The organism is Pseudoxanthomonas sp. 134C1 (assembly GCF_057773065.1).
Window position 1 is genome coordinate 171,011 of sequence record NZ_JBYMTH010000005.1, and the last position, 57,671, is coordinate 228,681.

The 57,671-nt window shown below is 66.5% G+C and carries 45 protein-coding genes and 1 pseudogene (2 of these 46 running past the window's edge); 34 read left to right on the top strand and 12 right to left on the bottom strand.

What is annotated here, in order from left to right; translation table 11 throughout:
- The 7 genes from AC3DEZ_RS12050 to AC3DEZ_RS12080 all read left to right on the top strand — a co-directional run.
- Positions 1-750, top strand: partial view of an efflux RND transporter periplasmic adaptor subunit gene (locus AC3DEZ_RS12050; protein ID WP_488388416.1) — the 3' portion only. It extends 453 nt beyond the left edge of the window; the window shows 750 of its 1,203 coding nt (coding positions 454-1,203); the start codon falls outside the window, past its left edge; the stop codon is at positions 748-750.
- A 12-nt stretch (positions 751-762) separates the two neighbouring features.
- Positions 763-3,927 (top strand): multidrug efflux RND transporter permease subunit, encoded by a 3,165-nt coding sequence (locus AC3DEZ_RS12055; RefSeq protein ID WP_488388417.1) that lies wholly within the window; start codon positions 763-765, stop codon positions 3,925-3,927.
- A gap of 308 nt (positions 3,928-4,235) precedes the next feature.
- Positions 4,236-5,372 (top strand): efflux RND transporter periplasmic adaptor subunit, encoded by a 1,137-nt coding sequence (locus AC3DEZ_RS12060; protein WP_488388418.1) that lies wholly within the window; start codon positions 4,236-4,238, stop codon positions 5,370-5,372.
- Positions 5,373-5,384: 12 nt separating this feature from the next.
- Entirely contained in the window at positions 5,385-8,555 is a 3,171-nt protein-coding gene (locus tag AC3DEZ_RS12065) for an efflux RND transporter permease subunit (protein WP_488388419.1), read from the top strand.
- A 162-nt stretch (positions 8,556-8,717) separates the two neighbouring features.
- Positions 8,718-9,569, top strand: coding sequence for a hypothetical protein (locus tag AC3DEZ_RS12070; RefSeq protein ID WP_488388420.1), 852 nt, complete (start codon positions 8,718-8,720; stop codon positions 9,567-9,569).
- Positions 9,570-9,864: 295 nt separating this feature from the next.
- Complete coding sequence (locus AC3DEZ_RS12075; protein WP_488388421.1) at positions 9,865-10,704, top strand: T6SS immunity protein Tli4 family protein; 840 nt, start codon at positions 9,865-9,867, stop codon at positions 10,702-10,704.
- Positions 10,705-10,880: 176 nt separating this feature from the next.
- A complete protein-coding gene (locus AC3DEZ_RS12080; protein ID WP_488388422.1) occupies positions 10,881-11,591 on the top strand; it encodes an alanyl-tRNA editing protein in 711 nt (236 codons plus the stop codon).
- A gap of 83 nt (positions 11,592-11,674) precedes the next feature.
- Here the strand turns inward: AC3DEZ_RS12080 and AC3DEZ_RS12085 are convergent, their stop codons facing one another.
- Entirely contained in the window at positions 11,675-12,823 is a 1,149-nt protein-coding gene (locus AC3DEZ_RS12085) for an acyl-CoA dehydrogenase family protein (protein WP_488388423.1), read from the bottom strand.
- A gap of 139 nt (positions 12,824-12,962) precedes the next feature.
- On the opposite strand from AC3DEZ_RS12085, the gene AC3DEZ_RS12090 reads away from it, so the two are divergent.
- The 6 genes from AC3DEZ_RS12090 to AC3DEZ_RS12115 all read left to right on the top strand — a co-directional run bounded on the left by AC3DEZ_RS12090 (position 12,963) and on the right by AC3DEZ_RS12115 (position 20,542).
- A complete protein-coding gene (locus AC3DEZ_RS12090; RefSeq protein ID WP_488388424.1) occupies positions 12,963-13,892 on the top strand; it encodes an ArsR/SmtB family transcription factor in 930 nt (309 codons plus the stop codon).
- Entirely contained in the window at positions 13,889-14,977 is a 1,089-nt protein-coding gene (locus AC3DEZ_RS12095; protein ID WP_447101974.1) for a homocysteine S-methyltransferase family protein, read from the top strand. The genes AC3DEZ_RS12090 and AC3DEZ_RS12095 overlap by 4 nt, the downstream gene beginning before the upstream one ends.
- 10 nt (positions 14,978-14,987) lie before the next feature.
- Positions 14,988-15,587, top strand: a complete 600-nt coding sequence (locus AC3DEZ_RS12100; RefSeq protein ID WP_488388425.1) for a short chain dehydrogenase — start codon at positions 14,988-14,990, stop codon at positions 15,585-15,587.
- Positions 15,588-18,284 carry a methionine synthase gene (gene metH, locus AC3DEZ_RS12105; RefSeq protein WP_488388426.1) on the top strand — a complete coding sequence of 899 codons (2,697 nt, stop codon included), beginning with the start codon at positions 15,588-15,590 and terminating at the stop codon, positions 18,282-18,284.
- 375 nt (positions 18,285-18,659) lie between these two features.
- Entirely contained in the window at positions 18,660-19,352 is a 693-nt protein-coding gene (locus AC3DEZ_RS12110; protein ID WP_488388427.1) for a hypothetical protein, read from the top strand.
- Between the two features lie 35 nt (positions 19,353-19,387).
- Positions 19,388-20,542, top strand: coding sequence for an MFS transporter (locus AC3DEZ_RS12115; RefSeq protein WP_488388505.1), 1,155 nt, complete (start codon positions 19,388-19,390; stop codon positions 20,540-20,542).
- Here the strand turns inward: AC3DEZ_RS12115 and AC3DEZ_RS12120 are convergent.
- The 6 genes from AC3DEZ_RS12120 to AC3DEZ_RS12145 all read right to left on the bottom strand — a co-directional run bounded on the left by AC3DEZ_RS12120 (position 20,539) and on the right by AC3DEZ_RS12145 (position 25,139).
- Positions 20,539-21,243 (bottom strand): alpha/beta fold hydrolase, encoded by a 705-nt coding sequence (locus tag AC3DEZ_RS12120; RefSeq protein WP_488388428.1) that lies wholly within the window; start codon positions 21,241-21,243, stop codon positions 20,539-20,541. The two genes, AC3DEZ_RS12115 and AC3DEZ_RS12120, sit on opposite strands and share 4 nt — an antisense overlap.
- Before the next feature lie 12 nt (positions 21,244-21,255).
- Positions 21,256-21,903 (bottom strand): DUF2058 domain-containing protein, encoded by a 648-nt coding sequence (locus AC3DEZ_RS12125; protein WP_488388429.1) that lies wholly within the window; start codon positions 21,901-21,903, stop codon positions 21,256-21,258.
- A 56-nt stretch (positions 21,904-21,959) separates the two neighbouring features.
- The gene (locus tag AC3DEZ_RS12130) at positions 21,960-22,193 is read right to left on the bottom strand and encodes a SlyX family protein (protein WP_447101968.1); all 234 of its coding nucleotides are present in this window, start codon (positions 22,191-22,193) and stop codon (positions 21,960-21,962) included.
- Positions 22,183-23,535, bottom strand: coding sequence for a UDP-glucose dehydrogenase family protein (locus AC3DEZ_RS12135; protein ID WP_488388430.1), 1,353 nt, complete (start codon positions 23,533-23,535; stop codon positions 22,183-22,185). The genes AC3DEZ_RS12130 and AC3DEZ_RS12135 overlap by 11 nt, the downstream gene beginning before the upstream one ends.
- A 31-nt stretch (positions 23,536-23,566) precedes the next feature.
- Complete coding sequence (locus tag AC3DEZ_RS12140) at positions 23,567-24,502, bottom strand: FKBP-type peptidyl-prolyl cis-trans isomerase (protein ID WP_488388431.1); 936 nt, start codon at positions 24,500-24,502, stop codon at positions 23,567-23,569.
- Positions 24,503-24,581: 79 nt separating this feature from the next.
- Positions 24,582-25,139, bottom strand: a complete 558-nt coding sequence (locus AC3DEZ_RS12145) for a glutathione peroxidase (RefSeq protein ID WP_488388432.1) — start codon at positions 25,137-25,139, stop codon at positions 24,582-24,584.
- Positions 25,140-25,275: 136 nt separating this feature from the next.
- Here AC3DEZ_RS12145 and AC3DEZ_RS12150 point away from each other — a divergent pair, with 136 nt between their 5' ends.
- From AC3DEZ_RS12150 to AC3DEZ_RS12185, 8 genes are all read left to right on the top strand, one after another.
- On the top strand, positions 25,276-25,530 hold the full coding sequence (locus tag AC3DEZ_RS12150; protein ID WP_488388433.1) for a hypothetical protein: 255 nt from the start codon (positions 25,276-25,278) through the stop codon (positions 25,528-25,530).
- A gap of 3 nt (positions 25,531-25,533) precedes the next feature.
- Entirely contained in the window at positions 25,534-25,896 is a 363-nt protein-coding gene (locus tag AC3DEZ_RS12155) for a GntR family transcriptional regulator (protein WP_447101964.1), read from the top strand.
- On the top strand, positions 25,896-26,771 hold the full coding sequence (locus AC3DEZ_RS12160) for an ABC transporter ATP-binding protein (RefSeq protein ID WP_488388434.1): 876 nt from the start codon (positions 25,896-25,898) through the stop codon (positions 26,769-26,771). Before AC3DEZ_RS12155 ends, AC3DEZ_RS12160 begins: the two co-directional genes overlap by 1 nt.
- Positions 26,768-27,763: an ABC transporter permease gene (locus AC3DEZ_RS12165; protein ID WP_488388435.1), complete on the top strand. Its 996-nt coding sequence runs from the start codon at positions 26,768-26,770 to the stop codon at positions 27,761-27,763. Before AC3DEZ_RS12160 ends, AC3DEZ_RS12165 begins: the two co-directional genes overlap by 4 nt.
- A gap of 78 nt (positions 27,764-27,841) precedes the next feature.
- A complete protein-coding gene (locus AC3DEZ_RS12170) occupies positions 27,842-28,681 on the top strand; it encodes a DUF4097 family beta strand repeat-containing protein (RefSeq protein WP_488388436.1) in 840 nt (279 codons plus the stop codon).
- Positions 28,682-28,692: 11 nt separating this feature from the next.
- Positions 28,693-29,232, top strand: a complete 540-nt coding sequence (locus tag AC3DEZ_RS12175) for a DUF2884 family protein (RefSeq protein WP_488388437.1) — start codon at positions 28,693-28,695, stop codon at positions 29,230-29,232.
- Positions 29,233-29,300: 68 nt separating this feature from the next.
- The gene (locus AC3DEZ_RS12180) at positions 29,301-30,527 is read left to right on the top strand and encodes a serine hydrolase domain-containing protein (protein ID WP_488388438.1); all 1,227 of its coding nucleotides are present in this window, start codon (positions 29,301-29,303) and stop codon (positions 30,525-30,527) included.
- Positions 30,528-30,613: 86 nt separating this feature from the next.
- On the top strand, positions 30,614-31,456 hold the full coding sequence (locus tag AC3DEZ_RS12185; protein WP_488388439.1) for a DUF2268 domain-containing putative Zn-dependent protease: 843 nt from the start codon (positions 30,614-30,616) through the stop codon (positions 31,454-31,456).
- Positions 31,457-31,483: 27 nt separating this feature from the next.
- On the opposite strand, the gene AC3DEZ_RS12190 is transcribed toward AC3DEZ_RS12185, so the two are convergent.
- Entirely contained in the window at positions 31,484-32,929 is a 1,446-nt protein-coding gene (locus tag AC3DEZ_RS12190) for a class II fumarate hydratase (protein ID WP_488388440.1), read from the bottom strand.
- Positions 32,930-33,072: 143 nt separating this feature from the next.
- On the opposite strand from AC3DEZ_RS12190, the gene purB reads away from it, so the two are divergent.
- From purB to pilH, 12 genes and pseudogenes are all read left to right on the top strand, one after another.
- Positions 33,073-34,440, top strand: coding sequence for an adenylosuccinate lyase (purB, locus tag AC3DEZ_RS12195; RefSeq protein WP_488388441.1), 1,368 nt, complete (start codon positions 33,073-33,075; stop codon positions 34,438-34,440).
- 42 nt (positions 34,441-34,482) lie between these two features.
- Positions 34,483-34,881: a VOC family protein gene (locus AC3DEZ_RS12200; protein ID WP_488388442.1), complete on the top strand. Its 399-nt coding sequence runs from the start codon at positions 34,483-34,485 to the stop codon at positions 34,879-34,881.
- Positions 34,878-35,810: a subclass B3 metallo-beta-lactamase gene (gene bla, locus AC3DEZ_RS12205; protein ID WP_488388443.1), complete on the top strand. Its 933-nt coding sequence runs from the start codon at positions 34,878-34,880 to the stop codon at positions 35,808-35,810. Before AC3DEZ_RS12200 ends, bla begins: the two co-directional genes overlap by 4 nt.
- Positions 35,807-36,958: pseudogene (locus tag AC3DEZ_RS12210) on the top strand (ribosomal protein uL16 3-hydroxylase); the annotation flags it as partial. The gene bla and the pseudogene AC3DEZ_RS12210, both read left to right, overlap by 4 nt.
- A gap of 23 nt (positions 36,959-36,981) precedes the next feature.
- Positions 36,982-37,890, top strand: coding sequence for a GNAT family N-acetyltransferase (locus tag AC3DEZ_RS12215; RefSeq protein WP_488388444.1), 909 nt, complete (start codon positions 36,982-36,984; stop codon positions 37,888-37,890).
- A 213-nt stretch (positions 37,891-38,103) separates the two neighbouring features.
- Complete coding sequence (locus AC3DEZ_RS12220) at positions 38,104-40,935, top strand: 2-oxoglutarate dehydrogenase E1 component (RefSeq protein WP_488388445.1); 2,832 nt, start codon at positions 38,104-38,106, stop codon at positions 40,933-40,935.
- A 60-nt stretch (positions 40,936-40,995) separates the two neighbouring features.
- A complete protein-coding gene (gene sucB, locus AC3DEZ_RS12225; RefSeq protein ID WP_488388446.1) occupies positions 40,996-42,207 on the top strand; it encodes a dihydrolipoyllysine-residue succinyltransferase in 1,212 nt (403 codons plus the stop codon).
- Between the two features lie 105 nt (positions 42,208-42,312).
- Complete coding sequence (gene lpdA, locus AC3DEZ_RS12230; protein ID WP_488388447.1) at positions 42,313-43,755, top strand: dihydrolipoyl dehydrogenase; 1,443 nt, start codon at positions 42,313-42,315, stop codon at positions 43,753-43,755.
- A 144-nt stretch (positions 43,756-43,899) separates the two neighbouring features.
- Positions 43,900-44,493: an LOG family protein gene (locus AC3DEZ_RS12235; RefSeq protein WP_447101948.1), complete on the top strand. Its 594-nt coding sequence runs from the start codon at positions 43,900-43,902 to the stop codon at positions 44,491-44,493.
- Positions 44,494-44,509: 16 nt separating this feature from the next.
- The gene (locus AC3DEZ_RS12240; RefSeq protein WP_488388448.1) at positions 44,510-45,172 is read left to right on the top strand and encodes a DUF6438 domain-containing protein; all 663 of its coding nucleotides are present in this window, start codon (positions 44,510-44,512) and stop codon (positions 45,170-45,172) included.
- The gene (locus AC3DEZ_RS12245) at positions 45,169-46,152 is read left to right on the top strand and encodes a YhdH/YhfP family quinone oxidoreductase (RefSeq protein ID WP_488388449.1); all 984 of its coding nucleotides are present in this window, start codon (positions 45,169-45,171) and stop codon (positions 46,150-46,152) included. Before AC3DEZ_RS12240 ends, AC3DEZ_RS12245 begins: the two co-directional genes overlap by 4 nt.
- A 107-nt stretch (positions 46,153-46,259) precedes the next feature.
- The gene (gene pilH, locus AC3DEZ_RS12250; protein ID WP_141453090.1) at positions 46,260-46,652 is read left to right on the top strand and encodes a twitching motility response regulator PilH; all 393 of its coding nucleotides are present in this window, start codon (positions 46,260-46,262) and stop codon (positions 46,650-46,652) included.
- 407 nt (positions 46,653-47,059) lie between these two features.
- Here pilH and AC3DEZ_RS12255 read toward each other — a convergent pair whose 3' ends face one another.
- Positions 47,060-47,950 (bottom strand): DnaJ C-terminal domain-containing protein, encoded by an 891-nt coding sequence (locus AC3DEZ_RS12255; protein ID WP_488388450.1) that lies wholly within the window; start codon positions 47,948-47,950, stop codon positions 47,060-47,062.
- A gap of 247 nt (positions 47,951-48,197) precedes the next feature.
- On the opposite strand from AC3DEZ_RS12255, the gene AC3DEZ_RS12260 reads away from it, so the two are divergent.
- On the top strand, positions 48,198-48,674 hold the full coding sequence (locus AC3DEZ_RS12260; RefSeq protein WP_488388451.1) for a redoxin family protein: 477 nt from the start codon (positions 48,198-48,200) through the stop codon (positions 48,672-48,674).
- 80 nt (positions 48,675-48,754) lie between these two features.
- On the opposite strand, the gene pbpC is transcribed toward AC3DEZ_RS12260, so the two are convergent.
- From pbpC to gyrA, 3 genes are all read right to left on the bottom strand, one after another.
- The gene (gene pbpC, locus AC3DEZ_RS12265; RefSeq protein WP_488388452.1) at positions 48,755-51,127 is read right to left on the bottom strand and encodes a penicillin-binding protein 1C; all 2,373 of its coding nucleotides are present in this window, start codon (positions 51,125-51,127) and stop codon (positions 48,755-48,757) included.
- Between the two features lie 164 nt (positions 51,128-51,291).
- Positions 51,292-56,172 carry an alpha-2-macroglobulin family protein gene (locus AC3DEZ_RS12270; RefSeq protein WP_488388506.1) on the bottom strand — a complete coding sequence of 1,627 codons (4,881 nt, stop codon included), beginning with the start codon at positions 56,170-56,172 and terminating at the stop codon, positions 51,292-51,294.
- A gap of 180 nt (positions 56,173-56,352) precedes the next feature.
- Positions 56,353-57,671, bottom strand: the final stretch of a protein-coding gene (gene gyrA / locus AC3DEZ_RS12275) for a DNA gyrase subunit A (RefSeq protein ID WP_488388453.1). The gene runs 1,387 nt beyond the window's last position; only the last 1,319 of its 2,706 coding nucleotides appear in the window; its start codon lies off the right edge, out of view — the gene reads right to left on this strand; its stop codon occupies positions 56,353-56,355.

Here is a 57,671-nt window from a genome sequence, read left to right on the forward strand (position 1 = left end):
GTCCAGCAGATGCGCGCCAACGTCGAGACCGCCCGCATCAATCTGGGCTACGCCAGCGTCACCGCGCCGATTTCAGGCCGCGCCGGCAAACAGCAGGTGACCGAGGGCGCGCTGGTCGGCCAGGGTGAAGCCACCCTGCTGACCACCGTCGACCAGCTCGATCCGCTCTACGTCAACTTCTCGATCAGCGCCGCCGAGCTGGAAGCCCTGCGCTCGGCCCAGAGTGGCGGCAACGTGCAGTTGTCCGACACCGGCACCGCCAAGGTCCAGGTCAAGCTGTCCGATGGCAGCCTGTACGACCAGCCGGGCACGCTGGACTTCTCCGGCGTGGTGGTCGATCCCGCCACCGGCAGCGTTTCGCTGCGCGCCACCCTGCCCAACCCGGATCGCAAGCTGCTTCCGGGCGCGTTCGTCACCCTGCGCGCCACCCTCGGCCAGCAGAACAACGCCTTCCTGATTCCCCAGGGCGCGATCCAGCGCGACACCCAGGGCGCCTATGCCATGGTCGTCGGCCAGGACGGCAAGGTCGTGCGCAAGCTGGTCGATGCAGGCCAGGCCGTCGGTGCCAACTGGCTGATCACCAGCGGGCTGGCCGCCGGCGATCAGGTCGTCGTGGACGGACTGCAGAAGGTTCGCGAAGGCGCTCCCGCCAAGCCCGTGCCGGCCGGCGCCAAACCGGCCCAGCCGGGTGCCGCAGCGGGCCAGAAGCCCGCGGCCGAAGGCGCCAAGCCGGAAGGCAAGGCCGAATAAGGATCCGCCCCCATGCCCAAGTTTTTCATCAACCATCCGGTCTTCGCCTGGGTCGTGTCGATCCTGATCTCGCTCGCCGGCGTGATCTCGATCCTCAACCTGGGTGTCGAGTCCTATCCCTCCATCGCCCCGCCGCAGGTGACGGTCAGCGCGTCCTACCCGGGCGCCAGCGCCGAGACCACCGAGCGTTCGGTCACCCAGGTCATCGAACAGCAGCTCACCGGCATCGACAACCTGCTGTATTTCAGCTCCACGTCGAGCTCCTCGGGCCGCGCCTCGGTCACCCTGACCTTCCAGACCGGCACCGACGCCGACATCGCCCAGGTCCAGGTGCAGAACAAGGTCGCGCTGGCGACCCCGCGCCTGCCCTCCGAGGTGACCGCGCAGGGCGTGGTGGTGGCCAAGGCCAACGCCGGCTTCCTGATGGTGGTCGGCCTGCAGTCGGACAACCCGGCGGTCGATCGCAATCACCTCAACGACATCCTGGCCTCGCGCGTGCTCGACCAGGTCTCGCGCATCCCCGGCGTCGGCAGCACCCAGCACTTCGGTTCCGAGTACGCCATGAACCTGTGGCTGGATCCGGGCAAGCTGCAGGGCTACAACCTGTCCTCCAGCGAGGTGCTGGCCGCGGTCAAGGGCCAGAACGTGCAGTTCGCCGCCGGTTCGGTCGGTTCCGATCCGGCGCCGGAGGGCCAGGCGTTCACCGCGACCGTGTCGGCCGAGGGCCGGTTCACATCGCCCGAACAGTTCGAGAACATCATCCTGCGCGCCAACAGCGACGGTTCCACCGTGCGCCTGAAGGATGTGGCGCGAGTGGAATTCGGCGCCCAGAACTACGGATTCGACACCCAGTACAACGGCAAGCCGGTCGGCGCCTTCGCCATCCAGCTGCTGCCGGGCGCCAACGCACTGAACGTGGCCGAGGCCGTGCGCACCAAGATGGACGAGCTGCAGCCCAGCTTCCCGCAGGGCGTGTCCTGGTTCTCGCCGTATGACACCACCACCTTCGTGACCATCTCGATCGAGGAAGTCGTCAAGACCCTGTTCGAGGCGATCCTGCTGGTGTTCCTGGTGATGCTGATCTTCCTGCAGAACTTCCGCGCCACCATCATCCCGACCCTGGTCATTCCGGTCGCCCTGCTGGGTACCTTCTGGGGCCTGAGCGTCATCGGCTTCACCATCAACCAGCTCACCATGTTCGCGCTGGTGCTGGCGATCGGCATCGTGGTCGACGACGCCATCGTGGTGATCGAGAACGTCGAACGCATCATGGCGGAAGAGAAGCTGCCGCCGCGCGAGGCCACCATCAAGGCGATGGACCAGATCACCGGCGCGGTCATCGCGATCACGGTGGTGCTGGCGGCGGTGTTCATCCCGTCCGCGCTGCAGGGCGGCGCCTCGGGCGAGATCTACAAGCAGTTCGCGCTGACCATCGCGATCTCGATGGCGTTCTCGGCGTTCCTCGCGCTGGGTTTCACCCCCGCGCTGTGCGCCAGCTTCCTCAAGCAGCACGAACACGACAGCCACGAGAAGAAGAACATCATCTTCCGCCTGTTCGAGAAGTACTACGCCAAGGTCGAGAAGACCTACGTCGGCCACATCGGCGCCGCGATCCGCCATACCCCGCGCTGGATGGTGGTGTTCGCACTGCTGACGGTGCTGTGCGGCTTCCTGTTCACCCGCATCCCGAGCAGCTTCCTGCCGGAGGAAGATCAGGGCTACGCGCTGGCGATCGTGCAGTTGCCCCCGGGCAACACCATGAGCAAGACCAACGAGGTCTTCACCCAGATCCGCGGCACCCTCAGCAAGATGGAAGGCTTCGAGGGAATGATGCAGGTGGCCGGTTTCAGCTTCCTGGGCCAGGGCGAGAACGTCGGCATGGCGTTCATCAAACTCAAGCCATGGGACGAGCGCGACGTCGTGGTCACCGACTTCATCCAGCAGGCCAACGGCATGCTGTACGGCATCAAGGGCGCGCAGATCTTCGTGGTCAACCTGCCGACCGTGCAGGGCCTGGGCCAGTTCGGCGGCTTCGACATGTGGCTGCAGGATCGCAGCGGCGCCGGCGAGGCCGCGCTGCTGGCCGCCCGCAACACCCTGCTCGGCAAGGCGGGACAGGACAAGACCCTGGTCGGCGTCCGTCCGAACACCCTGGAAAACGCTCCGCAGCTGCAGCTCAACGTGGATCGCGTGCAGGCCCAGGCCATGGGCCTGTCGGTCGGCGACATCTACACCTCGATCCAGCTGATGCTGGCGCCGGTGTATGTCAACGACTTCTTCTACCAGGGCCGCATCAAGCGGGTGAACATGCGTGCCGATGCTCCGTACCGCACCGGTGCCGAGTCGCTCGGTCGCATCTACACGCCCAGCAGCCTGCAGACCGACGCCAGCGGCGGCCGCGCGATGATTCCGCTGTCGACGGTGGTCCACTCGGAAATGGGATCGGTGCCGCCTTCGCTGTCGCGCTACAACGGCTATTCGGCGGTGAACATCAACGGCGCCGCCGCGCCGGGCAGTTCCTCCGGCCAGGCGATGACCACGATGGAAAACATCGTGACCAACGATCTGCCGCAGGGTTTCGGTTATGACTGGAGCGGCATGTCGTACCAGGAAATCCTGGCCGGCAACAGCGCCACCCTGCTGATGGTCCTGTCGATCGTGGTCGTGTTCCTGTGCCTCGCGGCGTTGTACGAAAGCTGGTCGATCCCGGTGGCGGTGCTGCTGGTCGTGCCGCTGGGCGCCCTGGGCGCGCTGGCCTTCACCATGATGCGTGGCCTGTCCAACGACATCTTCTTCAAGATTGGCCTGATCACCATCATCGGCCTGGCCGCGAAGAACGCCATCCTGATCGTCGAGTTCGCGGTCATGGAGCGCAAGCAGGGCAAGACCCTGCGGGATGCGGTGATCACCGCCGCCCACCTGCGCTTCCGCCCGATCCTGATGACCTCGTTCGCGTTCATCATGGGCGTGCTGCCGATGGCGATCTCGTCCGGCGCCGGTGCCAACGCCCGTCACGCCATCGGCACCGGCGTGATCGGCGGCATGCTGGCGGCGACGTTCCTGGGCCTGCTGCTGATCCCGGTGTTCTTCGTCGCGGTGCGGCGCGTGCTCGGTGACAAGATGGACGAGCCCTCACGCGAATACCTGGAGGCGCACAACGCCCCCACCTCGCGCTGACGCCACAGGCGAGCAAAGCCCATCGGAACACATGGACACCCCGGCCTGGCCGGGGTGTCCTGTTTCCGGGCGTCGTTCAATGCGTACACGGCGTGATGAATTTTGTAATGGTCATTATTCAAAGCGCGGGAAGTGACTTCCTTCCCTTCCGGCCCCGCGTCTCATCCCGTGATAATCGCGCGATCCAAGATGTCGATCCGGGCCCCGCCCGTTCGTCGTCTTCCTGAATCCCCCCACCACCGATGCCCGCCATGACACGGAATGCCACTGCACGGAAACCCCCTTCCACCCTTCTTCGCATGGTGCTGATGTTGATCGCCGTCGCGCTGATCTTCGGCGGCGTGTTCCTAGCCAAGGCGATATTCGGCAAAGGGATGAACGACTTCTTCGACAACATGCCGCAGCCGGCCTCCACCGTGACCGACTGGACCTCCAAGCAGGAACGCTGGATCGACGCCCAGCAGGCGGTCGGCACGTTCGTCGCCATCCAGGGCACCGATGTGACCACCGAGGCCGGTGGCGTGGTGCGCGAGCTGTCCATCGACGTCGGCCAGCCGGTCAAGGCCGGCGCGGTGCTGGCGCGGCTGAACACGGCCAATGAACTGGCCGTGCTGCGCTCGCTGGAAGCCTCGGCCAAGCTGGCCGCGGTCCAGCGCGACCGCTGGCAGGCGCTGGCCCGCGACAAGCTGGTCTCGCAGGCCGACGCCGAGGAGCGCAGCACCCAGGCCGCCACCGCGCAGGCCCAGGTCGAGGCGCAGCGCGCCCTGATCGCCCAGAAGACCATCACCGCGCCCTTCAGCGGCGTGCTGGGCATACGCAAGGTCAGCCTTGGCCAGTACCTGAGCCCGGGCGACGCAATCGTCACCCTGCAGACGCTGGATCCGATCTACCTCGACTTCACCCTGCCCGAGCAGCGTGTCGGCCAGGTGGCCCGCGGCAGCCGGATCCGCGCCACCGTGGACGCCCTGCCCGGCCAGGTGTTCGAGGGCGAGGTCACCGCGGTGGAGCCGCTGGTCGACGCGGCCACCCGCAACTTCAAGGTCCAGGCCACCCTGGCCAATCCCGATAGTGCATTGCGCCCGGGCACCTTCGCGCATGTCGGCTTCGATACCGGCAGCGCCCAGAACGTGGTGGTCGTGCCGCAGACCGCGGTCAGCTTCAACCCCTACGGCAACGCGGTCTACGTGATCCAGGAAGTCGCACGCGCCAAGGGCGAGACCGACATGCAGGGCAAACCGTTGACCGGCAAGAAGCTCATCGTCAAGCAGCGCTTCGTCAAGACCGGCGCCACCCGTGGCGACCTCATCGCGATCACCGAGGGCCTCAAGGCCGGCGAACGGGTCGCGACCACGGGTCTGCTGAAACTGCGCAACGACGCCGAGGTAGTGGTCAACAACAAGGTCCAGCCGAGCGCGAACGCCGCGCCGGCTCCGGAAAACCGTTGACGGAGCCCGGCGATGAAATTCACCGACATCTTCATCAACAAACCGGTGCTGGCGGTCGTCGTCAGCCTGTTCATCCTGCTGTTCGGGCTGCGTTCGTTCACCGAATTGAACGTGCGCCAGTACCCCGAACTCCGCAACGCGGTCATCAACATCAGCACCACCTACTACGGTGCCGACGCCGACCTGATCCAGGGCTTCATCACCACTCCACTGGAACGCGAGGTCGCCAGCGCCGAGGGCATCGAGTACCTCAGCTCGACCAGTTCGGCCGGCGTGAGCCTGATCCAGGCCTACATCCGTCTGGACCAGGATCCGAATGAAGCGCTGACCCAGATCGCCGCCAAGGTCAACAAGATGCGCGGCCAGTTGCCGCCGGAGTCCGAGGACCCGGTGATCGACCTGCAGCAGGGTCAGCAGATCGCGGCGATGTACGTATCGTTCGCCTCCGAGACCCTGGACAACAATCAGATCACCGACTATCTGACCCGCGTCGTCCAGCCCAAGCTGGTCACCGTCTCGGGCGTGCAGCGCGCCGACATCCTCGGCGCCGGCACCTTCGCCATGCGCGTCTGGCTCAAGCCCGACCGCATGACCGCGCTGCGGGTCACCGCCAGCGACGTCGCCAACGCCCTGCAGAACAACAACGTGCTGTCGGCGGTGGGTTCGACCAAGGGCGAGATGGTCGCGATCGACATGACCGCGCGTACCGACCTGCGCAACGCGGACGAGTTCCGTCGCCTGATCGTGCGCGAGGAGAACGGCGCGATCGTCCGTCTGGGCGATGTCGCCGACGTGGTCCTGGGTTCGGAAAACTACGGCACCTCGGTGCGCATCAACGGCGAAGCGGCGACCTTCATGGGCGTCTTCGTCGCCCCGGACGCCAATTCGCTGGACGTGATCAAGGAAGTACGCAAGCTGTGGGACAGCGAAATCGTGCCGCAGCTGCCGGAAGGCATCAAGGCGACGATTCCCTACGACAGCACCGAATCCATCCAGGACGCCATCGACGAGGTGGTCAGCACGATCGTCGAGGCGGTGATCATCGTGATCGTGGTGATCTTCCTGTTCCTGGGCTCGCTGCGCAGCGTGCTGATTCCGGCGGTGACGGTGCCGCTGTCGCTGGTGGGCGCGCTGTTCCTGATGCTGCTGATGGGCTTCACCATCAACCTGCTGACGCTGCTGGCGATGGTGCTGGCGATCGGCATCGTGGTGGACGATGCCATCATCGTGCTGGAGAACATCCACCGCCACATCGAGGAAGGCATGTCGCCCTACGACGCCTCGATCAAGGGCGCGCGCGAACTGGCCTGGCCGGTGGTCGCGATGACCACCACCCTGGTCGCGGTCTATCTGCCGATCGGTTTCCAGGGCGGCCTGACCGGCGTGCTGTTCACCGAGTTCGCGTTCACCCTGGCCGGTTCGGTGTTGCTGTCGGGCGTGATCGCCCTGACCCTCAGCCCGATGATGTGCGCCAAGATCCTCAAGCCGCACAGCGCCGGCGGCAAGGGCAAGCTGGAGAAGTGGCTGGACGCCCGCTTCGAGAGCCTGCACCGCAGCTACCAGCGCCGTCTGCACGGCACCCTGGAAACCAAGGTGGTGATCGGCATCTTCGGCCTGCTGGTGCTGGCCTCGTGTGCCTTCCTGTACACCTCCGCGCCGCAGGAACCGGCGCCGCTGGAAGATGAAGGTTTCATCTTCTCCATCGCCAGCGCCGATCCCTACTCCACCCTGGACTACGTGGAGCGCTACACCGAGGAGGTGACCACGATTGCCAAGGGCGTGCCCGAGATCCAGGACTACTTCCTGTTCAACGGCGGCTTCGGTGGCAGCGGCGGCGGCGCCAGTCCCAGCGCCATGGCCGGCTTCGTGCTCAAGCCGTGGAGCCAGCGCGAGCGCTCGACCAAGGCGGTGCTGGAGCAGGAACTGCAACCGAAGATGAGCGGCGTCAGCGGTCTGAACGTGTTCGCGATGGTGCCTCCGTCCCTGCCCAGCGCGGGCGGCGACGGCGGTGGCGAGTTCATCATCGGCGGCGTGGGCGAACTGAGCCAGCTCAATGAACTGGCCGACGCCATCCTGCAGAAGGCCATGGCCAGCAAGCGCTTCATCTTCCTGGACAAGGATCTGAAGATCGACAAGCCGCGCATCGAGGTCGAGATCAACCGCGACAAGGCCGCCAGCCTGGGCATCGACATGCGGACGCTCGCGGCCGACATGTCGGCCATGCTGTCGGGCGGTTACACCAACCGCTTCGCCATGCAGAACCGTTCGTACCTGGTGATCCCGCAGGTGCAGCGCAACGACCGGCTCAACGCCAGCGATCTCGAGAACTACTACACCCGTACCCGTGACGGCGAACTGGTGCCGCTGTCGACCATCGTGACGCTCAAGGAAAGCGCGCAACCGCAGTCGCTCAAGCGCTTCCAGCAGCTCAACGCGGTGTCGATCACGTTCGCGCCGCGACCAGGCGTCAGCAAGGGCGACGCACTGGCCATCCTGGACCAGGCCGCCAGGGAAGTGCTGCCTCAGGGGTACTCGGTCGACTACGCCGGCGAATCGCGCCAGTTCAAGCAGGAGGGTTCGGCGATGCTGATGACCCTGGTGCTGGCTCTGATCGTGATCTTCCTGGTGCTGTCGGCGCAGTTCGAGAGCTTCCGCGACGCGTTGATCATGCTGCTGACCGTGCCGATGGCGATCTGCGGCGCATTGCTGACCCTCAACGTGCTGGCGCTGGCCTCGCAAGTCCTGCAGATGATGGGTATCGAAGCGTTCCCCGGGATGAGCATCAACATCTATACCCAGGTGGGCCTGGTGACGCTGGTGGGCGTGATTTCCAAGCACGGCATCCTGATCGTGGAGTTCGCCAACAAGCTGCAGATCGATCGTGGCCTGTCCAAGCGCGAGGCCATCGAGGAAGCGGCCGCCATCCGCCTGCGCCCGGTGCTGATGACCACCGCCGCGCTGGTGTTCGCGATGATCCCGCTGCTGATTGCCACCGGCCCGGGCGCCGCGTCGCGGTTCTCGATGGGCGTGGTGATCGCTTCGGGCATGACCATCGGCACGATGTTCACCCTGTTCGTGCTGCCGGCGTTCTACCTGTACCTGGCTCGCGACCATTCCCGTGAACGCGGTCATGCGCAGGAAGGCCAACCGGCGCTGTCCAACGAACCGGCACCCGGCCACTGAGCCGGAAGTTGCCAAGGCCCGCATGCAAAAGCCCCGGCCAAGCCGGGGCTTTTTTTGTCTCATTCCCAGTCCCCTCGGAAAGCGGTGGCCGTCGGGTGGAAGGAAGAACGGCCCTTCTCCCGATGCCCCCACATGCGATGCATGCCAATTGGGAATCGTCCTATGGAGCGCGTTTTCGCCAGCATGCAGGCTGACGCGCCCTGTCTTCCGGCCTGCCACATGCGCTCCCCGCTTCTGAGAACCCGCGCATCGCGCGCCCACGCGCTTCCCGTTTTCCTGGTCCCGGCCCTGGTCCTGTCCGTGCTCCCGTTCCAGGCGGCGCATGCCCGGATGATCTACGGCGCCGACTCCCGCAACGGCTATGAAGCGTTCTATGCCGAACAGGCCCGGCGCGTGTTCACCTGGCCCGCCTACTCGCAGAGGAATCAAACCGTACGCATGATCTATGTCAGCGAGGAAGAGTACGGGAAGGACAGAATTGAGGATCCGCGGGTCCGGTTCGAGATTCCCCTCGATGGCCAGGCCATGGACATCTGGCTCGCCTACGATCGCATCAGCGTAGGCGACAGGACATTCCGCTACGCCGACGCCATTGCTTTCGAGGGAGAAACGCTGGAACCGGATCATCCCATGTACGCCGTCCTGCATGTCGCCCCTTCCCGGCATGCACACCCGCCGCTGCTCTGCGTGGAGAGTCATCCCGGCGATGACGATGCAGCCGTCGACGCCGACCGGATACCGATCTTCCTGGTCATCGACCCGCTGTCGCCGCAAGCGAGGCTGTACCGGCTACCGGGTCTGTTGTCCTCGTGTTCGGCGATAACCATCACGCCGGACGGCCGGATAGCCTTTCCCGCCAACCGATACGCGAGCGATACCGATGGGCGTCTCGTTGGCGTGCGTTTTCATCGCTACCACCTCGACGGAGACCGTTTCGTTGACAGCGGGCAAAGCGTCTCCGCCACCTTCGTCGTTCCGGATGACGTCTCCCGGTTCAGCCTGGACACGCCCTGAGGCGTCCTCGCCCGCAACGGAACGTCGCTGATTTTGGGAAACATCCTATGGCCGGACAGGGCGCCGGGGACCATGCTGTCCGGATTTTCAACGACGCCGTCACTGCTGCATGAGCAGTGGCCCGCGTCCCGGCACAGACATCACGATGCGTCATCCGTTGTTCCTCCCGCTCCCCGCCATCGGCCTGGCGCTCTTGTCAGCATTCACAGGCCCAGTTCATGCCGCCACTTCCGCTCCACCTGGCGAACCGGACACCCGCGACTGGACGACACACTGTTTCGGCCGGCACCTGGTCATGCTTCCCACCGACGCGCGCGTCACGCGCAGTACCCGGCTTCAGGGGGAGCCCATCGCGCCCGTTGCCGACTCCTTCGTCGAACTGATGGACCGGATCGAACAACGGAGCGTGGAGACCGGCGCGCGGCGTGTCGACCTGGGCGACCGGTCGATCGGCCTGCTGTCACCACAACCACCGGGCGGCACTGGCGAGCGCTGGTTGCAGGCCTACCTGATCGCCCGTCCCACGTGGCGGGTCTTCGACTGGCGACAACCCGTCGGGTCGGAAGGCGAGGCCACGGACCAGGGCGTCGCGGGCATCCTGGCGCACCATCTGCGTTCACGCGAGGCGGGGGAAATACCGGCGGTTCCCGGCTATTGCATCGAGGGCGGCTTCATCGCATCCGATGCGGACATGGCCATGGAAACGCGCGTCGAATTCACTTTGCCTCGCTATCCCGGCATGGCGCTGTCTTTCCGGTCCGGCACCGCCTCCTCCCCGCTCGTCGGTCTCGCCGGCGCCCGCCCATTGCGCAGGGAACGACATGACGTTGGCGCGCTGCACGGAAAAGAACGTTTGCTGGCGGCGGGCGACAAGACGGACCGGAAGTATCTGTTCACATGGACGTCGCGGAACACCGGTCGCGCAAGCGGGACCGTAGCGTTGTGGCTGACGACGGTCCCCCACGGCCACGGGCAGATTCCCGCTGCTCCCGCCGGACCGTTCACGCCGTCATCGGCGGATCGCGACGTACTGGCATTGTGGGACACCATCGTTGGCACCATCCGCCTGCGTGCAGGTGCGGCGGAATCGTCCTCCGCCGCCACCGCGGGGACGAACTCCCGGGCACCTCGATGAACATATGTTTCGTCGGCTCACCTGGTTCGGCGCCGGACGACGCGATGGCGGTCTTCGCTCCGCGTGCGGATTGAAGGGACGGACGGAAGCGAGAACCCGTTCAGATTCCTCCACAAGGTGCCGGGCGCCACACACCTTTCCCCTATCCTCCACAGACACGCTCCGGAAACCCGACGATGCCCTCCACCCACAAGCGATTCGATGACGCGCCCTATCTGGCTCGATGCGAAGCCACTGTTGTCGCGGTCTGCCCCGAAGGCATCGAACTGGACGAGACCGTCTTCTACCCGCGCGGTGGCGGGCAAGCGGGCGACAGCGGCACGTTGACCCTGGCCGATGGCCAGATCCTGGCCGTGATCGACACCGTCTACGCCGACGACCGGCAGCGCATCCTGCACGTGGTGGACCGTGATGCCGCTCCGCGGGTGGGCGATCGCGTGGCAGTCGCCATCGATTGGCCGCGACGCCACCGGTTGATGCGTCTGCACACCTGCCTGCACTTGCTGGGCTCGTTGGTACCCGCCCCGGTCACCGGCTGCAACATTTCACCGGATTCCGCCCGGATAGATTTCGACCTGCCCGAATCCACGCTGGACAAGGACGACCTGACCGAACGGCTGAACGCACTCATCCATGCGCGCACCGATGTGTTCGTCGGCTGCATCACGCCCGATGAACTCGCGGCGCAACCCGATCTGGTGCGCACCCCGGGGGCCGCGCCCCCGGCCGGCACCGCCAGCATCCGCATCATCGAGATCCCCGGCGTGGACCGCCAGCCTTGCGGTGGTACGCATGTGGGCAACACCGGCGAAATCGGCGCCGTCATCGTGACCAGGATCGAGAAGAAGGGCCGCAGCAGTCGCCGGGTGGTCGTCGGCTTCGCCTGAGTTCCACCGACGAAACCAGACAAGAGGGGCCGCTTGCGCGGCCCCTCTGGCATTCGGCGTTCACGCCATTTTCCAACCGGTGATCAGCGCAGGCCAGTCTCGTTGCGGGCGATGACCAGGCGCTGGATTTCGCTGGTGCCTTCGTAGATCTCGGTGATCTTGGCATCGCGGAAGTAGCGTTCCAGTGGCATTTCCTTGGAGTAACCCATGCCGCCATGGATCTGCACGGCCTGGTGGGTGATCCACATCGCCGCCTCGGACGCGGTCAGCTTGGCGATCGCGGCTTCGTTGCTGAAACGCTGGTCCTGGCCCTTCACCCATGCGGCGCGCAGGGTCAGCAACAACGAGGCATCCAGCTTGCACTTCATGTCCGCGATCTTCGCCTGGGTCATCTGGAAGGTACCGATCGGCGCACCGAAGGCCTTGCGTTCCTTGACGTAGGCAAGCGTCGCTTCATAGGCCGCGCGGGCCACGCCAATGGCCTGCGAGGCGATGCCGATGCGGCCGGCGTCCAGCACGCCCATCGCGATCTTGAAGCCCTCGCCTTCGGCACCCAGCACCTCTTCGGCAGCCGCCACATAGTCGGTGAATTCGATTTCACAGGTCGCCGAGGCGCGGATGCCCAGCTTGGGCTCGGTCTTGCCGCGATGGAAGCCCGCCTTGTCGGTATCGATCAGGAAGGCGGTGATGCCGCGCGCGCCCTTGTCCGGCTCGCTCATCGCGAACAGCACGACGTACTTGGCGACCGGTCCGGAGGTAATCCAGCTCTTCTTGCCATTGATCACGAAGGATCCGTCGGCCTGCCTGACCGCGCGGCAGCGCATGGCGGTGGCGTCGGAACCGGATTGCGGTTCGGTCAGCGCGAAGGCGCCGATTGCCTCGCCTTCGGCGATCGCGCGCACGTACTTCTGCTTCTGCGCTTCGGTGCCGAACTTGAGGATGCCGTTGCAGAACAGCGAATTGTTCACCGACATGATGGTCGAGTGCGCGGCGTCGCCCGCGGCGATTTCGACCATCGCCAGCACATAGGCAATCGGATCCATGCCGGCACCGCCGTATTCGGTCGGCACCTCGATGCCCATCAGGCCGTTTTCACCGAGCAGGCGGATGTTCTCCAGCGGGAACTCGCCGGTCTTGTCGTGGTGTTCCGCACTGGGTGCGATCTTTTCCTGGGCGATCCGGCGGGCCACGTCCTGGATCATCAACTGCTCTTCGGTGAATGCGAAATCCACGGCTAAAACCCCTCACTCCAAAATATTTTGAATACCAATTGTAACCCGGCGCCCCCTGACCATGCGCAGGCGTATGTCGCGCTTGACCGGACGCCCTTCCGGGCGGAAAATATCTCTATATCGCGATAGGAAGATATTTATGGATCTGGAAGCCTGGTCCACCCGACTCAAGGTCTTCGCCGATGCCACCCGCGTGCGGCTGCTCGCGCTGCTGTCCGGCGAGGAGCTGACCGTGGCCGAACTCTCCGCCATCACCCAGCTCGCCCAGCCCCGTGTGTCCACCCACCTGGCCAAGCTCAAGGAAGCCGGCCTGGTACGCGACCGGCGCGCCGGCGTGTCCGCCTATTATCGCTTCGACGAGGACAAACTGGATCCAGCCCAGCGGGACTTGTGGCGGGCGCTGAAAGAAGGCAGCGACGATCCCCTGCTGCGCCAGGACGCCGAGCGTCTGCCGGCGGTGCTGGCCAGCCGCGCGGCCGATCAGAACTGGGCCGACTCGGTGGCCGGCGACATGGAACGCCACTATTCCCCCGGTCGCACCTGGGAAGCACTGGCCCGCACCGCCCTGCCCCTGCTGGAAACCGGCGACGTGCTCGACATCGCCTCCGGCGACGGCGTGCTGGCGGAACTGCTGTCGCCGCATTCGCACCGCTACATCTGCATCGACACCAGCGCGCGCGTGGTCGCCGCCGCCGGCGAGCGCCTGCGCCGCTTTCCGAACGTGGAGGTGCGCGAGGGCGACATGCACGCGCTGCCGTTCAAGGACGGGAGTTTCGATCTGGTCGTGCTGATGCACGCACTGACCTACGCCAGCAAGCCGGCCCAGGCGGTCGCCGAGGCCGCGCGCGTGCTGCGCAAGGGCGGGCGCCTGCTGCTGAGCAGCCTGGGCAAGCACGAGCATCGCGCCGTGGTCGAGTCCTACGGCCACGTCAATCTCGGTTTCACCGAGAAGGAACTGCGCAAGTTCGCCGAAAAGGCCGGGCTCGAAATCGCGAACGCCGAAACCGTTACCCGCGAACGCCGCCCGCCACACTTCGAAGTCATTTCCCTGCTGGGAGTCAAACCATGAATACCCTGCCCTGGCTGCATCCGCATCGCGTCCAGTTGCTGCTCGACGCCCTCGAGCAGCGCATCCTGATCATCGACGGCGCGATGGGCACGATGATCCAGCGCCATGGGCTGCAGGAAGCCGACTACCGCGGCGAGCGCTTCGTCGATGGCTTCGACCGCCAGCAGCCGGAGCATGGACACGGTCCGGGTTGCGGTCATGATCTGAAGGGCAACAACGATCTGCTGCTGCTGAGCAAGCCCGAAGTCATCGCCGGCGTGCATACCGCCTACCTGGAAGCCGGCGCGGATCTGGTCGAAACCAATACCTTCAACGCGACCGCGGTCAGCCAGGCCGACTATCACCTGGAACACCTGGTCTACGAATTGAACAAGGCCGGCGCCCAGGTGGCGCGCGCCTGTTGCGATGCCATCGAAGCGAAGACACCCGGCAAGCCGCGTTTCGTCATCGGCGTGCTGGGCCCGACCAGCCGCACCGCCTCGATCAGCCCGGACGTCAACGACCCGGGATTCCGCAACACCAGCTTCGACGAACTGCGTGCCACCTACCGCGAGGCCATCGACGGCCTGATCGACGGCGGCGCCGATTGCCTGATGGTGGAAACCATCTTCGACACCCTCAACGCCAAGGCCGCGCTGTTCGCCATCGAGGAAGCCTTCGATGCCCGCGGCGCACGCCTGCCGATCATGATCTCCGGCACCATCACCGATGCTTCCGGCCGCACCCTGTCCGGGCAGACCGCGGAAGCGTTCTATACGTCGATGTCGCACAGCCGGCCGCTGTCCATCGGGTTGAACTGCGCGCTGGGCGCCCGCGATCTGCGCGAGCACGTGGAGACCCTGTCCAACGTGGCCGACGGTTATGTCAGTGCACATCCGAACGCCGGCCTGCCCAACGCCTTCGGCGAGTACGACGAGACGCCCGAAGAGATGGCAGCGACGCTGAAGGAGTTCGCCCAATCCGGTCTGCTGAACCTGGTCGGCGGGTGCTGCGGCACCACACCCGCGCACATCCAGGCGATCGCCGAAGCGGTTGCCGGCATCGCACCGCGCCGGCTGAAGCAGTCGCTGGCCAGGGCGGCCTGAGGAGCGCGCGGTGAAGATTCTCATCGTCGGTGCCAGCGGCACGCTGGGACAGGCCGTCGCGGAACATCTGGGCCGGCACCACCAGATCATCACGGCCGGCCGCAACAGCGGCCAACACCGTGTCGACCTGCGTGAAGACGCCAGCGTGGCCGAATTGTTCTCCGTGGTCGGGCGCGTCGATGCCCTCGTCAGTGCTGCCGGAAACGTGCATTTCGGGCCGTTGGCCGACATGACCGCCGCACAGTTCGACATCGGCCTGCAGGACAAGCTGCTGGGCCAGGTCCGGCTGGCGCTGATCGGCCAGCACCATCTCCAGGATGGCGGTTCGATCACGCTGACCACCGGCATCCTGGCCGAACAGCCCATCCGCCTGGGCGCCAACGCCACCGCCGTCAATGCCGCGGTCGAAGGCTTCGTCCGCGCCGCCGCCTGCGAGCTGCCGCGCGGGCTGCGCATCAATGCCGTCAGCCCCACCGTGCTCAGGGAAGCCTGGGACGCCTACGCCGATTTCTTCCCCGGTTTCGAACCGGTTTCCGCCGCCCGCGCCGCACTGGCCTTCCAGCGCAGCGTCGAAGGCGTGCAGACAGGACAGGTCTACAAGGTCTGGTAAATGGACAACGCCACTTCACTTCCCCGTCATACCCGTCTCTCCGGCCTCGAGCCGCTGGTCATCACCCCCGACCTGCTGTTCGTCAATGTCGGCGAGCGCACCAACGTCACCGGCAGCGCGCAGTTCCGCAAGCTGGTCAAGGAAGAGCGCTACGAGGAGGCGGTCGAGGTCGCCCGCCAGCAGGTCGCCAGCGGCGCGCAGATCCTCGACGTCAACATGGACGAGGGCCTGATCGATTCCGAGAAGGCGATGACCCGCTTCCTCAACCTGATTGCCTCCGAACCGGATATCGCCCGCATTCCGGTGATGGTCGATTCCTCCAAATGGACCGTCATCGAGGCCGGCCTGAAATGCCTTCAAGGCAAGGGCGTGGTCAATTCCATTTCGCTGAAGGAAGGCGAAGCCGCTTTCATCGAGCATGCCCGCAAGGTGCTGCGCTACGGCGCGGCCGCGGTGGTCATGGCGTTCGACGAAACCGGCCAGGCCGATACCAGCGAGCGCAAGGTGGAGATCTGCACGCGCGCCTACCGGATCCTGACCGAGCAGGTCGGCTTCCCGCCGGAAGACATCATCTTCGATCCCAACATCTTCGCGGTCGCGACCGGCATCGAGGAACATGACAACTACGCGGTGGACTTCATCGAAGCCACCCGCATCATCAAGCGCACCCTGCCGCACTGTCATGTTTCCGGCGGCGTCTCCAACGTGTCCTTCTCGTTCCGTGGCAACGAAACGGTGCGCCAGGCCATCCATTCGGTGTTCCTGTACCACGCCATCCAGGCCGGCATGGACATGGGCATCGTCAACGCCGGCGCGATGCCGATCTACGACGACCTGGAACCGGAACTGCGCGAGCGCGTGGAGGACGTCATCCTCAACCGCCGCCGCGACGCGACCGAGCGGTTGCTGGAAATCGCCGACCGCTACAAGGGCAAGAAGGGCGAAAGCAAAGCCGAGGATCTGGCCTGGCGCGGCAAGCCGGTGCGCGAGCGCCTGGCGCACGCGCTGGTGCACGGCATCGATGCGTTCGTCGAGGAAGATACCGAGGAAGCGCGCCTCCAGGCCTCGCGGCCACTGGACGTGATCGAGGGACCGCTGATGGACGGCATGAACGTGGTCGGCGACCTGTTCGGCGCCGGCAAGATGTTCCTGCCGCAGGTGGTGAAGTCGGCGCGGGTGATGAAGAAGGCCGTGGCCTACCTGTTGCCCTTCATCGAGGCGGAGAAGCTGAGGACCGGCGACGCTGGCAGATCCAACGGCAAGATCGTGATGGCCACGGTCAAGGGCGACGTCCACGACATCGGCAAGAACATCGTCGGCGTGGTCCTGGCCTGCAATAATTTCGACGTGGTCGACCTGGGCGTGATGGTGCCGGCGCAGAAGATCCTCGACACCGCGCGCGCCGAGAACGCCGACATCATCGGCCTGTCCGGCCTGATCACGCCTTCGCTGGAGGAAATGACCCACGTCGCGCGGGAAATGCAGCGACAGGGTTTCTCCCTGCCCCTGCTGATCGGCGGCGCGACGACTTCGCGCGCGCATACCGCGCTGAAAATCGATCCGCACTACGACGCGCCGACCGTGTGGGTGAAAGATGCCTCGCGCGCGGTCGGCGTGGCGCAATCGCTGATTTCGCGCGACATGCGCGCCGCGTTCGTCGCCGCCAACGACGCCGACTATGCCGAAATCCGCCAGCGCCATCGCAACCGCGGCGATGCCAAGCGGCTGGTTTCACTGGAGAAGGCGCGCGGGCAGAAGTTCGCCGGCGACTGGGACGCATACGACCCGCCCGCGCCGCGCCAGCCCGGCATCACCGCGCTGGACGACTATCCGCTGGCCGAACTGGTCGAATACATCGACTGGACGCCGTTCTTCCAGGCCTGGGAACTGGCCGGCAAGTTCCCGGCGATCCTGACCGACGACGTCGTCGGCGCCCAGGCCAGCGAGTTGTACCGCGATGCGCGCGCGATGCTGGACCGGATCATCCAGGAACGTTGGCTGACCGCGCGCGGCGTGTTCGGCCTGTGGCCCGCGCAATCGAATGGCGACGATGTCGTCATCCAGACCGAGGGCGGCGCGCAGACCCTGCATTTCCTGCGCCAGCAGGTCGACAAGCCGGTCGAGCGCCCGGACTTCTGCCTGGCCGATTTCATCGCCCCCCAGGCATCGGGCAAGGCCGACTGGATCGGCGCGTTCGCGGTGACGGCCGGTATCGGCATCGACGAGCATGTCGCGCGTTTCGAGGCCGACCACGACGACTACAACGCGATCCTGCTCAAGGCGCTGGCCGACCGTCTCGCCGAAGCCTTCGCCGAGCGCCTGCATCAGCGTGTGCGCACCGAGTTCTGGGGCTACGCCGCCGACGAGACGCTGGACAACGACGCGCTGATCGCCGAAGGCTACCGCGGCATCCGCCCCGCGCCGGGTTACCCCGCCTGTCCGGAGCACAGCGAGAAGGCCAGCCTGTTCCGCCTGCTCGACGCGGATGCCAACGCGGGAATGATCCTGACCGAGAGCTTCGCGATGCTGCCCACCGCGGCGGTTTCGGGCTACTACTTCAGCCACCCGCAGAGCCAGTATTTCGTGGTCGGCCGCCTGTCCAAGGAACAGGTCGCCGACTACGCGCGGCGCAAGGGCGTGGACCTGGTGCAGGCCGAACGGTGGCTGGCTTCCAACCTGGACTACGACCCGGAATAAGGTCGGGAGTCGGGAGTCGGGAGTCGGGAGTCGGGAGTCGGGAGTCGGGAGTCGGGAGTCGGGAGTCGGGAGTCGGGAGTCGGGAGTCGGGAGTCGGGAGTCGGGAGTCGGGAAAGGCTCGGCTTTTACCTCCCCCTTGACCAGCCATTCGGCTGTTGAGGAGCGCTTGCAAAACGGGGATTGAAGGGGATTTGCTTTTGGCGCGAAGAGCCAATCCCGCGTCACCCGCTTCACAGGCACCCGCCCCTTTTTGAAAAGGGGCTATCCGAGCCTGTTTGAATGAAAGAGTCCGAAAAGACACGGCGTCACGCCGCCGCAGGCCTCGTCCCGTGCGGCATCGTTTAGGATCCGCGTTCCCCATCGCATCGCCTCCGCATGGACGCCGCCAGCAGCGCCAACACCGCCTTCCTGCTCAAGCACGCCGCACCGGGCCGGATCGGCCTCTCCGGTGGGCGCGACTGGATCAACAAGCTGATCCGCAAGGCCCAGGCGCCATTGACCGGCGACGGTCATCGCAGCCTGTGGTCGCATGCCTTCATCTTCATGGAACAGCACGTCGATGGGCACTGGTGGGTGCTGGAGTCGGATCTGGATCTGCGCTACCGCCAGATTCGCCTAGGCGTGCAGGAAAACCGGCTGGCCCGCTATTTCGATGAAGAGACATTCCCCAACCTCGCCGTGCTGGATTTCGGACTGGACGACACGCAGATCCGCCAAACGCAGGTCGCCGGGCTCGAACTGCTGGCCGGCCTGTCCAGCTATTCGCTGAGTGAGCTGGTCGGCACGCTGTTCGCCATGCACAGCACGAGGCTGCGCCAGCGCGACAACCTGCTGGCCAAGGAAGGCGCGCTGTACTGCTCGGCCCTGGTCCAGCACTGCTATGCCGCAGCCGGTGTGGAGTTCGTCCCCGGTGTGCCTGGCAAGAACGTGGCCCCGCACGATCTCTACGATTCGCCGCTGCCGCACCAGACCCATTCGCTGATTCGGGATCTGGGCATCTCGCATCTTCGGCGGCTGGCGCACGGGACACGTGAACGGCTGGACGATCCCGTGCGGGATATGCCGTGACATCGACCCGCGACTCCCTGCCCGTCGCCGTTCCAATGGCGCGCCTGTCGAGCTTCTATCTCGCCTACTACGCGGCACTGGGCGCATTCACGCCGTATTGGAGCCTGTTCCTGCAATCGCGCGGCATGCAGGTGGGCGCCATCAGCGTACTGATGAGTCTGTGGTACGCCACCCGCATCGTTGCTCCCAGCACCTGGACCACGATGGCGGCCCGATCGCCGCGCCCCATCCGCTGGCTGCACCTGGGCTGCTGGCTGACCCTGCTCGCCTTCGCCGCCTTCCTGCCGCCGCTCGGCTTCACCGGCCTGTTCGCGGTGATGTGCGCGTTCTGCTTCGCCTACAACGCGGTGATGCCGCAGTTCGAATCGATCACCCTGAGCCATCTGGCAACGCAACCGCACCGCTATGGCCAGGTCCGGGTCTGGGGCTCGATCGGCTTCATCGTGGTGGTCTCTTCGTACGGCCCGCTGCTCGACCATTTCGGCGCCGCCAGCCTGCCCTGGCTGATGCTGCCGCTGCTCGCGGGCCTGTTGGCTTCTGCCTACGCCAACCACTACGAGCATCCTCCGCGCGAAGCCGGTGCCGCGGACCAGGCGGGTTTCCGCACGCGCCTGCGCCAACCTGCGGTGCGCGCCTTTTTTGTCGCCGCCTTCCTCACCCAGATTTCATTCGGGCCCTACTACACGTTCTTCGCCATCTATCTGGGCGAGCACGGCTATTCGGCCTCCCGGCTCGGCCTGTTCTGGACGGTGGGCGTGCTGGCCGAAATCGGCGTGTTCTTCCTGTCGGCGCGGATCTTCCGCCGCTGGGACGCGGGCAAGGTGATGACCGTGGCCATGCTGAGCGCCGCGCTGCGCTGGTGGGCGAGCGCCCTGTGGCCGGAAAACGTCTGGCTGCTGGGGTTGGCGCAGGTCACCCATGCGCTGAACTTCGGCGCCTTCTTCGCCGCCGCGATGCAGCTGCTTGCACGCTTCTTCCCCGGCCGGCTCAATGGCCACGGCCAGGGCGTGTTCTACGGCCTTTCGTCCGGGATCGGCGGCGTCGCCGGTGCGCTGATCGCCGGCCAACTGTGGCGGTTCAGTGGCTCGACGGCGTTTGCGGCCGCCGGCGGTTTCGCCCTGCTTGCCGCAATCATCGCGTGGCGTTGGCTGATGCCCGCACAGGCCGGCGTCCATCGGTCGCCGGACTAGGTGATCCGTCGCCGCCTGAGGAAATCGACGATGGCGGCCGCCGCGGCCGCGGCCGAAACCTGGAACAGGAAATGCGGCGCATCGATCCGGCGCAGTTCCGCATCCCGCGCCCTGCGAAGCACCTCCCTTCCTGCATGACCGCCGATGAGCCGGTCATGCGCGCCGGCCAGATACAGTACGGGCAACTCCAGTTGTTCCAGCATCGAGCCGGCGTCACTGCGCAATGCGGCGAGTGCCCGCGCCCTCAGTATTTCCGTCGGGATGTCCCGGAGTATCGTCTTCAGTTCTTCGCGCAATTCCCCGCCGGCGCCGCGTCCGGCGAGCACGCGTTCCAGCAACAGGCCCGGTGGCAGCATCGCCGGCAGGCGCTCCAGCGCACGCGCCAGCGGGCGGCTGGCCGGCAACGGCGATGAGATGAAGCTCGCGGCCAGTATCAGCGCCCGCAATCCCGGCGGACGTCGCGCCGCCAGTTCGACCGCCAGGGGGCCTGCGAAGGATTCAGCGACCAGGACGAAGTCCCGGCCTTGCGGCAATTGCGGAGCGATGCGGTCGGCCAGCCCGACGTAACCGTCAAACCGGCGGCTGTCATAGGCCAGCGTGCGGACCTCGAAGTCCGCGTCCAATTGGCGTATCAGGTTGCGATACAGCCGCCCCGTCCCATCCAGTCCGGGCAACAGGCACAGCGTCGGTGCCCGTTCCATCACCGGGGCGGGTTACCAGACCAGATCGTCGGGCACCTGGAACTGGGGATCCGCGTAGGGATCCTCGGCCGCCGGCGCACCGGGATCGACCTTCAAGGCGACGGACGGCGCGAACGCGGCTTCCGCCTGCGCCAGCACCTCCGCGGTCACCAGCAGGTAGCGGCCGTTCAACTGCACCACGCCCAGTTCGCCGGCATTGAGCGCCTTGAGCTGGGTTTCGTTGACATAGATGCGCTTGATCTTGCCGCCGTACGGAAAATGCCGCGCGATCTCGGCGCCGGCATCGTTCAACGCCTTGTCCTTCAACAGGGTTTCCAACCGCAGCTTGGCCTCGCGGCGAAGACGGGCTTCTTCCTGCTTCAGGCGCTCGGCCTCGATGCGTTCGTCCTTTTCCTTCTGCGCGCGAATCGCGTACGCCTTTGCGAGATCGATATCCGCCTCGCGCTTGCCGCTCTTGCCCGCCCCTTGCCCGCCCGGCGGCCCATGCGGACGGCCGGAGCCCGGCTTGCCCTTGCCGCCGGCCGATCCCGGTTTGCCCGGATGCCGTGCCTGCGGTTTGTGTGACGACTGGCCCGGCTTGCCGGCCTGCGGCTTGCGTTCGGGCTTCGGCGCGGGCTTGAAGCCCAGGCCCAGGAGTTGATCGCGGAGGGAATCGCTCATTGCGGAAATTCGGCGGTGAACACAGCGCGCCCATGACGGGCGCGGTGCCAAGCGTATCAATAATGCGGCGGTGGTGGCTCGTCGGCGGGATCGGCGTACAACTCGCCCCGCAGCTTGCGCAGGTCCGACAGCAGGTTCATCAGCAGCGCGGTATTGCGCCCGCTCTCGGCGCGGGCGTCGGCCAGCGCTTCGCTGAGCTCGGCCATGGCCTGCTCCTGGAAGGTCAGACGCGTTTCCAGCTCGACGAGGCGCTGTTCCAGGCGATCCTGCGAAAACAGGTCATTCGGCATGGAGGGAACGTCCTCGTCCGATGCCGTAATAGGCGATGCCCGCCTGCTCGACCTCGGCCGGCTCGTACAGGTTGCGACCGTCGAAGATCACCGCGTCCTTGAGCACGCCCTTGAGGCGGGAGAAGTCCGGGCTGCGGAACTGCTTCCACTCGGTCACCACCACCAGCGCATCGGCGCCATCCAGCGCGGACGCCGCCGAATCGCACAGCACCAGATCATCGCGCTCGCCGAAGATGCGCTGCGCCTCGTGGCTGGCTTCCGGATCATAGGCCCGCACCCTGGCGCCGCCCTCCCACAACTGGGCCAGCAGGCGGCGGCTGGATGCCTCGCGCATGTCATCGGTGTTGGGCTTGAACGCCAACCCCCAGACCGCGAACGTGCGGCCACGCACGCCCTCGTCCTCGCCACGGTCGTAGTGGCGCTGGATCAGTTCGTACAGATGGCCCTTCTGGGCATCGTTGACCTCCTCCACCGCATCCAGCAGCCGTGGCGTATAGCCGTGCTGCTGGGCCGTGCGGGCCAGCGCCTGCACGTCCTTGGGGAAACAGGAACCGCCGTATCCGGCGCCCGGATAGATGAAGTACCAGCCGATGCGCGGATCCGAGCCGATGCCCTGGCGCACATGCTCGATGTCGGCCCCCACGCGCTCGGCAATGTTGGCAATCTCGTTCATGAAGCTGATCTTGGTCGCCAGCATCGCGTTGGCCGCGTACTTGGTCAGCTCCGCCGAGCGCACGTCCATCACCACGATGCGCTCGTGGTTGCGATTGAACGGAGCATACAGGCGCTTGAGCTTTTCGATCGCGGTCGGATTATTGGCACCAATCACGATGCGATCCGGGCGCATGCAATCCTTGACCGCGTCGCCTTCCTTCAGGAATTCGGGATTGGAGACCACGTCGAACGGAATCTCCACGCCACGCTTCTGCAGTTCCGCCTGGATCGCGTCACGCACGCGGTCCGCGGTGCCGACCGGCACCGTCGACTTGTCGACGACGACGGTGGGGCGCTGGATGTGCTGGCCGATGGTGCGGGCCACCGCCAGCACGTACTGCAGGTCGGCGCTGCCGTCCTCGTCGGGGGGCGTCCCCACCGCGATGAACACCACTTCGCCGTGCGCGATCGCTTCGGCCGCATCGGTGGTGAACCGCAGGCGGCCGGCGGCATGGTTGGCCTTCACCATCGGCTCCAGTCCCGGCTCGTAGATCGGGATGATGCCGTTGTTCAGCCCCTCGACCTTGGCCGCATCGATATCGACGCAGATGATGTCGTGGCCGACCTCGGCCAGACAGGTACCTGTCACCAGGCCGACATAACCGGTGCCGAAGATCGCTACTCGCATGCTGGAATTCCGTGAATGGGGGAATGCAGAGTTATTGCAGGATGCCCATCAACTCGACGTCAAAAGTAAGCGTCGCGTCCGGTCCAATCTTGCCGCCGGGCGCGCCATCCTTGCCGTAGGCCAGATCGCCCGGAATCCAGAAACGGTACTTGGCACCGACCGGCATCAGCGAAACGCCCTCGGTCCAGCCCGGGATCACCTGGTTCAGGCCGAACTCGGCCGGCTGGCCGCGATCGTAGGAACTGTCGAACACCGTGCCGTCCAGCAAAGCGCCGGCGTAGTTGACGCGCACGCGGCTGCTGGGGGTCGGACGCGCGCCATTGCCTTCGCGCAACACCATGTACTGCAGGCCCGACGGCGTGGTGATCACGCCTTTCTTGACCTTGTTCTCGGCCAGGAACTTGCTGCCCTCGGCGCGGTTGCGCTGCGCGCTCTCGCTCTGGCGACGGATCATGAACGCTTCCATCGTCGCCTTGGCCTCCTCGGCCGTCAGCAGCGGCTTGGCGCCCTTGTCCAACGCGGTGCGCATGGCCTGCATCACCACCGCCAGATCCAGATCCTGCTTCAACGGCGCCAGTGACGGACCGACCATGTAGCTGCCCAGCATCAGGCCGACCTTGTCCTTGGCCACGGCCGGCGGCTGGCTGCCCGGCGGCATGCCCGGAATCTGCTGGCCCTGGCTGGCCGCGAGATTGATGCGCAGCGCCTGATCGGTCGCCTGCGCCTCTTCCTGGCTGATCAGCGGCTTGCCACCATCCATCGCGTTCTTCATCGCGCGCTCGAACGAAGCCAGATCGATGAACTTGGCAATCGGCTCGAACGACTGGCCCAGATCCAGACCGACCGAATAGCTGACCTTCTCACGCTCATTCGCCAGCGCGGTTTTTTCCTGTGCAGACACGCTGCCTCCCAGCATCGAAAAAGTGATTGCCAAACACGCGGCGAAACCGCGAACCGACCGCTTCATCCCTAAACTCCTCGCAACTCGCCGCGATGGCGGCGCCAAACCCGCATTGTCGCATGCAAGCCGCGGCCGCGTGCAGGGCTCAACGCCGCGCGGCCTTCAGTTCGCGTTCGATCGCGGCGACCAGGGCCGGGTCATCCGGGGTGGTCTTGCTGGGGAAGTTCGCCACCACCCGGCCATCGCGGGAGATCAGGTATTTGTGGAAATTCCAGCCCGGCGCGACACCGGTGGCTTTCGTGAGCGCGCGATAGAGCGGCGTGGTTTCGGGTCCGATCACATGGACCTTCTCGAACATGGGGAACTTGACGCCGTAGGTCAGCGTGCAGAACTCCTGGATCTGCTGCTCGTCGCCGGGTTCCTGCCCCTTGAAATCGTTGGAAGGAAAGCCGAGTACCGCGAATCCCCGCCCGGCGTATTTCTGGTGCAGCGCCTCCAGGCCTTCGTACTGTGGCGTGTACCCGCATTTACTGGCCGTGTTGACGACCAGCAACACCTGTCCGGCGTACTTGTCGTTCAGGCGGACCGGTGCCTTGCCGGCCAGCGGCCGGTAGCTGACGTCCAGCAGTCCGGCCGCCCAGGCGCTTCCAGCCACCGCAAAAACGGCCATAAAAGCCATTAGTTTCAATCGCTTGCTTTTCATTCCAGGCTCCTGACCGCTGGGGACGACAAGTATGCCTTCAGTTGGGTTACGAAACCGCCTCACCCCGGTTGACGGCCTGTGTTTTGGTGTTATAGTTACATACAACACCACTCACCCAATGAAAGGGGGAGACGCAATGAAACCGAAACTGCTCAATACGCTGTCCGGCCTGGCGGCCAGTGGCGCCCTGCTGACCCTGGGTCTGCTGGTCGGCGCCACCGAAACCCGCCAGCGGAATGCCATGGAAGGCAGTCCCTTGGCCGGCGTCGATTCCACCATCGAAGCCACGTCCGCTACCGGGGAAGCGCAGGTCCACCCGCGCCGCCGCGCCCGCGCCACGCTGTCGATGCCCTACTTCTCTTTCGCGCAGTCGCTGCGCCCACGGGGTTGAGCCATGGTCAACATCCAGTGGAGCGACGGTGCTCCCATCTACCGCCAACTGAAGGACCGGGTGATCGCCATGATGCTAGACGGAGTTCTGAAACCGGGTGATGCCCTCCCCTCCGTCCGCCAGGTGGCGGCCGAGTACCAGCTCAATCCGATCACGGTCTCGCGCGCCTACCAGGAACTGGCCGACGAGGCGCTGGTGGAGAAGCGCCGCGGCCTGGGCATGTTCGTCACCGACGAGGCTTCCAAGAAGCTGCTCAAGAGCGAGCGCGAACGCTTCCTGCACGACGAATGGCCGACGGTGGCCGAGCGCATCGAACGCCTGGGGCTGTCGATCGAGGAACTGCTGCAAGCCAAGGGGAACAAGTGATGAGCGCCGTGATTTCCAATACCGTGGTATCCGCCCACGGCCTGCGCAAGGCCTACCGGAGCAAGCTGGCGCTGGACAACACCAGTTTCCAGATCGAGGCCGGCAAGATCATCGGCCTGATTGGCCCCAACGGCGCCGGCAAGACCACCGCGCTGAAAGCCATCCTGGGCCTGACCCCGTTCGAGGGCGATCTGAAGGTGCTGGGCCTGGACCCGCGCAAGCAGCGCGGCCAGCTGATGAACGATGTCTGCTTCATCGCCGACGTGGCGGTTCTGCCGCGCTGGATGCGGGTCCGTGAAGCCATCGACTTCGTGGCCGGCGTGCACCCGCGCTTCGACCGCGCCAAGTGCGAGCGTTTCCTCGCCAACACCCAGTTGCGCCCCGACCTGCGGGTCCGCGAGATGTCCAAGGGCATGATCGTGCAGTTGCACCTGGCCCTGGTGATGGCCATCGACGCCCGCCTGCTGGTGCTGGACGAACCCACCCTGGGCCTGGACATCCTGTACCGCAAGCAGTTCTACCAGCGCCTGCTGGAAGACTACTTCGACGAACAGAAGACGATCATCGTCACCACCCACCAGGTCGAGGAAATCGAACACATCCTCACCGACGTGATGTTCATCCGCGATGGCCGGATCGTGCTGACCGCGCAGATGGACGAGGTGGCCGAACGCTATACCGAATTGCTGGTTTCGTCCGACAAGGCCGACCTGGCGCGCACCCTGAATCCCATCGACGAACGCGGCCTGCCGTTCGGCAAGACCGTCCTGCTGTACGACGGCGTCGACCGCGGCCGGCTCTCCGAGCTTGGCGAGACCCGCAATCCCGGTCTGGCCGATCTGTTCGTCGCCATCATGAAAGGAACCTACGCATGAACACCGCCACCACTGTGCATGCCACCAAAGGCTCCGCCTTCAAGTGGCTGTTGAAACGGGAGTTCTGGGAAAACCGCGGTGGCTTCCTGTGGGCACCGGTCATCACCGGCGCGATCATCACGGTGCTGTCCTTCATCGCCGCATTGATCGGGGTCATCAAGTTCTTCCAGGTAAAGAGCGACGTCGCCATCAACATGGGCATGGACGGCGACATGGCCGAACACGTCCGCCAGATCGGCGCGGTCGGCGACGGCATCCTGATGGGCGGCATGGGTCTGACCCAGATCGTGCTGGCCTTCGTGGTGTTCTTCTATGCCCTCGGGACGCTGCATGACGATCGCCGCGACCGCAGCATCCTTTTCTGGAAGTCGCTGCCGGTCACCGATACCCAGATGGTCCTGTCTAAAGCAGTCTGGGCGCTGTTCCTGGCCCCGCTGCTGGCTGTCGGCATCGGTGTGCTGGTCGGCGTGGCGCTCTGGGTCATCGCGGCCGGCGCGATGGGCATCATGGGCATGCCCGGCGGCTGGGCGATGTTCACCCACTCGCATCCGCTGAGCGTCATCACCAACGTGCTGTCGACCCTGCCCATCTATCTGTTCTGGGCCCTGCCCGCGGTTGGCTGGCTGATGTTCTGCTCGGCCTGGTCGCGCAGCAAGCCGTTCCTGTGGGCGGTGCTGATTCCGGTGCTGGCCTGCGTGATCATCAGCATGCTGGGCATCCTGGGCATCGACATCCCCTATGGCCCGCTCTGGTACACCGTGGTCTATCGCGGCCTGCTGAGCGTACTGCCAGGCACCTGGTCGCCGCGCAGCCTCACCGAAAGCCAGCTGGCCGGCCAGGACGTGAACACGCCTGACGACCTGATGCGGATGATGAACCTGGGCAACAATTGGCACGTCTTCGGTACCGCCGACCTGTGGATTGGCGCGGTCGTCGGCGTCGGCCTGATCGCTGCCGCCATCTACCTGCGCCGCTGGCGCGACAGCGAGTAAGGTACGCGGGCGGTGGCGGTCCGCCACCGCCCCTTTCCGAGCCACCGCAGTCCATCCACCGCCCGCACGGAGATTCCCATGCATCGCGTTTTCCTGCCGCTGACCGTCCTGGCCCTGGCCGCCCTGTCGCCGGCCATCGCCCTGGCCGGCGACCACTGCAAGCACACCGAACCCCGCCAGCTGGCTCTGGACGTGGGGGATGCCAAGGCCGTGGTCTTCGACGTCGCCTCGCATGATCTGAAGCTGGTGGCGCGTACCGGCGGCAAGTCCGCCCTGCAGGGCCGCGCCTGCGCCTCGGAGGCGAAGCTGCTGCCGCAGTTGACCGTCACCCAGCAGCGCGAGGGAGACAAGCTGGTGGTGCGGTTGCGCCGCGAAGGTCAGTTCCGCGGCATCTTCTTCAGCGACCACTACGCCTATCTGGAAATGACCGGCAGCGTGCCCGACAACATTCCGGTGCAGATCAAGGTCGGTTCCGGCGATGCGGAAGTGCGCGGCGCCGCAATCGTGAGCGTGGATGTCGGTTCGGGCGATGCGATCATCCGTGAGACCCGCGGCCTGGTCGCATTCGACGTCGGTTCCGGCGATATCGACATCGACGGCGCGGGCTCGCTCCAGGGCATCGACATCGGTTCGGGCGACGCACGTGCGCGCAACATCCGCGGTGCGGTCCGGCTCGGCACCATCGGTTCGGGTGATTTCGAACTGGAGGACACCCAGGGCCCGGTGGAAATCGGATCCATCGGCTCCGGCGACGCGGAGCTCGCCGGGATCGGTGGTGATGTCGTGGTCGGCAGCGTCGGATCCGGCAACCTCGGCGTGCGCGAGGCACGCGGCAACCTGACGGTCCGCTCCGTCGGCAGCGGCTCTGTCGATCACTCCGGTGTCAGCGGCACCGTTTCCCTTCCCCGTCGCCATTGAGGAGTTCCGCCATGCGCATCCCATCCCTTTCCACCGGCCTGGGCATCGGCCTGGTGCTGGCACTCTCGCTGGCCGCCTGCAAGCCGCAGACCAGCATCGACAGTGGCAACGGCAAGGTCGCCCGCTTCGGTGACGGCGAACTCACCATCGACGCGGATGGCTATCCCAAGGCCAAGGTCGGCGCCAATGGCGACTTGATCATCGATGGCAAGGCGGTGGCGCTGACACCGGATCAGCGCAAGCTGGTCTCCGCCTATTACGGCGAACTGGAAGGCATCACCCAGGCCGGCATCGCGGTCGGCAAGCAGGGCGCCAAGATGGCGGGCAAGGCGGTTGGCGCGGCGATCAGCGGCGTGCTCAGCGGAAACACCGACGACATCGACGCGCGGGTGGAAGCCGAGGCCAAGAAAATCGAGGCCGAAGCCAACAAGATCTGCACCCGCCTGACCGGACTGCGCACCGCCCAGGACGCGCTGGCGGCGCAGGTGCCGGCATTCCGTCCGTACGCCAATCTGGACCAGAAAGACATCGACGACTGCGGCAAGGACTGATCCTTCCGCTTCCCGCCGCGGCGAGGGATTTGCCGCGACGGCTCCACGACAAGACGCGAGGCCGAACCATGAACGGGATGTGGTCGCTGCTGTTGTGCCTGTGTGCCGTCGCTTCCCCGGTTGCGGGCGTGTCCGCGGGAACCGCCCCCGACCCGGTCGAAGCATTGATGCGGGAGGCACGCGTGACCGGCCTCGCGCTGGCCGTCATCCATGATGGCAAAGTGACCGAGCTCAAGACCTACGGCCTGCGCGACGTCGAACGGAACCTGCCGCTGACACCCGATACCACGATGTACGCGGCATCGCTCACCAAGGGCGCGTTCGCCTATGCGGTGATGGGGCTGGTCGAGGATGGCCGGCTGGATCTGGATCGCCCGATCGCCGAGTACCTGTCCCGCCCGCTGCCGGAGTACGGGAAGTACGCCGACCTGGCCGGCGACGAGCGCTGGCGCCGGCTGACGGCGCGGATGTTGCTGGCGCATACGGCCGGCTTTCCGAACTTCCGGTTCTTCACTCCGCAGGGCTACGACGAGCATGCGAAGCTCGCCTTCGCGTTCGAGCCCGGCGGCCGCTTCGCCTACTCCGGGGAAGGCATCAACCTGCTGCAATTCGTGATCGAGCACGGCCTGGGCATCGATGTCGGCGTCCTGATGCAGGAAAAAGTGTTCGATCGCTTCGATATGCGGGGAAGCGGCATGACCTGGCGTGACGCGTTCGCCACGGAACTCGCGCAGGGCTACGACGAGACCGGGAAACCCCTCGGCCACAAGCGGCGCGGCGCGGTGCGCGCCGCCGGTTCGATGGATACGACCCTGCGCGACTTCGCCGCGTTCCTGGCCGGCCTCTCGCGCAGCGAGGGCCTGGATGCCCCCGCACGCGAACAATTGTTCGGTGATCAGGTGCGCATCGGCTCGGTGCAACAGTTCCCGACCCTTTCCACCGGGACCACCTCCGACAACGAAGACATCCGGCTGGCCTATGGCCTGGGCTGGAGCGTGTATCGGACACCGGAGGGGCGCGCGTTCTTCAAGGGCGGCCATGACGACGGCACCCGCAACATCGCCGTGTGCGTGCGCGATGGTCGCGACTGCCTCTTGCTGATGAGCAACAGTTCCAACGCCGACAGCATTTTTCCCTACCTCATCGAATACAAGCTGGGATCGGTCTGCTTTCCCTGGTACTGGCAGGCCTACCTGCCCTACGACCATCCGGAGCTGCGTGCGCCGGACGCCAACGCGCAGGCGCACCCGCCCTGCACCCGCTGGCCCTTGCCCGCCACGATCGTCCCCCACTGATTTCTTGCCAGCGCCGGGTCACACCCGTACTTCCCCGCGCGTCCTGATCCCTGGACGCATTCCGCGCCGCTCCTCCAGGACATCCCATGAAACGCCGACTCCCGCTGCTGCTGTCCCTGCTCCTGCCCGGTTTCGCGATGGCCGGCGAGCCCATCGATTTCCACTACACCAATCCGCAGGTGCTGGCGGCCACCGATGCGGCCACCGCCGGCGAGGCCTGGTTCGCGCGTTGCGCGGCCGGCGGCCAGTTCGCGGATCTGGCGCGTGGCTATGCGCCGGATCCCCGCCTCACCCGCGAGCAGCGCGAAACGGCCGAGAAGGGGTTCGATCGCGCCCGCTTCGAGAAGATCGCCCAATCCACCTATGATCGCGTGATCACCGATCTGCCACAGGGGCGGTTGACCCTGTGCGTGGATTTCACCGCCCCCGATGACGCGTTCACCCGCGATCGCATGCAGGGCGTGATCGCGCTGACCGCCGGCAACGGCAAGATCGTCGTCAAGCTGCATCCGCAGGCCGACTGGGCGAAGCTTCTGCCCTACGTGCTCGCGCATGAGCTCCATCACAGCTACTGGGCAAAGGAACAGTTCCGTCCGGACGCGGCGTTCACCCTCGCCGACTATCTGGTGTTCGAGGGCCGCGCCGACTACTACGCCAACAACGTGTTCGGCGCGCATCCGGCGCCGTGGATCCGGGCGCTGGACGATGCCCAGCACACCGCCACCCTGGCCGCGTTCCGGCCCAATCTGGGCGAGACCTCGCCGCAGGTGTTGATGGGCGCCATGTTCGGTAACCCGCAGGCGGGCATCCCGATGTGGGCCGGTTACTCGGTCGGTTACCGGCTTGTCGCCGCGCGCCTGGATGGAAAACCACACGACTGGGCGGCCATCGCCGCGATGAAGGCCGCCGAGTTCATTCCCGCCGAATGATGGCGTGAACCGGAGGTGGCGGGCGGCTCAGCCGCCTCCACCGCCCGGTTTGCCGTGGATGCCGCCCTTGGCGAGCACCGCCGGATCCAGCAATGGCTTCAGCACCTTCTCCGGCAGGCCGGTGACCTCGCGTGCCACGTCCAGCACCGCGCGGTTCTCCTTGTACGCCTGCTTGGCGATGGCCGCGCCCTTCTCGTAGCCGATCACCGGATTGAGCGCGGTCACCAGGATGGGATTGCGATCCAGCGCGCGCCTGACGTTGTCCTCGCGCACCGTGAGCCCCTCGATGGCGGTGTCGGCCAGCAGGCGCGACACGTTCGCCAGCAACTGGATCGAATCCAGCAGGTTGGCCGCGATCAGCGGCAGGGTCACGTTGAGCTGGAAATTGCCGGTCTGCCCGGCAACGGTGATCGCGGTGTGGTGGCCCATCACCTGCGCGCACACCATCACGGTCGCTTCCGGAATCACCGGATTGACCTTGCCCGGCATGATCGAACTGCCCGGCTGCAAGGCCGGCAGTTCGATCTCGCCCAGGCCGGCCAGCGGCCCGGCATTCATCCAGCGCAGATCGTTGGCGATCTTGGTCAGCGCCACCGCCAGCGCGCTGAGCTGGCCGGACAGTTCGACCGCGTCGTCCTGCGCCGCCAGACCCTCGAATTTGTTGCCCGCGCTTTCGAACCGCGCGCCGGTCTGCTTCGACAGCGCCTTCGCCACCCGCGCGCCGAAACGCGGATCGGCGTTGATGCCGGTGCCGATCGCGGTGCCACCCAGCGGCAACCGGCGCAGCCGCTTGAGGCTGTCGGCGACGCGCTCCTCGGCCGAGGCCAATTGCGCCGACCAGGCCGAGAACTCCTGGGCGAAGGTCAGCGGCATCGCGTCCATCAGGTGGGTGCGACCGGTCTTGACGATCCTGCCGAGCGCCTTGCCGCGCCGATCGATGGTCCGGCGCAGGTGCTTTACCGCCGGCAGCAGATCTTCCAGCACGGCCAGTTGCGCGGAGACGCGGATGGCGGTGGGAATGACGTCGTTGGAGCTCTGGCCCAGGTTGACGTGATCGTTGGGATGCACGCCCTTGCGTCCGGCTTTGCCGGAACGGCTGGCGAGCGCGGCGATGACCTCGTTGGCATTCATGTTCGACGAGGTGCCCGAGCCGGTCTGGTAGATGTCGATCGGGAAATGCGCGTCGTGTTCGCCGGCGGCCACCTCCAGCGCGGCGGCGCGGATGACCCGCGCGGTGACCTGCGGCAACAGGCCCAGACCGGCGTTGACCTCGGCGGCGGCGGCCTTGATCAGGCCCAGCGCGCGGATGAAGCCGCGCGGCATCGGCCGGCCGGAAATCGGGAAGTTCTGCACCGCGCGCTGGGTCTGCGCTCCCCAGAGCGCGTCCGCGGGCACCCGCAGTTCCCCCATGCTGTCCCGTTCCACCCGGGTCCGTTCGCTGCGGGCCGCGCCCGCCGTGGTTTTCCTGCTCATCAGCGCCTCCTGTGGGGATGGTCTACGACTGGCGCCGGGTGGTGGAACCGGCTGCTTGCGAGGGCCGCCAGCATACGCCAGGCCGGCTGGTGGCCGTCTCGCGGTAAACTAGAACGCTCCTTTTCAACCCCCTCCCGCTCCCCATGTCGGAATCCGCCCTGCTCGCCCTGTCCCCGCTCGACGGCCGCTACGCCGCCAAGGTCGACGCCCTGCGTCCCATCTTTTCCGAGTACGGGCTGATCCGGGCGCGCGTCAAGGTGGAAGTGGAATGGCTGCTGGCGCTGGCCGCCGAGTCCGGCATCGTCGAACTGCCGGCCTTCTCCGAGGAGGCCATCGCCCGCCTGCGCACGCTGGCCGATGGCTTCTCGGTCGCCGACGCCGCCCGGGTCAAGGAGATCGAGCGCACCACCAACCATGACGTCAAGGCGGTCGAGTACTTCATCAAGGAGCGCCTGAAGGACGATGCCGAACTCGCCCCCGCGCTGGAATTCGTGCATTTCGCCTGCACCAGCGAGGACATCAACAACCTCAGTTACGGCCTGATGCTGGAGCAGGCGCGGCGCGAAGTGCTGCTGCCGTCGCTGGACGGCGTCGCCGCCTCGCTGCGCGCACTCGCGCATGTCCAGGCCGCACAGCCGATGCTGTCGCGCACCCACGGCCAGACCGCCTCGCCGACCACCCTGGGCAAGGAAATCGCCAACGTGGTCGCCCGCCTGGAGCGTCAACGTGGCCAGATCGCGGCGGTCGAGCTGACCGGCAAGATCAACGGCGCGGTCGGCAACTACAACGCCCACGTCGCCAGCTATCCGGACGTGGACTGGCCGGCGTTCGCCCAGCGTTTCGTCGAAAGCCTGGGCCTGGTCTTCAATCCCTACACGACCCAGATCGAGCCGCATGACAATGTGGCCGAAATCGGCGACGCCGCGCGCCGCGCCAACATCATCCTGATCGATCTGGCCCGCGACATCTGGGGCTACATCTCGCTGGGCTACTTCAAGCAGAAACTCAAGGAAGGCGAAGTCGGATCCTCGACCATGCCGCACAAGGTCAATCCGATCGACTTCGAGAACGCCGAAGGCAACTTCGGCCTCGCCAATGCGCTGTTCGAGCATTTCAGCGCCAAGCTGCCGATCAGCCGCTGGCAGCGCGATCTGACCGACTCCACCGTGCTGCGCGCGCTCGGCACCGCCTTCGGCCACAGCCAGGTGGCGCTGGACTCGCTGGCCAAGGGCCTGGGCAAGCTGGAAGTGAACCCGCAGCGCCTGGACGCCGATCTCGACGCCGCCTGGGAAGTGCTGGCCGAAGCCGTACAGACCGTAATGCGTCGGCACGGCCTGCCCAATCCCTACGAGCAGCTCAAGGCGCTCACGCGCGGCCAGGGCATCACCGCCGACTCGATGCGCGCCTTCATCGAATCGCTGGAGCTGCCCGCAGACGCCAAGCAGCGCCTGCGCGAAATGACCCCGGGCAGTTACACCGGCCTGGCCGAAGCGCTGGCCCGGAAGATCTGAGACCGCCCGGATCCCGCACGCCGACGCCGCAGGACCGCTCCCATGCAACTGCTGATCAACCTCGACGTGCCGGATCTGCAAGCCGCCGAAACGCTGTACCGGCAGGCGTTCGGCCTGACCACCGGACGCCGCTTCGGCGACGACGTGTTGGAACTGCTGGGCGCACAGGCGCCCATCTATCTGATCCGCGCCGCCGCCGATTCCGAGGGTGCTCCCGGCTCGCGCCGGCACTACGATCGCCACTGGACGCCGGTGCACCTGGACGTGGTGGTCGAGGATCTGGACGCCGCGCTCGCCACCGCCGTCCAGGCCGGTCTTCACCCCGAAACCTCCATCCGCGAAGCCCGCTGGGGCCGCATCGTGCGCCTGGCCGATCCCTTCGGCCATGGCTGGTGCCTGTTGCAGTTCATCGGCCGCGGTTACGACGAGATCACCACATGAAGCCATTTCCGCCGAGGGTGTCCATCCCGGCCGCCGTGTTCCTGCTGCTGTCCGCCCTGCCCGCCGGCCGGATCTGGGCGGATGAAGCCGCCGCTGGCACCACCACCTGCCCGGCCAAGCCGCGCTGGGACGATCCGGCCACACCGCTGCGACTGCACGGCAACACCTGGTTCGTCGGCACCTGCGGCATCAGCGCGTTGCTGATCACCTCGCCGCAGGGGCATGTCCTGATTGACAGCGGCACCGCCGCGGGCGGACGCCAGGTGCTGGCCAACATCCGCGCACTCGGATTCCGTCCGGAGGACGTGCGCGCCATCGTGATCTCGCACGAGCATTTCGATCACGTCGGCGGCCTGGCCGATCTGCAGCGCGCCACCGGCGCGCCGGTGCTGGCGCGCGAACCGGCCGCGTCCACATTGCGGCGTGGCGCCAATGACCGCAGCGATCCCCAGTTCGGGCAACTCGAATCCTTCACGCCGGTCGCCAACGTACGCGCCATCGACGACGAGGAAACCGTCACCGTCGGCCCGCTGTCGCTGAAATCCATTCCCACGCCGGGCCATACCCCGGGCGCGGCGTCCTGGACCTGGCGCTCCTGCGACGGCGACGAATGCCGCCAGTTCGTCTACGCCGACAGTCTCTCCGCGTTCTCCAGCGACCAGTACCGCTTCGGCGACGAGCAGGCCCATCCCGGCTATGTCGCCGCCTTCCGGCAAGCCCTGGATCGGGTCGCCGCGCTGGACTGCGACATCCTGGTGACGCCGCACCCGTCCGCCAGCCGCCTGTGGTCCCGCGTCGGCCCGGGCGCCAACGAACCGCTCGCGAACACCCGCGCCTGCCGCGACTACGCGCAGTCCGCGCGTGAAAGCCTGGACAAACGCGTAGCCGAAGAAGCCGCCCCCGCTCCCGCAATTTCCCCACGCCCATGATCGAAGTCCACGCCACCGCCAAGCATTTCCTCGGCATGCCCGCCGCGCGTTTCCTGCGCGAGTACTGGCAGAAGAAGCCGCTGCTGATCCGCAATGCGTTCGCGCATTTCCAGTCGCCCATACAGCCGGAGGATCTGGCCGGCCTGGCCTGCGAGGAAGGCGCGCTGTCGCGCATCGTCATGCATGACCGTGAGAACGATGCATGGACCCTGCGCACCGGGCCGTTCCAGGAAGACGAGTTTCCCCGCATGCCGCACCACGATTGGACCCTGCTGGTGCAGGACGTGGACAAATGGGACCCGGACGTGCGCGGGTTGCTGGCGCATTTCGACTTCCTGCCGCGCTGGCGGCTGGACGACATCATGATCAGCTTCGCCGCCACCGGCGGTTCGGTCGGCGCGCACGTGGATCAGTACGATGTGTTCCTGCTGCAGGCGCAGGGCCAGCGGCACTGGCTGATCGACGCCAGCGAGAATCCCCCGCTCGGGTTCCGCGAGGACGTGGAACTGAAGCTGCTGCGCGAGTTCACCCCCACCCACGACTGGGTGCTGGAGCCGGGTGACATGCTGTACCTGCCGCCGGGTGTTCCCCACCATGGTGTGGCGGTCAATCCGTGCCTGACCATCTCCGTCGGGATGCGCGCGCCATCCTCCGCCGAGCTGATCAGCGACTATCTGGACACTCTGGTCGCCGACGCCGACGACCGCCTGCGCTACCACGACGAGGACCTCGCCCCGCCCCGCGATCCCAACGAGATCGATGCGGCGGCGATGGCCCGGGTGGTGGAGGCACTGAATGCCCTGCGCATGAATGATCCGGATCGCCTCGGCGACTGGTTCGGCCGTTTCATCACCACCTACCGGGCCGCGGGCGACGTGGCTCCGCCGCCGGAGCAGCGCTCGCGCATCGAGCTCGAATGGGATCTGGAGCATGGTGCGCGGCTGTACCGTCACCCGTTCTCGCGCCTGGCCTGGCGGCGGGCGCGCAAGGGCGCCACCCTGTTCTGCACCGGCGTCGATTACGCCCTTCCGGTGGCGGACGCGCGCTGGCTGGCGGCCGCGGAAGCCATTGATGGAACCGGTTATGCCGGCCTTTCCGGGGAGGGGCGCGACACCGTGATGGCACTGGTCGCCCAGGGCCACTATCAGTTGGGCATGGCGGAGGACGAGGATTGAATCCGCGCGGATTCCAGGTCGAAGCGGTCGAGTACGCCCGCCAGCGGGATGATCTGCTGCGGGTGCGCGAAACCGTGTTCGTGCAGGAACAGCATGTCCCGCTCGAGGAAGAACGCGACGCCCTGGATCCGCTGTGCAGCCATGTCCTGGCCCGCGACGACGCCGGCCAGCCCATCGGCACCGGTCGGCTGACCCCGGAACACCGCATCGGCCGGATGGCGGTCCTGCGGGAATGGCGCGGGCGCGGGGTTGGCGACGCCCTGCTCGTGGCGCTACTGGAGCAGGCCCGCCTGCAGCGCTGGCCCGAACTGACCCTCAACGCCCAGGTCAGCGCCGAATCCTTCTACGCCCGGCACGGGTTCGTGCCCTATGGCCCGCGTTTCCACGAAGCCGGCATCGAGCACCAGGCCATGCGCCGCCGGCTGGACGGCGCCACCGCCGTCGAGGACCCCGCTGGCGCCCGGGCGGCCCTGCTGGCGCTGGCCAACGGTACCCATCGCCGCCTGTGCCTCTACAGTCGGGACCTGGAACCGAGCCTGTTCGATGCGTCGGAGGTCCTGGATGCCCTGCGCCGGCTGGCGACCCGCTCCGGCCCGGCGGAAATCCGGGTGTTGCTGCAGGACGCGGGCACGCCACAGCGCAGGCTCGCGCCCCTGCTGCCCTTGGCCCAGCGCCTGCCCAGCGTGTTCCTGTTCCGCGAAGTGCATGACCCGGTCGACCGCAACTACCCCTCTGCCTTTGCCGTCAACGACGCCGATGGCTACTGCTTCCGCCCGCTGGGGCATCGTTTCGAGGGTGAAACGGATCAGGACGCGGGCGGCCGCGCGCGTCAGCTTCGCGAGGAGTTCTCGCAGATCTGGGAGCGTTCGCGTTCCTGCGCGGAATACCGCGCACTGGGCCTGTAGCCCCGGTCGGCGAAAATCCGCGGGAATCGCGCGGATTGTGTCCCTTGCGGTCCTCCACCTCGTCCGGACTGCGCCTTTAGTCCAATACCTTTATGCCCCGTTCCCGCCTTGCGGGTATAATTTTGGGGTTGTCTTCCGCCCGCGCGGGCCCACATCGATTCCGCCGGCCCCGTTCCTCCAAGATCAATCGACAGTTCGCATCTCATCGCCATCGTGGACAATCTCCTGAAGCAGTTTGCGCAATCCTCGCAACTCAACGGAGGCAATGCCTCCTACGTCGAAGACCTGTACGAGCAGTACCTGGTCGCCCCCGACAGCGTGGGTCCCAAATGGAAGGCCTACTTCGATGGGTTCAAGGGCCGCGAGGCCGGTGACGTGCCGCACTCGGTGGTCATCGATCAGATCACCGCGGCTTCGCGCCAGGCAGCGAACAACGGCCATGTGACGGCCGCGGCCGGCGGCGACGAGCGCGAGCGCAATGTCGGTCGCCTGATCACCGCCTACCGCTCGCGCGGCCACCTCGGCGCCAACCTGGATCCGCTGGGCCTGAGCCCGCCGATGAATCCGCCGGATCTGGCCCTGGCCTTCCACGACCTTTCCGACAAGGATCTGGACGCCGAATTCAGCACCGGCAACGTGGCCGGCCAGCCGCGCATGAAGCTGCGCGACCTGCTGGGACGCCTCAAGGCCGCCTACACCGGCTCCATCGGCGCCGAATTCATGCATATCCCCGAGGTCGAGCAGCGCCAGTGGCTGTACCAGCGGCTGGAAGCGGCGGCCGGCAACTACGGCCTGGACGCGGCGGCCAAGCAGCGCACCCTGGAGCGGCTGACCGCCGCCGAGGGCCTGGAGCGCTACCTGCACACCAAGTACGTCGGCCAGAAGCGTTTCTCGCTGGAAGGCGGCGACTCGCTGATTCCGCTGCTGGACACGATCATCCGTCGCTCCGGCGAAGGCCAGGTCAAGGACATCGTGGTGGGCATGGCCCACCGCGGTCGCCTCAACGTACTGGTCAACACCCTGGGCAAGAGCCCGCGCAAGCTGTTCGACGAGTTCGAGGGCAAGTTCGAGCACGACAACAGCCTGGCCCACGCCGGCGACGTGAAGTACCACATGGGCTTCTCCGCCGACATCGCCACCCCGGGCGGCCCGGTCCACCTGGCGCTGGCCTTCAACCCCTCGCACCTGGAAATCGTCGACCCGGTCGTGGCCGGCAGCGTGCGTTCCCGCCAGGAGCGCCGCAACGACACCTCCCGCCAGGCGGTGCTGCCGATCATCATGCACGGCGACGCCGCCTTCGCCGGCCAGGGCGTGGTGATGGAACTGTTCCAGATGTCGCAGGCACGCGGTTTCGCGGTCGGCGGCACCCTGCATGTCGTCATCAACAACCAGATCGGCTTTACCACCAGCGCCCGCGACGACGCCCGCTCCACCCTGTACTGCACCGACGTGGCCAAGATGATCGGCGCGCCGGTCCTGCACGTGAACGGCGATGACCCGGAAGCGGTGGTGTTCTGCGCCAACCTGGCCTACGACTTCCGCCAGCAGTTCAAGAAGGACGTGGTCATCGATCTGGTCTGCTATCGCCGCCACGGCCACAACGAGGCCGACGAGCCGGCGGCGACCCAGCCGCTGATGTACCAGACCATCCGCAAGCACCCGACCACCCGCGAGCTGTACGCGGCCAAGCTGGAAGGCGCCGGCGTGGTGCCCGCCGAAGGTGGCAAGGCACTGGCCGATCAGTACCGCAACAAGCTGGATTCGGGCGAGTACACCACCGAGCTGGCCAAGCAGAAGGGCGACGAACTGGCGATCGACTGGTCGAAGTACGTGTCCGGCAAGGTCACCGACCCGGTCGATACCCGGGTCAAGCGCAAGGCGCTGGACTCGCTGGCCAAGATCATCAACACCATTCCGGCCGGGGTGACACTGCATCCGCGCGTGGCCAAGATCTACGACGATCGCGCCAAGATGGCCGCCGGCGAACTGCCCGGCGACTGGGGCTTCGCGGAAAACCTGGCCTACGCCACCCTGCTCGCCGAAGGCAACGGTCTGCGTCTGGTCGGTCAGGACGCCGGCCGCGGCACCTTCTTCCATCGCCACGCGATCCTGCACGACCAGAAGACCGACAGCTATTTCCTGCCGCTGCGCCAGCTGGTCGAAACGCCGGAACAGGCCACCATCATCGATTCGCTGCTGAGCGAGGAAGCGGTGATGGCGTTCGAATACGGCTTCTCCACCACCGATCCCAACACCCTGTGCATCTGGGAAGCGCAGTTCGGCGATTTCGCCAACGGCGCGCAGGTGGTGATCGATCAGTTCATCGCCGCCGGCGAAGCCAAGTGGGGACGCATCAGCGGCCTGACCCTGCTGCTGCCGCACGGCTACGAAGGCCAGGGTCCCGAACACAGCTCCGCCCGCCTGGAGCGCTTCCTGCAGCTGTGCGCGCTGGAGAACATGCTGGTCTGCGTGCCGACCACGCCCGCACAGGCTTATCACATGCTGCGCCGGCAGATGCGCATGACCACCCGCAAGCCGCTGGTGGTGATGACGCCGAAGTCGCTGCTGCGCCACAAGCTGGCCGTGTCCAGCCTGGACGAACTGGCCAACGGCGAGTTCCAGCACCTGATTCCGGACAACGCGGCGGATCCGAAGAAGATCAAGCGCGTCGTGCTGTGCTCGGGCAAGGTCTACTACGACCTGCTGGAAGATCAGCAGAAGCGCGGCCAGGACGATGTCGCACTGGTCCGCGTCGAACAGCTCTATCCGTTCCCCCGCACCCAGCTCGCCGCCGAGCTCAAGCGCTTCGGCAAGGCCACCGACGTGGTCTGGTGCCAGGAAGAGCCGCAGAACCAGGGCGCGTGGTACCAGATCCGCCACCACCTCAACGCCTGCCTGGGCGAGAAGCAGAGCCTGCACTACGCCGGCCGCCCGCGCTCGCCCTCGCCCGCCGCCGGCCATTTCGCCGAGCACGTCGAGGAACAGCTGAAGCTGGTCGCCGACGCGCTGGTCAACAAGTTCGAAAACGACGTGGTCGCCGAGTAAGCGGCGCCCCGCATTCCACCCTTCAAAGCACGCCACCAAAAAAACAGGACGCCTCCATCCATGGCCACTGAAGTCAAAGTTCCGGTTCTCCCCGAATCCGTCTCCGACGCCACCATCGCCACCTGGCACAAGAAGGTCGGCGACGCGGTCAAGCGCGACGAGAACCTGCTGGACCTGGAAACCGACAAGGTCGTGCTGGAAGTCCCGGCCCCGGTTGACGGCGTGATCAAGGAAATCAAGTTCAAGGAAGGCGACACCGTGACCAGCCAGCAGTTGCTGGCGGTCATCGAGGAAGGCGCGGTCGCTGCGGCCTCCGCTCCCGCCGCCGAAGCACCCAAGGCCGAGGCCCCGAAGGCTGCGGCGCCCGCCGCCGCCGCACCCGCGCCGGCCGCCAAGTCCGCTCCGGCTCCCGCCGCCGGCGTCGAGGCCCTGCCGCCGGGCGCGCGCTTCACCGCTACCACCCAGGGCATCGATCCGGCCCAGGTGGAAGGCACCGGCCGCCGTGGCGCGGTGACCAAGGAAGACCTGGTCAACTACGCCAGCGGCAAGACCGCCGGCGTGTCCGGCGGCGCACGTCCGGAAGAGCGCGTGCCGATGACCCGCATCCGCGCGCGCATCGCCGAGCGCCTGATGCAGTCCAAGAACTCCATCGCCATGCTGACCTCGTTCAACGAGGTCAACCTGGGCAAGGTCATGGCGATGCGCAAGGAACTGGGCGAATCGTTCGAGAAGGCCAACGGCATCAAGCTGGGCTTCATGAGCTTCTTCGCCAAGGCCGCCGCCAACGCGCTGCAGCGCCATCCGGTGGTCAATGCCTCGGTCGATGGCAACGACATCATCTACCACGGCTACGCCGACATCTCGATCGCCGTGTCCACCGACAAGGGCCTGGTCACCCCGGTCCTGCGCAATGTCGAGCGCCAGAGCTTCGCCGACATCGAGAAGGGCATCGCCGACTACGCCAAGAAGGCGCGCGACGGCAAGCTGGGCCTGGAAGACCTGCAGGGCGGCACCTTCACCATCACCAACGGCGGCACCTTCGGTTCGCTGATGTCCACCCCGATCGTCAACCCGCCGCAGAGCGCCATCCTCGGCATGCACGCGATCAAGGAACGCGCCATCGTCGAGAACGGCCAGGTCGTGGCCGCGCCGATGATGTACATCGCGCTGTCCTACGATCACCGCATCATCGACGGCAAGGACGCGGTGCTGTTCCTGGTCGACATCAAGAACCAGCTGGAAAATCCGCACCGCATGCTGCTGGGCATGTAAGCGCCGGGAATCGGGAATGGAGACACGGGAATCGCCAAGGCGCCCGGCTCCTTCCCGCTTCCACGATTCACCATTCCCGATTCACCATTCCCGTGTGAGCGAAGCATGAGCGAACAACAACAATTCGACGTCGTCGTCATCGGTGCCGGTCCCGCCGGCTATCACGCTGCCATCCGCGCCGCGCAGCTGGGCATGAAGGTCGCCTGCATCGACGCCGCGCTGGGCAAGGACGGCAAGCCGGCCCTGGGCGGCACCTGCCTGCGCGTGGGCTGCGTGCCGTCCAAGGCGCTGCTGGACAGCTCGCGCCAGTTCTACAACCTGCAACACCTGTTCGGCGAACACGGCATCAGCACCAAGGATGCCAAGATCGACGTCGCCACGATGGTTGGCCGCAAGGACAAGATCGTCAAGCAGTTCACCGGCGGCATCGCCATGCTGTTCAAGGCCAACAAGATCACCCCGTTCTACGGCTTCGGCCAGTTGCAGCCGGGCAATGTGGTCAAGGTCAAGCAGCATGACGGCAGCGAGGTCGAGCTCAAGGGCACCAACGTGGTGATCGCCGCGGGCTCCGATTCCATCGAACTGCCGTTCGCCAAGTTCGACAACGAGTACATCGTCGACAACGTCGGCGCGCTCGACTTCACCGCCGTGCCCAAGCGGCTGGCCGTGATCGGCGCCGGCGTGATCGGCCTGGAACTGGGCAGCGTGTGGAAGCGTCTGGGCGCCGAGGTCACCATCCTCGAAGCCCTGCCCGACTTCCTCGCCGCGGCCGACGCCGAAGTCGCCAAGACCGCCGCTCGCGAATTCAAGAAGCAGGGCCTGGACATCCGCCTGGGCGCCAAGGTCAGCAAGACCGAGATCGCCGGCAAGGGCAAGACCAAGGAAGTCGTGGTCACCTACACCGACGCCGAAGGCGAGAAGACGCTGACCGTGGACAAGCTGCTGGTCGCCGTCGGCCGCCGCGCCGCCAGCAAGGGCCTGCTGGCCGAAGGCACCGGCGTGAAGCTCAACGAGCGCGGCCAGATCGAGGTCGACGAGCACTGCCACACCGGCGTCGACGGCGTCTGGGCCGTCGGTGACTGCGTGCGCGGCCCGATGCTGGCGCACAAGGGCTTCGAGGAAGGCATCGCGGTCGCCGAACTGATCGCCGGCCTGCCGGGCCACGTCAACCTCGACACCGTGCCGTGGGTCATCTACACCGAGCCGGAAATCGCGTGGGTCGGCAAGACTGAACAGCAGCTCAAGGCGGAAGGCACCCCGTACAAGACCGGCAGCTTCCCGTTCGCCGCGATTGCCCGCGCCGTCGCGATGGGCGAGCCGGCCGGCTTCGTCAAGGTCATCGCGCATGCCGAGACCGATCGCATTCTCGGCCTGCACCTGGTCGGCGTCGGCGTGTCGGAGCTGGTGCACGAAGGCGTGCTGGCGATGGAGTTCAACGGCTCGGCCGACGACCTGGCCCGCATCTGCCACGCCCACCCGACCCTGTCCGAGGCCATCCACGACGCCGCCATGGCGGTGGACAAGCGCTCGATCCACAAGGCCAATTGAGCCGGGAATGGGGAATCGGGAATGGAGAATCGAAAGATGCTCCCCGCCCGCCCCGCCCTGCTCCTCCCACGACGCCGGGCACGCCCGGCGTCGTGCGTTTAGGCCTCCTACGATTCTCCACTCCCGATTCCCCATTCCCGCCCCATGAAAAGCATCTGTGTCTATTGCGGCTCCAACGCCGGCAGCAAACCCCTCTATGCCGAACGCGCGGTCGCGCTGGGTGATCGCATCGCCCGCGAAGGCCTGCAACTGATCTATGGCGGTGGCAACGTCGGCCTGATGGGCATCGTCGCCGACGCGGTGCTGGCTGGCGGTGGCGAAGTGGTCGGAGTGATTCCCGAGCAACTGGTGAACTGGGAAGTCGCGCACAAGGGCGTGACCCGGCTGGAAGTGGTCGCCAACATGCATGAGCGCAAGAAGCGCATGTTCGATCTGTCCGATGCTTTCGTCGCCCTGCCAGGTGGCTTCGGCACCCTGGACGAGATGTTCGAGATGCTGACCTGGCGCCAGCTCGGCATCGGCGACAAGCCCTGCGCGTTCCTGGATGCCGATGGTTTCTATGCGCCGCTGATGGGCATGATCGACCGCATGGTGGAAGAACGCTTCCTGCACCCGGAGCAGCGCGAAGACCTGTGGCACGGCGAGGACATCGGCGCGCTGTTCGACTGGATGAAGGCCTACCAGCCGGCCCAGGCATCGAAGTGGATGGACGAGAAGCGGCGCAAATCGCTGCGTTGAGCCCCTTTACCAGACCATGGCCGAACCGCGCTTCCAACGACGCCGTATTGCTCTGCATGCAGTGGCGTTGGCTGTCGTATCGGCCGGATTGATTCTTGGATATCACCTCGCGGTCGGGCGCGATCCCGGTTTTTTCCCGGTCGCGAAACCTCCCTATCGATTGGCCGACTACGCATTTCGGCTCGAGAGAACCGGCTGTTTCGGCAACTGCCCCGATTTCATCCTGACGGTGGAAGCCGATGGAACCACCATTGTGGACACCGCGGGGGATTTTCCATTTGACGGACGCGAGCGGGAAATCCGACTGCAGAACATCCGCTACTCGTGGAAGATTGGCCCCGCTCGTCACGAACGTCTTGTCGCGCTCCTGGAAGAGGGGCGCTTCTGGGAGTTGCGCTCGGACTATTCCCGCCAGGTCACCGACAGCGCCAGCACCCGGATTGGCGTTGACACGCCAAACCGCGACTGGTCGGTGGACGTATACGCGGTACCCTGCCAATCAGATGGTTGGCGCCCACCGCCGGATGAATCACCGCTGGAACTCGTGCCGGATGTGTTCTGCGAGTTGGCCGAACAACTCGATTCGGTGGCCTGCGATACTTACACGCAGGGCAAGAAATCGTCTCCCGACGATGCGCTGGTCCCTTTTCGGCCCCCTCACTGCGAAGCCTCCCGATGAACACGTTCAACGCCTTCCGCATCCACAACGACGACCGCGGCTACCGCAGCGGCATCGAATCGATTTCGCTGGATGATCTGAACCCCGGCGAGGTGGTCATCAAGACCGCGTTCTCCTCGGTCAATTTCAAGGATGCGCTGGCCGGCACCGGCGAAGGCAAGATCCTGCGGCGGTTTCCGCTGGTCGGCGGCATCGACGTGGCCGGGCACGTGGTCGCCTCGACCGACCCAGCGTTCCGCGAAGGCGACAAGGTATTGGTCACCGGCTGCGGGCTCAGTGAGACCCGCGATGGTGGCTACGGCGAGTACGCGCGACTGGAGGCGAAATGGGTGATTCCCCTGCCGAAAGGGCTCAGCCTGCGCGAAAGCATGATCCTGGGCACCGCCGGCTTCACCGCCGCGCTCGCCCTGTACCGCATGCGGGACAACCGGCAGACGCCGGACCTCGGGCCGCTGGCGGTCACCGGTGCCACCGGCGGCGTCGGCACTCTGGCGGTCAACATTTTCAGCCGCGCCGGTTACGAAGTGCACGCCATCAGCGGCAAGGCCCAGCACGCGGACTTCCTGAAGTCGATCGGCGCGGCCGAGGTGCTGGGGCGCGACGCGCTGGCGACCGGACGGCCGATGGAATCGGCGCGCTTCGGCGGCGGCCTGGACAACGTGGGCGGACCGATGCTGGCCAGCCTGCTGGCGCAGACCGCGCCCTACGGCAACGTTGCCAGCGCGGGCCTGGCCGCGACCGCGGAACTGGACATGACGGTCATGCCGTTCATCATCCGGGGCGTATCGCTCGTCGGCGTGGCTTCGGCCGGCACGGCGCGCGCCACCCGCGACGACATCTGGCGGCATTTGGCCGACGACTGGAAACCGGACCGCCTGGACGCCATCTGCACCCGCGAAACCAGCCTGGAAGGGCTGCCGGAGGTGTTCCGGACCATGCTTTCCGGCGACTCGTTCGGCCGCACCCTGGTCACCTTCTGAGCTGTCGGGCTTGACCCGACGGCGTGTCCGGGTAGGCCCCCGTTTCTTTCTCGCCGGCCCGCTCCTACAATCGGTGCGGGGACATTTGGGGAAATCTGGGGAACTCCATGGCACGCATTCTGATCGTCGACGATTCACCTTCGCAGTTGCTGGGCATCCAGCGCATCGTCGAAAAACTGGGGCATGAATCCCTCACCGCCGAGGACGGCGCCGCGGGCGTGGAAGTCGCCAAGCGCGAGCTGCCGGACATGGTGCTGATGGACGTGGTCATGCCCAATCTCAACGGCTTCCAGGCGACCCGTACGCTGAGTCGCGAAGCCAGCACCAAGCACATCCCGGTGATCCTGGTGACCACCAAGGATCAGGACACCGATCGCATGTGGGGTCTGCGCCAGGGCGCCAAGGCCTATCTGACCAAGCCGTTCTCGGAAGACGAGTTGGCCGAGGTCATCGAACGCGTGTTCAATGCGCGGGAACTGCCGGAGCCGCCGGCGGCCTGATTCGCACGGCGCGCCGGCGTGATGAAGAAAAGCAGGCCGTGGCCTGCTTTTCTTTTTTGAACGACCACGCCTCCCGTCTCATTCTGTGGGAGCGACGTGAGTCGCGATGCCCGACTGCGGCCGACAACCCGGGGACTCGCGGCTCACGTCGCTCCCACAAGGGGGTGCTACGGCTTCTCGCCGAAGGCGCGGGCCAGGTCGCGAAATGCGCGGGAACTGCCGGAGCCGCCGGCGGCCTGATTCGCACGGCGCGCCGACGTGATGAAGAAAAGCAGGCCGTGGCCCGCTTTTCCTTTTTGAACGACCACGCCTCCCGTCTCATTCTGTGGGAGCGACGTGAGTCGCGATGCCCGACTGCGGCCGACAACCCGGGGACTCGCGGCTCACGTCGCTCCCACAAGGGGGTGCTACGGCTTCTCGCCGAAGGCGCGGGCCAGGTCGCGATAGGCTTCCCGCTGCTCTTCGCTGGCGGCACGCGGCGCGGTGATTTCCAGCTCCACGATCTGATCGCCGGCGGGATTGCCCGGCAGGCCGCGTCCGCGCAAACGCAGTTTGCGGCCGGCTTCCGAATCCGGTGGAATCTTCACCTCGACCTCCCCGCCCAGCGTGGGCACGGTCAATGCGGCGCCCAGTACCGCCTGCCACGGCGTCACCGGCAGCACGTAGATGATGTTGCGGCCATCCACCTCGAACTGCGGATGCGCGGCGTATTCGATTTCCAGCAGCAGGTTGCCGCCATTGCCTCCCTGCCCGGCCAGACGGATCACCTGGCCCGGCTTGATGCCTTTGGGCACCTTGACCTCCAGTTGCCGGCCGTTGACGTTCACCCGCACGCTGCCGCCGTCATGCACCGCCTGCAACGGCACCGCCAGCTTGGCGCGGGAATCCCGCGGCGCCTGCGGTCCCCGCGCCTGTGCGCCGTCGCTGCGTCCACGGCGACCGAACAGGCCTTCGAAGAAATCACTGAAACCACCGCCACTGCTGCCGGTGCTGCCGAAGACCTCGTCGAAGTCGAAGTTCTGTCCGCCGAATCCACCCTGGCCGAAATCCGGCGGCGGGCGGAACTCCTCGCCCGGTCGATAGCCGCGCGCGCGCAGCTGGTCGTAGGCCGCGCGCTTCTGCGGATCGCGCAGGGCCTCGTAGGCTTCGTTGACCGCCTTGAACTGATCCTCGGCGCCGGCCTCCTTGCTGACGTCGGGATGGTACTTGCGTGCCAGCCGCCGGTACGCCGTCTTGATCTCGGCGTCGCCGGCGCTGGGTTCCACGCCCAGCACCGCGTAATAATCCTTGAACTGCATCAGGGCTCCACTGGAAAACCATGCCGGTCCGTGGCCGGCTGGAAAAACGGAATGGCCCGCAAGGCGGGCGCCACGACCAATTCTAGCGGCTGTCGCACCGATTGCCCGGGCCGGCCGGCCTGCCGGACCCGGGCATGGATGGCCGTCCACGTTCATGCGGTGGAGCGCGCGCGCCAGCGCCGTCGTAACGTCCCGCACCGGCGAGGCGGGCTACACTTCATTCAGCCTCCCACACCAGGACCCGACCATGACCATCCAGATTGGCGAACACATTCCCGAAGTCATCCTCAAGCGCATCCGCGAGGGCGTCGAGACCGTCGATACGCATGCCCTGTTCGACGGCCGCAAGGTCGTGCTGTTCGCCGTGCCCGGCGCCTTCACGCCGACCTGCTCGGAAAAGCACCTGCCCAGTTTCGTCCAGCATTTCGACGACTTCCGCAGACGCGGCATCGAAGTGTTCTGCGTGTCGGTCAACGACCCGTTCGTGATGCAGGCCTGGGGCAAGACCCAGCACGTACCCGACGGCCTGCTGATGCTGGCCGACGGCAACGCCGATCTGGTCAAGGCGCTTGGCCTGGAAATGGACGCCAGCGGCTACGGCATGGGCATCCGCGCGCGCCGCTTCGCGCTGTACGCGGAGGACGGCGTGGTCCGCAACCTGTTCGTCGAAGCGCCGGGCGAGTACAAGGTGTCCTCGGCCGAACACGTGCTGGCGAACATCTGACGTCGCAAGGGTTTCCTCGCACGAATCCTGGCGGCCGGACACCTGTTCCGGCCGCGTGGATGACGCAGACAGCTGCGACTTCACCGCAGAATCGAGAACCCCACCCGCGTCCACGCGCCGCTGTCGGCCAAAGCCGTCAGCGTGTGCGATCCGGGTTCGTCGAAGTCGCGCACGAACGTGCGCGCGCCCTGGGTTTCCGCGATCCATCTGCCGTCAAGCAGCCACTGCACGCGCGTCTCGGTGCCCAGTGCGCGCAATTGCAGGCGCACGCCGTGTTCGCTGCCCGGCGCGCGCGCCAGGGTGGCGCGATCGTTGATGCCGTCGATGCGCATTTCTTCCAACGCCTCGCGTCCATCGTCCGCGCAGTCCGGTGACAGCAGCGGCAGCCGCGACTGCGCGCGGGTCTGCGCCTCCAGCCACGGCGATGCCAACGCCGGCCAGCGGGCGATGCGCCGGGTCCGTGGCGTGTGTGGCTGCGCGCATTCGGCGGACAGGCGCAGGCCGGTCGCCGCATCCACCTCGAACACCTCGGTGCCCGCGCTCCAGCGGCGCGCATCGCGCTCGGCCGGCGTGGGCGGAATCGCACCGTCCAGCGTCCACGCCTTCATCCGTCGCTGGCACAGCTCCGGCGCATCCGTCTCGGGCGCCAGGCCCAGCGGCCAGCAGATCTCGGTTTCGGCCACGTTGGCCGGTGGCGGCTGCGCGGTGGCATCGCCACGCGTGCGCGGCAGGCTGTCGATGACCTCGAACATCAGCGGCAGCGCCGTCACCGCGCCGTACTGACCCGGCAGCGGCGTGCCATCCGGCCGCCCCACCCACACGCCGACCGTGTAGCGGCGTGTGCTTCCCAGCGCCCAGGCATCACGGAAGCCATAGCTGGTACCGGTCTTCCAGGCCACGCGCGGGCGCATCGCGGTGTCGAATGCGCCCTGCCCGTAGCCCGGCCTCGGATGCGATTCCAGAATCTCGCGGATGATCCAGGCGGCGCCCGGCGAGACCAGCCGGCGATCCTCGCGCCGATCCTGTGGCGTATAGCGCACCCGGCCCGCCAGACCATCCCGATTGAAGGCCGCGAACGCGCCGACCAGATCCTCCAGGCGCGCGCCGGTACCGCCGAGGATCAACGCCAGGTTCGGCACCGCCCCGCGCGGATACTTCAGGCTGATGCCGGCATTGGCCAGGCGCGCTGAGAAACGCGCCGGTCCCACCCGATCCAGCAGATCCACCGCCGGCACGTTGAGCGAGAGGCGCAATGCCTCCGCCGCGCCGATGGGACCGTTGAACGCGGCGTCGAAATTACCCGGACGGTAACCGCCGAACGATTGCGGGGCGTCGACCAGCAGGCTTTCTGAATGGATGAGGCCATCGTCCAGCGCCAGTCCGTACAGGAACGGCTTGAGCGTCGAGCCGGGCGAACGCCAGGCCTGGACCATGTCCACGTGGCCCAGGCGATCCTTGTCGCCGAACGTCACCGAACCCACGTAGGCGCGCGCCTCCATGCTGGCATTGTCGATCACCAGCAACGCCGCCGAGGTGCGCGCCGGCAACTGCGAGAAATAGGATGCAACCCGCTCTTCCAGGGTGCGCTGCAGGTCCGCGTCGATGGTCGACTCGATGCGCGCGGCGCGCGGTTGCCGCTGGCGCAGGCGCTCGGCGAGCAGGGCCGCCGACAACGGCGGCTGCAGGGAACGCGCCACCACCGGTTCGATGCGTGCCTCTTCCACCTGCGCGGGCGTCCAGACGCCGAGCGCGACCATCCGCGCCAGCACCTTGTCGCGGGCCGCTCGCGCGGCGTCCGGATGGCGATCGGGACGCAGGCGGCTGGGTGATTGCGGCAGCACCGCCAACAGCGCCGCTTCGGCCTGCGACAGACGCGTGGCCGGTTTGCCGAGATAGGCCCAGCTGGCTGCCTCCACGCCTTCGATGGTGCCGCCGAAGGGCGCGCGTTCCAGGTACAGGGAGAGGATTTCGCGCTTGGACAGGTGTGCTTCCAGTTGCACCGCGCGCAGCAACTGCTTGAGTTTGCCCCACGGCGTGCGCGTGTGCGGGTCCAGGATCCGCGCCACCTGCATGGTCAGGGTCGAACCACCGGACACGATCCGCCCGCGCCGCAGCCATTGCCCGCCGGCGCGCAGCATCGCCCACGGATTGACGCCCGGGTGCTTCCAGAACCAGCGATCCTCGTAGTTCAGCAGCGCATCCAGGTACAGCGGCGACACGCTTTCCGGCGTGGCCGGGTAACGCCAGACGCCCTCGCGATCGGCGAACGCGCGCAGCGGCGTGCCGTCGCCCGAGACCACCAGCGTACTGGTGTCGCGCGCCTTCGGCAGCGGCGGCGGGAACAGCAGATCCAGCACCAGCAGCGAAGACAGCACCACGACCGTGCCCCAGCGCAGCAGGGTTGGCCAGCGCAGCGCGCGCAGGCGCCGCCATGCGCGTTGCCGGTGGGACATCTCCGAATCAGCCATCAGTCACGCATCACGTCGGTGGCGACATTCGCACCGCATGTGGGTTGGCCACCACGGCATCCGCAACGCCACCTGCCTCCCGCCTTCGGAACAAGGGAACCGGAGTCCAGCGATTTCCGATCTCCGATTCCCCATTTCCTGTTCCCATCCTACGGCTGCACGACAGTGATGGTGCCCACCTTCGATCGGCCCACGCCCCGGATGTCCGGACGATACATGTCTTCCACCAGCGGCGGCGGCACGGTGTAGGTACCCGGCGTCACCGCACGCACCAGGTAGAACACCTTGGCGGTATCGCCGCTGTCCAGCTTCAGCGCGGCCACATAGCGATCGTCGCGGAATTCCTCGTGCTTGACGTCCGCGGCGCTGCCGCGGTCGCTGACGCTGATGCCATCGACCACCACGTCGGCCCATTGCTTGGCGTCGCCGAGGTTGAAGTTCTCGATCTCCAGGCCCGCCGGAAGCAGATCGGTGAACAGCGCATCCGGCATGGTCGCGTGCGGGGTGATGCTGACCCGGACGATCAGGGCCTCGCCTTCCTTCAGCGTGCCGCCGCTCCATTCCTTGCCGTCGGTGGTGTAGTAGCGCCGCTCGATGCCGATCTGGCGTTCGTCGGCGGCCGGCGGCGTGCGCGGAATGCCGCTCACGTCCAGGCTGGCGTACAGCGGCGGCTGGCCATCCGGCACGAAGCGCGCGCCGCGCGCCAGCGCCGCATGATCGAGGCTACGACCGAACAGCTTGCCCGGTGCGATGGCTTCACTTTCGCTTCCCAGGCTCCAGGTGCCGGACACCAGCTTCTTCTGATCGACCATCAGCGCCTTGCCCAGCCGTGCCAACGCGACCTGCTCCTGCGTGCTCAGCCACAACCAGCCGCTGTTGCGGCGGGCATCCAGCTCACGGCCCAGCGACACCGCGCGACGGTCGTACTCCGGTTTGGACAGCTTGCGCTCGTGCACCAGCGCGATCATCAGCGCATCGTCACGCAGGCGGGTACCGTAATCGCCGAGGTAGTCCGGGCGATCCCCGGTCTTGGCGAAACCTTCGGCGATCGCCTTCGCGCCACGCGCCTTGTCGCCCTGCAACGACAGCGCCAGACCCAGGTGGACCAGCGGCAGGCCGGTCAGGCTCTTGCTGCGCTCGTTGTCGTACAGCGCGCGCAGCGTGCCCAGCGGCGCCCGGTTGACCCGCGCCAGCGCGTAGCCGGCGTAGGCCTGGTTGGCGAACTTCAGGTGATCGCGCTGCGAGTAGCCATAGAACTGCGCGCCGCCGGCCAGCAGATCCTCGTTGAGGCGGTTGAGTGCCTTCTGCAGGACCGCATCGGGCACGGCGAAACCACCTTCGCGCGCATCCAGCAGAAACTCGACCACGTACGGGGTCAGGCCTGGATTGACGTAGCCGTCGTCGCCCCACATCGAGAAATGGCCATTGGCCACCTGCATCGAGGCCAGCCGGCCGAATGCGCCTTCCATCCGCTCGCGCCGCTTCTTCGCGTCCAGTCCGCCGATGCCCAGCGACTTGGCGGTCGCATCATCCAGTTCCAGCGCCGCATAACCCTTGCTGGTGGTCTGCTCGGCGCAACCGTAGGGATATTCGAGCGCGCCCTGCAGGGCGCTGGCGAACGGAATCGGCGGCAGCGCGCTGACCAGCATGCGGGCATTGACCGAACCGGCCATCAGGCCGTCGGCCAGCCCCGCGCCCATCTCCACCGGCGCCAGGCTGTCCAGCACTAGCGTGCGCGAGCGCAGCACCGCCGGCCAGCCGGCACGCACCGGCAGGTCATAGCGGCGATCGACCTTGAAGCCGTTGCCGTCCACCCTCACCCGCACCTTGGCCGTGGTGTAGCCCTCGCCGGCGGTGATCGGGAAGCTCAGCGTGGTCTTGGCATCGGCCCCGAGTTTGGCGCTGCGCGCGGACTCGCCGATCGACAGCGGACCCTCGCCTTCCACCCGCACGCTGAACTCGCCGGGCTTGCCGGTGAAGTTCTGCACGTCCAGGGTCACCATGCTGCGGTCGCCCGGCGCCAACACGCGCGGCAGGCTGGCTTCGGCGACGATTGGCGCGCGCACCAGGGTCTCGCGATCGCGGTTGCCGTAACGCTCGTCGGAATACAGCAGCGCCGACACCCGCAGCGTGCCGTTGAAGTCGGGCACCCTCAGGCGGATGCGCGCGTTGCCCTTGCCATCCAGCTTCACCGGACCGGCGAACAGATCCACCGTCTGCACCCGCGAGGTCGGCCGCTTGGCCTGTGGAAGCGCGGTCAGCGCCATGTCGCCGCCGAAGCGGAGCTTGGCGCTGCCGCCTTCGAAACTCTCGATGACCCGCCCATAGATGTCGTACGCATCCACGCCCAGGCGACGCTGGGCGAAGAACTGCGCGTTCGCGTCCGGCACGGGGAAGCGGGTGATGTTGAGGATGCCCACGTCCACCGCCGAGACGGTGACATGCGCCGCCTTGCCGGCCAGTTCTGGCACGCTCACGGTGACTGGCAGTTCCTGCTCGGGCCGCATCTGCCTGGGCACCGCCAGGCCGACCGCGACGCGGCGCGTCTTGCGATCCATCGGCACGTGGGCCACGCCAATCGCGCGCGCCGGGGTGATCTTGCTCGGCGCGGAACCACCACGGAACACCAGTGCGGTGACATATACGTCATGCCGCTCCCAATCCTTGGTGACCGGAATGGAGAAGCGGCTGCCGGGCTTGGCGTCGATCTCCTGCACGTACAGCATGCGGTCGGCTTCGACCATCAGCAGACCCTTGCCCGGGTGTGGCGGCGTCAACGTCACCTGCAACGTGTCGCCGGCCTGGTAGCCGGTCTTGTCCAGTGCCAGCTTGACCTTGTCGGGGCGGGCATCGAGGCCGCGGTTCTGGTCGTCCCAGCTCCAGCCGGCGCGGAACGGATAGCGGGTGGTCAGGCCGGACGCCGGATCGAACACATCCAGGCGGTACTCGCCCCACTCCACCGGATAGTCGATGCGCGCGGCAGTGGCGCCGGCATCGATCACCTTGGCTTCCAGGTTCTCGAAGCGGCGGGTGAAGTCGTAGTCCCAGCCGCCGTCCTCGTCGTAGTTCCAGTGGTAATCGCGGTGCTCGCGCACCAGCGTCACCTTCAGGCCCTTGCCGGATTGCGGCTTGCCAGCCGCGTCCACCCGCATGATCTCGAAGCCCGCGTTGCTGTTGGCGTCGGCGCCCTCCTTGTCGTCGAACAGCGGGCGCACGCCTACCAGCGCGCTGGCGGGCCACATGACGCGCTTCAGCGTGCGCGTCACCGTGCGTCCACCGGTCTCGTAGACGCTGCCGGAGATGACGGCCGCAATCGGCGTCACCGGCTTGGCCTCGGCCGGAAGCGCGATGGCTTCGCGATGGATGCCCTTGTCGTCGAACTGGGTGTCGACGACGTCCTTGGCTTCCTTCGGCAGCTCCACGGTGGGATCGCCGAAGAAGTAGCCCGGCAACGCCTCGACCGGATGCTGTTCCACCGCCACCGCCAGGCGCGCGGTGAAGCGGTTGCCGGCGGCCGGCGCCCCGTACAGATAGGCGGCCGTGGCCTGCAGTTGCAGCGGCTGTCCGGGCGCGAGCGTGGCCTGCACGGTATCCAGGTCCAGCTTCATCCGCTCGGGCAGGAATTCCTCGATGCGCAGGGTCATGCCCTGCACCGCTTCCTTGCTGGCGGGATCGGTGCGGAACTCGACCTGCCAGCGACCTGTCGGGGCTTCCTGCGGGATGATCTGCTCGAAGTTGAAGTAGCCCTGTTCGCCGGGCTGCAGGCGGGTTTCGCGGAAAGTCTTGCCGTCGGGCTGCTTCAGGCGCAGGAAGATCGGCTGCGCCTTGACCGGACGGCCGTCGAAATCACGCAGCAGCGCCGAAAGCCGCACCGTCTCGCCGGGGCGATACAGATCGCGGCCGGACCAGGCGAACACGTCGAACCAGGCCTGCTCGCGCCCCGCCACCGCGAACTCGGACAGATCCAGCGCCGGCTGGTTGAACGGCAGCATCGACACGTCCTGGCCGCGCCGGGCAATCAGCACATGCCCCGCGTCCAGTTTGTATTTCAGCAGCGCGTTGCCGTTGCTGTCGGTCTTGGCCGTCAGGAAGGTCTCGCCCTTGGCGTCCAGCACGCGCAGTTCGACCCCGCCCACCGCGGCGCCATCCCGCAGCGAGGCGGTATGGACGAACAGCTGATCCTTGTAGGCGCGCGTGTGCAGGCCCAGATCGCTGACGGTGAAGAACGCGGTCTCGAAATCGCCGGCGAACTTGCCGGTGCGCTTCATCACCGCGAAGTACAGGCCGGGTTCCTGGAGTTCCTTGATGTCCTGGATCGGCAGGTAGGTCAGCAGGCGCTCGTTCGGCTTGCCACCGAGCAGGAAGCGGTTGACGTAGACCGGTTCGGCCAGCTGAGCGATGGGCGTATTGTCGCCATAGTCGCTGTCCAGGTCCCAGCTGCCGCGGCGGCCGCCGCGCTGGTACTCGGAGAAGAACTTAGGCAGCGACTTCTCGTTGACGCGCAGGAACTCGACATCGACTTCCTTGACGTTGATCGAGACCACCGGCAGACCACGGCTCTCGCGCGCCGGCAGCACGCTGCCCTGCGAGGCGAAACCGATCGCCGGATCCAGTTCGCCGGTATGCACGCGCTGCTTGAGCTCCTTGCCCAGGCGGCTGCCGTCGGCGGCCAGCAGGTCGGCGCGGACAGTCACGTCGTAGTCCTTGGCCGCCTCCACCGACGGGAAGCGCAGGATCCTGCCCTTGTCGTCCAGCACCCAGCTGCCCTTGACCGTTTCGCCGTTGGCGCCGGTCACGGCCAGCAACTGATCGAAATCCTGCGAGCTCACCAGCGGGCGGCTGAACTCCAGCGCGATCGCCAGGCTGCCGTCATGCTGATCCGGATAGGCGCTCGCCAATCCGAAACCGACCACTTCCTGCCGCTGCGCCTGCACCGCCTCGCCACTGGCCTCGGGCAATTGCCCGGTGTCGTTGCGCTTGCACCCGGCGAGCGCGACGAGCGCCAGCAGGCCGATGAAAAACGCGCGCATCCCGAAGGCGCGCGTGTCGCGGAAGGAAGGATCCAACGATTCCATGTGCATGTCCCTGATCCGGTCTTGGCGGCAGTATAGAACGCGGATCGCGGGCCTTTGGGGTCAACGCGGCCAAAACACCGGAAAAGAAAAACCCCGGCGCGGGCCGGGGTTTTTGATCCGTTTGCCGGTCGGGCCTCAGGCCTGCGGCGGTGGCGCGGTGACATCGCCGGATTCGGCGGTATCGACGTCGCCCTCTTCGTCCTCCTCCAGCGAGGCGTCCAGGCGTTCGACCGCCTGCAACACCTCGCCTTCGGACAGGCGCATCAGGGTCACGCCCTGGGTGTTGCGGCCGACCCGCGAGATTTCCGAGGCGCGGGTGCGCACCAGGGTGCCGCCGTCGGAAATCAGCAACACCTCGTCATTGCCCCCGAGCAGCACGGCGCCGATCAGCTTGCCGTTGCGTTCGCTGGTCTGGATGCCGATCACGCCCTGGGTGCCGCGACCCTTGCGCGGATACTCCGACAACGGGGTGCGCTTGCCGTAGCCGTTCTCGGTCGCGGTCAGGATGTAAGTTTCCCCCGCGTCATCCGCGCCGGTGGCGTCCACCACCGTCACGGCATCCTCGCTGGCCTCGGCCACATCCTCGGCGCCTTCATCCTCGCCCTCGTCCACGCCACCGGCGGACTCGGACACGATCAGGCTGACCACTTCCTCGCCCTTGGCCAGACGGATGCCGCGCACGCCGGCCGCGGTGCGGCCCATCGAGCGCACCTTGTCCTCGGCGAAGCGTACGGTCTTGCCGTTGGAGGCGAACAGCAGCACGTCGTTGCCGCCGTCGGTCAGGGCCACGCCGATCAGGGCGTCACCCTCGTCCAGGCTGATGGCGATCTTGCCGCGCGCCAGGCGGAAGGCGAACTCGGTCAGCGGGGTCTTCTTGACCGTACCGCTGCGGGTTGCGAAGAACACGTAGCGGTCTTCCTCGTAGGCGCGCACCGGCAACACCGCCTGGACCTTCTCGCCTTCCTCCAGCGGGATCCAGTTGATGATCGGGCGGCCACGGGCGCTGGAGCCGGCTTCCGGCAACTGGTGCACGGGCAGCCAGAACACCTTGCCGCTGCTGGTGAAGGTCAGCAGGGTGTCATGGGTGTTGACCAGCCACAGCTGATCGATGAAATCCTCTTCCTTGGTCGCCGCCGCGCTGCGGCCGCGGCCACCTCGGCGCTGCGCCCGGTAGGCGCTCACCGGCTGGCGCTTGGCGTAGCCGGCGTGCGACAGGGTGACCACCACGTCTTCCGGCGCGATCAGGTCGAGGATGTCCAGGTCTTCCTCGCTGTGGCGGATTTCGCTGCGGCGCGCATCGCCAAACTCGGCCTTGACGTTCAGCAGCTCGTCGCGGATGACCTGCAGCAGCACGTCCGGGTTTTCCAGGATGCGGATCAGGCCGGCGATGACGTGCAGCAGTTCCTTGTATTCCTCGGTCAGCTTTTCCTGTTCCAGGCCGGTCAGGCGATGCA

Excerpts from the sequence above, each read along its gene's own strand:
- AC3DEZ_RS12055 (WP_488388417.1), top strand. The coding sequence starts at position 763 with ATGCCCAAGTTTTTCATCAACCATCCGGTCTTCGCCTGGGTCGTGTCG.
- AC3DEZ_RS12060 (WP_488388418.1), top strand. The coding sequence starts at position 4,236 with ATGTTGATCGCCGTCGCGCTGATCTTCGGCGGCGTGTTCCTAGCCAAG.
- AC3DEZ_RS12065 (WP_488388419.1), top strand. The coding sequence starts at position 5,385 with ATGAAATTCACCGACATCTTCATCAACAAACCGGTGCTGGCGGTCGTC.
- AC3DEZ_RS12070 (WP_488388420.1), top strand. The coding sequence starts at position 8,718 with ATGGAGCGCGTTTTCGCCAGCATGCAGGCTGACGCGCCCTGTCTTCCG.
- AC3DEZ_RS12075 (WP_488388421.1), top strand. The coding sequence starts at position 9,865 with ATGCTTCCCACCGACGCGCGCGTCACGCGCAGTACCCGGCTTCAGGGG.
- AC3DEZ_RS12080 (WP_488388422.1), top strand. The coding sequence starts at position 10,881 with ATGCCCTCCACCCACAAGCGATTCGATGACGCGCCCTATCTGGCTCGA.
- AC3DEZ_RS12090 (WP_488388424.1), top strand. The coding sequence starts at position 12,963 with ATGGATCTGGAAGCCTGGTCCACCCGACTCAAGGTCTTCGCCGATGCC.
- AC3DEZ_RS12095 (WP_447101974.1), top strand. The coding sequence starts at position 13,889 with ATGAATACCCTGCCCTGGCTGCATCCGCATCGCGTCCAGTTGCTGCTC.
- metH (WP_488388426.1), top strand. The coding sequence starts at position 15,588 with ATGGACAACGCCACTTCACTTCCCCGTCATACCCGTCTCTCCGGCCTC.
- AC3DEZ_RS12110 (WP_488388427.1), top strand. The coding sequence starts at position 18,660 with ATGGACGCCGCCAGCAGCGCCAACACCGCCTTCCTGCTCAAGCACGCC.
- AC3DEZ_RS12115 (WP_488388505.1), top strand. The coding sequence starts at position 19,388 with ATGGCGCGCCTGTCGAGCTTCTATCTCGCCTACTACGCGGCACTGGGC.
- AC3DEZ_RS12120 (WP_488388428.1), bottom strand. The coding sequence starts at position 21,243 with ATGGAACGGGCACCGACGCTGTGCCTGTTGCCCGGACTGGATGGGACG.
- AC3DEZ_RS12125 (WP_488388429.1), bottom strand. The coding sequence starts at position 21,903 with ATGAGCGATTCCCTCCGCGATCAACTCCTGGGCCTGGGCTTCAAGCCC.
- AC3DEZ_RS12130 (WP_447101968.1), bottom strand. The coding sequence starts at position 22,193 with ATGCCGAATGACCTGTTTTCGCAGGATCGCCTGGAACAGCGCCTCGTC.
- AC3DEZ_RS12135 (WP_488388430.1), bottom strand. The coding sequence starts at position 23,535 with ATGCGAGTAGCGATCTTCGGCACCGGTTATGTCGGCCTGGTGACAGGT.
- AC3DEZ_RS12140 (WP_488388431.1), bottom strand. The coding sequence starts at position 24,502 with ATGAAGCGGTCGGTTCGCGGTTTCGCCGCGTGTTTGGCAATCACTTTT.
- AC3DEZ_RS12145 (WP_488388432.1), bottom strand. The coding sequence starts at position 25,139 with ATGAAAAGCAAGCGATTGAAACTAATGGCTTTTATGGCCGTTTTTGCG.
- AC3DEZ_RS12150 (WP_488388433.1), top strand. The coding sequence starts at position 25,276 with ATGAAACCGAAACTGCTCAATACGCTGTCCGGCCTGGCGGCCAGTGGC.
- AC3DEZ_RS12155 (WP_447101964.1), top strand. The coding sequence starts at position 25,534 with ATGGTCAACATCCAGTGGAGCGACGGTGCTCCCATCTACCGCCAACTG.
- AC3DEZ_RS12160 (WP_488388434.1), top strand. The coding sequence starts at position 25,896 with ATGAGCGCCGTGATTTCCAATACCGTGGTATCCGCCCACGGCCTGCGC.
- AC3DEZ_RS12165 (WP_488388435.1), top strand. The coding sequence starts at position 26,768 with ATGAACACCGCCACCACTGTGCATGCCACCAAAGGCTCCGCCTTCAAG.
- AC3DEZ_RS12170 (WP_488388436.1), top strand. The coding sequence starts at position 27,842 with ATGCATCGCGTTTTCCTGCCGCTGACCGTCCTGGCCCTGGCCGCCCTG.
- AC3DEZ_RS12175 (WP_488388437.1), top strand. The coding sequence starts at position 28,693 with ATGCGCATCCCATCCCTTTCCACCGGCCTGGGCATCGGCCTGGTGCTG.
- AC3DEZ_RS12180 (WP_488388438.1), top strand. The coding sequence starts at position 29,301 with ATGAACGGGATGTGGTCGCTGCTGTTGTGCCTGTGTGCCGTCGCTTCC.
- AC3DEZ_RS12185 (WP_488388439.1), top strand. The coding sequence starts at position 30,614 with ATGAAACGCCGACTCCCGCTGCTGCTGTCCCTGCTCCTGCCCGGTTTC.
- AC3DEZ_RS12190 (WP_488388440.1), bottom strand. The coding sequence starts at position 32,929 with ATGAGCAGGAAAACCACGGCGGGCGCGGCCCGCAGCGAACGGACCCGG.
- purB (WP_488388441.1), top strand. The coding sequence starts at position 33,073 with ATGTCGGAATCCGCCCTGCTCGCCCTGTCCCCGCTCGACGGCCGCTAC.
- AC3DEZ_RS12200 (WP_488388442.1), top strand. The coding sequence starts at position 34,483 with ATGCAACTGCTGATCAACCTCGACGTGCCGGATCTGCAAGCCGCCGAA.
- bla (WP_488388443.1), top strand. The coding sequence starts at position 34,878 with ATGAAGCCATTTCCGCCGAGGGTGTCCATCCCGGCCGCCGTGTTCCTG.
- sucB (WP_488388446.1), top strand. The coding sequence starts at position 40,996 with ATGGCCACTGAAGTCAAAGTTCCGGTTCTCCCCGAATCCGTCTCCGAC.
- lpdA (WP_488388447.1), top strand. The coding sequence starts at position 42,313 with ATGAGCGAACAACAACAATTCGACGTCGTCGTCATCGGTGCCGGTCCC.
- AC3DEZ_RS12235 (WP_447101948.1), top strand. The coding sequence starts at position 43,900 with ATGAAAAGCATCTGTGTCTATTGCGGCTCCAACGCCGGCAGCAAACCC.
- AC3DEZ_RS12240 (WP_488388448.1), top strand. The coding sequence starts at position 44,510 with ATGGCCGAACCGCGCTTCCAACGACGCCGTATTGCTCTGCATGCAGTG.
- AC3DEZ_RS12245 (WP_488388449.1), top strand. The coding sequence starts at position 45,169 with ATGAACACGTTCAACGCCTTCCGCATCCACAACGACGACCGCGGCTAC.
- pilH (WP_141453090.1), top strand. The coding sequence starts at position 46,260 with ATGGCACGCATTCTGATCGTCGACGATTCACCTTCGCAGTTGCTGGGC.
- AC3DEZ_RS12255 (WP_488388450.1), bottom strand. The coding sequence starts at position 47,950 with ATGCAGTTCAAGGATTATTACGCGGTGCTGGGCGTGGAACCCAGCGCC.
- AC3DEZ_RS12260 (WP_488388451.1), top strand. The coding sequence starts at position 48,198 with ATGACCATCCAGATTGGCGAACACATTCCCGAAGTCATCCTCAAGCGC.
- pbpC (WP_488388452.1), bottom strand. The coding sequence starts at position 51,127 with ATGTCCCACCGGCAACGCGCATGGCGGCGCCTGCGCGCGCTGCGCTGG.
- AC3DEZ_RS12270 (WP_488388506.1), bottom strand. The coding sequence starts at position 56,172 with ATGCGCGCGTTTTTCATCGGCCTGCTGGCGCTCGTCGCGCTCGCCGGG.